Origin of the sequence: Georgenia sp. H159 (genome assembly GCF_035607575.1) — a bacterium.
Classification (GTDB): domain Bacteria; phylum Actinomycetota; class Actinomycetes; order Actinomycetales; family Actinomycetaceae; genus Oceanitalea.
On sequence record NZ_JAYDZY010000012.1, the window covers coordinates 56,717 to 114,387 of the forward strand.

Sequence of the window (57,671 nt, forward strand, 5' to 3'; positions counted from 1 at the left end):
CGAAGGTGAGCGGCTGCGGCTGGTACGCCGGGTCCTGGCAGGCGGACGGGGAGACGAAGGTGGAGACCCCCAGCTCCTCGTACCCGGCACGCTCGCCGGCGCCGTCGTCGGACAGGTTGGACTCCCACCCGGCGTAGACGAGGTCGGGTGCGAGGTCGAGGACCGACTCCCGGGAGGGGTTCTTCTCGGCGAGCACGGGAGGCTCCGCGACGCCGTCGGGAAGCGGCCCGTCGGAGAAGGCGGTGCCGACGATGCGGTCGCCCGCTCCGAGCGCGATGACCATCTCGGTGGCCGAGGACTTGATCGTCACGATCCGCTCGGGCGGCGCCGGGAGCGTCGTCTCCGTGCCACAGCTGGACACCGCGACCGGGAAGCCGCTCCCGTCGGCGGGTGTCGCGACCTCGGGTGTCGCGACCTCGTCGGCGGGCGCGCCGGAGCAGGCGGCGAGGAGAAGGAGGAGGCCGCCGAGGGCGACACTGGGACGGGTGCGGGGCATGAGGACTCCAGGCAGGGTTCGGTGAACTCTGCGCAGTCACAGCGCCGCGCGTGGACCGCGGGCCAAGGTCGAGGCCCACCACCGGGACGTCCCGGGGTCCGCTGCCGACCCTACACCTCCACCCCGGTCCCGCCCAGCCGCCCTCGGGGGCGACCGCACGCGGAGACGGGAGTGCGACTCGTCGGCGTCAGTCCGACGTCCGTGCAGCCTTGCGGCGCCCGCCGGCGTCGTCGGTCATGTCCTCGAGCTCGCGGCCCTTCGTCTCGGGGACCTTCGACAGCACGAAGAGCAGCGAGAGCAGGGCACAGGTCGCGTACACGCCGTAGGCCAGGGTCAGCGAGATGCTCGAGAGCGTCGGGAAGGTCGTGGACACCGCGAAGTTGGCCAGCCAGTTCGCCGCCGAGGCCACCGAGACGGCGGTGGCGCGGATCTTGTTCGGGAACATCTCCCCGAGCATCACCCACATGATCGGGCCCCACGTCGCGCCGAAGGAGACGACGAAGAGGTTGGCCGCGACGAGCGCGATCGTGGCCCACGGCTGTGGGAGCGAGACGTCCTCGCCGGTGCCCTGGGACTGGGAGAAGGCCAGCGCCATCGCCCCGAGCGTGACCGTCATGCCGGCCGAGCCGAAGATGAGCAGCGGTCGGCGGCCCACCTTGTCGACGAGCAGGATCGCCACGACGGTGACGAGGACGTTCGTCACCGAGGTGATGACCGACGTCGTCAGCGCCTGGCTCTCATCGAACCCGACCGAGCGCCACAGCGTCGTGGAGTAGTAGAAGATGACGTTGATCCCGACGAACTGCTGGAAGATCGCCAGCGCGATCCCGACCCACACGATCGGCTTGAGCCCCATCGACGCGCCCTTGAGGTCCGCGAGGCTCTCGCGGGCCTCCCGCTTGAGCGAGGTGCGGATCTCCTTGATCTTGGCGGCGACGTCCCGCACGCCGGTGTACCTCGTGAGGACGTCGGCGGCCTCCTCCTCGCGGTGCTGGTCGACGAGGTAGCGCGGCGACTCCGGGATGGTGAGGGCGAACAGCCCGTAGAGGAGCGCGGGCACGGCCTCGGCGAGGAACATCCACCGCCACGCCTCCTGACCGAGCCACAGCATCTCGGCGGCGCCGCCGGCGGCGTCGGCGAGGAAGGCGTCGCTGAGCAGCGCCGCGAAGATGCCGAGGACGATCGCCAGCTGCTGCAGCGAGCCGAGCCGGCCACGGACGTGCGCCGGGGACACCTCGGCGATGTAGGCCGGCGCGATGACCGAGGCCGCGCCGACACCGAGCCCGCCCAGGGAACGCCAGGCGATGAGGTCCCAGGTGCCGAAGGCGAGGCCGGAGCCGATCGCGGAGATGGTGAAGAGTGCCGAGGCCACGAGCATGACCCGGATGCGGCCCTGCCGGGCGGCCAGCGGTCCCGCGAGCCACGCGCCGAGCACGCAGCCGAGCAGCGCCGAGGACACCGCGAAGCCCTGGAGGAACCCGCTGATGCCGAAGTCGGCGCTCATCGCGTCGATCGCGCCGTTGATGACGGCGGTGTCGAAGCCGAACAGGAAGCCGCCCATGGCGGCTGCCAGGCTGATGCCGAGGATCCTCCCGTTGAGCGGGGTCGGCGCGGTGTCGCTGGTGCTCATCTGCCACTCCTCCTCGTTGCGTGGTCGCACGCTAGCGCCGACGACCGTGAACGGCGCGGGGAGAACGGGGCGCCCGAGCATCCGGTACGCCAAAAGGCCTTGCTCCCGCCGCCGGTGGCGGTAGCGTTCCCTGCACCCCTCGCCGTCGAGGTGGAGCAGTCACGCACAGTCACATCACGGGTACAGGGACTCGTCCCGCACCGGCAGGCTCAGGCGCGGACGGTCCGGTAACCGGTGCGACACCGCCCCGAAACATCGGTCTGGGAGCTTTCCCCGAGCAGCACAGGACACGTGGAGGCAGCAGTGACCATTGTCAGGGCAGCGATCACCCAGACCACCTGGACCGGCGACAAGGAGTCGATGCTCGACAAGCACGAGCAGTTCGCGCGCGACGCCGCCGCCCAGGGCGCGCAGGTGATCTGTTTCCAGGAGCTCTTCTACGGCCCGTACTTCGGGATCACCCAGGACCAGAAGTACTACCGGCTCGCCGAGCCGGCGGACGGTCCGATCGTGCAACGCTTCGCGGCCCTGGCCAAGGAGCTCGGCATGGTCATGGTGCTGCCGATCTACGAGGAGGACCAGCCCGGGATCTACTACAACACCGCCGTCGTCGTCGATGCCGACGGCACCGTCCTGGGCAAGTACCGCAAGAACCACCTGCCCCACCTGGAGAAGTTCTGGGAGAAGTTCTACTTCCGCCCCGGGAACCTGGGCTACCCGGTCTTCGACACCGCCGTCGGGAAGGTCGGCGCCTACATCTGCTACGACCGACACTTCCCCGAGGGCTGGCGCGAGCTCGGGCTGCGCGGCGCGCAGCTGGTGTTCAACCCCAACGCCACCAAGCCGGGCCTGTCGAACCGGCTGTGGGAGGTCGAGGGCCCCGCCGCCGCCGTCGCCAACGGCTACTTCGTGCTCCAGCCCAACCGGGTGGGGCTCGAGGACAACGAGTACGGCGAGGACGCCGTCTTCTTCTACGGCACCAGCCAGGTCATCGACCCCAGGGGCAACCACGTCGGCGAGCTCGGCTCCCCGGAGCAGGAGGAGGTCCTCATCCGGGACCTGGACCTCGACCTCGTGCGCCAGATGCGCGACGACTGGCAGTTCTACCGGGACCGCCGTCCGGACACCTACACCGCGATCCCGCAGCCGTAGGCAGCCAACCAGCGAAAGGAGCTGTGCATGAGCACCACCCTGATCACCGGCGGCACCGTGGTGAGCGCGACCGGCCGTGGCGCTGCCGACGTCCTCGTCGACGGCGAGCGGATCGTCGCGGTCCTCGCCCCCGGCAGCGTCCTGCTCGGCACCGACCTCGCCGCCTCCGTGGACCGGGTCGTCGACGCCTCCGGGAAGTACGTCGTCCCCGGCGGCATCGACGCCCACACCCACATGGAGCTGCCCTTCGGCGGGACGAACGCCTCCGACACCTTCGAGACGGGGACCCGTGCGGCGGCCCACGGCGGCACCACGACGATCATCGACTTCGCCGTCCAGAAGCACGGGGAGCGCGTCCAGGACGGCCTCGCCGCGTGGCACGAGAAGGCGGCCGGGAACTGCGCGATCGACTACGGCTTCCACCAGATCATCGGCGGCGTCGACGACGACGCCCTCGCCGCGATGGACTCCCTCGTCGCCGAGGGGGTGACGAGCTTCAAGCTCTTCATGGCCTACCCCGGGGTGTTCTACGCCGACGACGCGCAGGTGCTGCGGGCGATGCAGAAGTCCCGGGAGCTCGGCCTGCTGACGATGATGCACGCCGAGAACGGCCCGGCGATCGACGTCCTCGCCGCTCAGCTCGTCGCCGAGGGCAAGACCGGGCCGTACTACCACGGCATCGCCCGGGCCTGGCAGCTCGAGGAGGAGGCCACCCACCGCGCGATCATGCTCGCCGACGTCACCGGGGCACCGCTGTACGTCGTGCACGTGAGCGCCAAGCAGGCCGTCGCCCAGCTCGCCGCCGCGCGGGACGCAGGGAAGAACGTGTTCGGGGAGACCTGCCCGCAGTACCTCTACCTGTCCCTGGAGGAGCAGCTCGCCGCGGGTGGGCAGGACGGCTTCGAGGGCGCGAAGTGGGTGTGCTCCACGCCGCTGCGCTCCCGGGAGGAGGGCCACCAGGACGCGATGTGGCAGGCGCTGCGCACCAACGACCTCCAGATGGTCTCCACCGACCACTGCCCCTTCTGCTTCAAGGACCAGAAGGAGCTGGGCCGCGGCGACTTCCGGGCCATCCCCAACGGGATCGGCGGGGTGGAGCACCGGATGGACCTCATGTACCAGGGCGTGGTCACCGGCCGGCTCACCCTCGAGCGCTGGGTCGAGCTCACCTCCACCACCCCCGCGCGGATGTTCGGGCTGTACGGGCGCAAGGGCGTCATCGCGCCGGGCGCCGACGCCGACATCGTCGTCTACGACCCGGAGGGGCACACCTCGATCGGCTACGAGAAGACCCACCACATGAACATGGACCACTCCGCGTGGGAGGGCTTCGAGATCGACGGGCACGTCGACACGGTCCTGTCCCGCGGCAAGGTCGTCGTCGACGACGGCGCCTACCTCGGCCGCAAGGGCGACGGCCGGTACCTCAAGCGCGACCTCACCCAGTACCTCACCTGAGGAGACGGACATGGACTTCGGCGTGGTCCTGCAGACCAACCCGCCCTCCCGGCGGGTCGTGGAGCTCGGTGTGGCGGCGGAGCGGTACGGCTTCAGCCACGTGTGGAGCTTCGACTCCCACGTGCTGTGGCAAGAGCCCTACCTCATCCACTCCCAGATCCTCGACCGCACCACCCACGTGAAGGTCGGGCCGTTCGTCACCAACCCGGCGACCCGGGACTGGACGGTCACCGCCTCGCTGTTCGCGACGCTCAACGAGATGTACGGCAACCGCACCGTGTGCGGGATCGGGCGGGGGGACTCCGCGGTCCGGGCGACCAGCGGCAAACCCACCACCCTGGAGACGCTGCGCGAGGCGATCCACGTCATCCGCGAGCTCGCCAACTCCCGCCCGGTGGAGTACCACGGCACCGAGGTGCGGCTGCCGTGGAGCGTGGGCTCCGAGCTCGAGGTGTGGGTCGCCGCCTACGGCCCGCGCGCCCTGGAGCTCACCGGTCAGGTGGGGGACGGGTTCATCCTCCAGCTCGCCGACCTCGACATCGCCGAGTGGATGATCGCCAAGGTGCGCCACGCCGCCGAGCAGGCGGGCCGCGACCCGGACGCGCTCACCATCTGCGTCGCGGCCCCCATGTACGTCGGCAGCGACTGGGAGCACATGCGCGACCAGTGCCGCTGGTTCGGCGGCATGGTGGGCAACCACGTCGCCGACATCGTCGACCGCTACGGCACCGACGGCGCGGTCCCGCGGGCGCTCACGGACTACATCGCCGGACGCCAGGGCTACGACTACAGCGAGCACGGCCGCGCGGGCAACACGCACACCGAGTTCGTTCCCGACGAGATCGTCGACCGCTTCTGCGTCCTCGGCGAGCCGGCCCAGCACGTCGAGAAGCTGCGCGCGCTGCAGGAGCTCGGGGTCGACCACTTCGCCGGGTACCTCCAGCACGACGACCTCGACGGCACCCTGCGTGCCTACGGCGAGTCGGTCATCCCCGAGCTGCGCAGCACGGTCCCGGCCCACGACTGACCGATGAGCGCCCCACCGGTCCGGCTGCCGAGACGACGGTCGGGCGTGCCCTGGGGCTGGGGGCTGGCCGGGGTGCTCACCGTCGTCGCGCTGTGGGAGGGCTACAAGCTCCTCGGACCGGCCGACGGCGTCGTCGTCGCGGGCGCCCGGGTCCTGCCGCGCACCACCGACCTCGCGATGCCGCACAGCTGGGACATGCTCACCCGGCTCCTCGACCCCGTGACCCGCGCCGCGGAGCAGCCGCTGTGGGCGGCGGTGACCTCGGCCGCGCTCTTCACGCTGGGGATCGCTGCCGCCGGGTGGGCGGTGGGCGTCGTCGTCGGGGTCGGGCTGGCGCTGGTCATGCTGCGCTGGCGGATCGCCGAGTGGGGCCTGCTGCCCTGGATCGTGCTGAGCCAGACCGTCCCGCTCATCGCCTTCGCCCCGGTGGTGCGCAGCTGGGGCGCGAGCTTCCGCATCGGACCGCTCGTGTGGCAGGACTGGATGTCCGTCGCGCTCATCGCCTCCTACCTCGCCTTCTTCCCGATCGCGGTCGGGGCCCTGCGCGGCCTGCAGTCGCCGCAGCGCCTGCACCTCGAGCTCATGCACACCTACGGCGTGGGCTGGTGGACCACGCTGCGGAGGCTGCGGCTGCCGGCGTCCGTCCCCTACCTGCTGGCCGCGCTCCGGCTGGGGGCGGCCAACGCGGTCATCGGGGCCGTCGTCGCCGAGGTGTCCACGGGGCTGCAGGGCGGCATCGGGCGCATCATCATCCAGTACGCCGGGCAGGCCTCCGGTGACCCCGCCAAGGCGTGGGGACCGATCCTGGGCGCCGTCGTCCTGGGACTCGTCGCCGCCGGGTCGGTGGCTCTGCTCGGGCTCGTGCTGCGCGACTACCGACGAGTGGAGGTGGTCGCGTGAGCGTCACCGACCGGAGCACCACTGCCCCCGCGGTGCGGGCGCGGGGGGTGGACAAGACCTTCGCCACGCGCGAGGGCGAGCTCCAGGCCCTCATCGGCATCGACCTCGACGTCGCAGCGGGGGAGTTCGTCTCCCTCATCGGGCCGTCCGGCTGCGGCAAGTCCACGCTCATGCGGCTCGTCGCCGACCTCGACCAGCCCACCGCCGGCACCGTCGAGGTGTTCGGCAAGGACGCGCGGCAGGCACGCCTCGACCAGGACTACGGCATCGCCTTCCAGCAGGCCGGCCTGCTGCCCTGGCGCACCGTGAGGGACAACGTCGCGCTGCCTCTCGTCCTGCACCACGTCGGCCGGACCGAGCGGGAGTCACGGGTCGCCGAGCTGCTCGAGCTGGTCTCGCTCGGCGAGTTCGCCGACCGGTACCCGGACCAGCTCTCCGGGGGGATGCAGCAGCGCGTCGCCATCGCGCGGGCGCTCGCCGAGAAGCCGCGGCTGCTGCTCATGGACGAGCCGTTCGGGGCGCTGGACGAGATGACCCGCGAACGCATGCAGACCGAGCTCGTGCGCATCTGCGCCGAGACGGGCGCCGCCGTCGTCTTCGTCACCCACTCCATCCCCGAGGCCGTCTACCTCTCCGACCGGGTCGTGGTCATGTCCGCCCGACCGGGACGCATCTCCCAGGTCGTCCCCATGCGCCTCGACCCGACGGCGGACCGGACCGCGGAGCTGCGCGAGGAGGACGCGTACTTCGAGATGATCACCGCGGTGCGCGAGGCCCTGCACGGCGGCAGCGCGGTTCCCCGCGGGGCGGAGACCCGCTGATGGCCGCCGCGACCGGGACCCTGGGGCGCCGCGGGCCGGCGGTCGCGCGCGTCGTGGCGCCGGTTGTCGTGGGGCTCGCGGTCCTGGCGGTCTGGCAGTTCCTCGTCAGCGTCGTCGGCGTCAGCGACTACCTGCTGCCGAGCCCGGCCGCGATCGCCGACCAGCTCGTCGCCTTCGCACCCTCGATGGTGTCCGGGTCGCTCGTCACCGCGCGGAACGCGCTCGTCGGTCTCGTCGTCGGCACCGTGCTCGCCGTCCTGCTGGCGGCGCTCGCCGCGGCATCGAGGCGGATCGACGCGATGACCGCACCGGTCATCGCCGCGCTGGCCGTCATCCCGATCGTGGCCACGGCCCCGGTGCTCAACACGATGTTCGGTGCCGACACCCAGTTCTCCCGGCAGGTGATCGCCGGCCTCGCGTCCTTTGTCCCGGTGTTCATCAACACGCTGCGCGGCCTGCGCCAGACGCTGCCGGTGCACCGCGACCTCATGCGGGTCTACGCCGCGACACCCGCGCAGGTGCTGCGGACCGTCACGCTGCCCACCGCGCTGCCCTACACGTTCACCGGCGTGCGGATCGCCTCGTCGCTCGCCGTCATCTCCGCGCTCGTCGCGGAGTACTTCGGTGGGCCCCGCGGCGGCCTGGGGAGCCTGATCTCGACGTCGGCCGCCTCGAGCGCCTACCCCCGGGCCTGGGCGTACGTCGTGGCCTCCATCGTCGTCGGGCTGGCGTTCTTCCTCGTGGCACTGGCACTGGAGCAGGCCGCGGGCCGGCGCGCGGGAGGCGGCTGACGAACGGCGGGCGGAACGATCCGGATCGATGAGAGGAAGCCTCATGAGGAACCGCACCACAGGCACGTTCGGCGTCGCCGTGCTCGCCACCGCCCTGCTGCTCGGAGCGTGCTCGGAGACCACCGAGGACCCGCCGGCCGGCGGCGGGGCCACGGACGGAGCGGGCGAGCAGCTCACCCCCGTCCGGCTGCAGCTGCAGTGGCTGCCGCAGGGCCAGTTCGCCGGCTACTTCGCCGCCCAGGACCAGGGCTACTTCGCCGACGAGGGCCTGGAGGTGGAGATCATCGAGTCCGGCGGCGACATCGTGCCGCAGGACGCCCTGGCCAACGGCGACGCCGACTACGCCATCGCCTGGGTGCCCAAGGTCCTCGGGTCCATCGAGGGCGGGGCGGACCTCACGAACATCGCGCAGATCTTCCAGCGCTCGGGCACGCTGCAGGTCTCCTGGGCGGACTCCGACATCGACTCCGTCGCCGACTTCGAGGGCCGCCGCATCGGCTCGTGGGGATTCGGCAACGAGTGGGAGATCTTCGCCGCGATGGCCGCCGAGGGCCTGGACTCCTCCACGGTGGAGATCATCACCCAGGATTTCAACATGAACGCCTTCCTCCAGGGCGACATCGACGCCGCCCAGGCGATGACCTACAACGAGTACGCCCAGCTGCTCGAGAGCGTGGACCCGGACACCGGGGAGCTCTACACGCCCGAGGACTTCACCGTCATCAGCTACGAGGACACCGTCGGGGCGATGCTCCAGGACGCGATCTGGGCCGACACGCAGCGCCTGGAGTCCGACCCCGAGTACCAGGAGACGACCGTCGCGTTCCTGCGGGCCGTCATCCGCGGCTGGGTCTACGCCGCGGACAACCCGCAGGAGGCCGCGGACATCGTGCTTGCCGCCGGGTCCGGCTGGGGCCCGAGCCACGAGCTGTGGATGGTCAACGAGACCAACAAGCTCATCTGGCCGGCGCCCGAGGGCATCGGTGTCATCGACGAGGAGGCCTGGGACCGCACGGTCGAGGGCGCCCTGTCGGCCGTCAACGAGACCGGCGCGTCCCCGATCACCACCGAGCCACCGGACACCGCCTGGTCCAACGAGTGGATCCAGCAGGCGCTGGACGACCTCTCCGACGAGGACCTCGACCTCACCGGAGAGAGCTTCACCCCGATCGAGGTCACCCTCACCGAGGGTGGCAACTGAGAAGGAGGCAGTGGAATGTCCCAGCACCCCACGACCGAGCAGGAGATCCGCGACCTCGACCGCGCCCACGTGTTCCACTCGTGGTCCGCCCAGGGCGCGCTCGACCCCATGGTCCTGGCCGGTGGCCGCGCGAGCACGGTGTGGGACCACGCCGGCCGCGAGTACCTCGACCTGTCCTCCCAGCTCGTCAACGTCAACATCGGCCACCAGCACCCCGCCGTCGTCGCCGCGATCCGGGAACAGGCCGAGATCCTCACCACCGTGGCCCCGCCGCACGCCAACGCCGCCCGCAGCGAGGCCGCCCGGCTCGTCACCGAGCGCGCGCCCGCGGGGATGGACAAGGTGTTCTTCACCAACGGGGGTGCGGACGCGGTCGAGAACGCGATCCGGATGGCGCGACTGCACACCGGGCGCGACAAGGTGCTGTCCACCTACCGCTCGTACCACGGCAACACCGGTGCGGCGATCGTCGCCACCGGGGACTGGCGGCGGGTGCCCAACGAGTACGCCCGCGGGCACGTCCACTTCTTCGGGCCCTACCTCTACCGCAGCGAGTTCTGGGCGACCACCCCCGAGGAGGAGAGCGAGCGCGCGCTGCACCACCTGGAACGGGTCATCCTCAGCGAGGGACCGCAGTCCGTCGCCGCGGTCCTCCTCGAGACGGTCCCCGGCACCGCCGGGATCCTCGTCCCGCCGCCCGGCTACCTCAGCGGGGTGCGGGAGCTGACCCGGCGGCACGGGATCATGCTCGTCCTGGACGAGGTCATGGCCGGCTTCGGGCGCACCGGCCGGTGGTTCGCGCTCGACGGGTACGACGTCGTCCCCGACCTCATCACCTTCGCCAAGGGGGTCAACTCGGGGTACGTGCCCGCCGGCGGCGTCATCCTCTCCGAGGAGGTCGCCGCCACCTTCGACGAGCGAGTCTTCCCCGGTGGGCTCACCTACTCCGGGCACCCGCTGGCGATGGCGAGCATCGTCGGCTCGATCACCGCGATGGCCGGCGAGGGGATCGTCGAGCACGCCGCCCGGATCGGCGCGGAGGTGCTCGGCCCCGCCCTGGCCGAGCTCGCCGACCGGCACACCGTCGTCGGGGAGGCCCGCGGCGAGGGCGTGTTCTGGGCGCTGGAGCTCGTCGCCGACCCCGCCACCCGGGAGCCGGCGAGCGGTGCGGTGATGGGCCGGGTGAAGTCCGAGCTCCTGGCCCGCGGGGTGCTGCCGATGATCGTCGACAACCGCATCCACGTCGTGCCGCCGTGCGTCATCACCCCCGAGGAGGTGGCCCGTGGCGTGGCCGTCCTCGACGAGGTCCTCGCCCTGGACCTGCTGGCCTGACCGACCGTTCGAAGGAGAGCACCATGACCACGACCACCACCGAGGTCCTCGACCACTGGATCGGGGGCGCCACCCACGCCGGCACCGGGGCCCGGACCGGACCGGTCTACGACCCGGCGAAGGGGGTGGTGACCAAACAGGTCCGCCTCGCCTCCGCGGCCGACGTCGACGCCGCGGTCCGGTCCGCGCAGGAGGGGTTCGCCGCCTGGAGCCAGGTGTCCCTGGCCAAGCGGCAGCAAGTGCTCTTCGCCTTCCGCGAGCTGCTCTCCGCCCGCCGGGAGGAGCTGGCCCGGATCCTCACCTCCGAGCACGGCAAGGTGCTCTCCGACGCCGGCGGGGAGATTGCCCGCGGCCTGGAGGTCGTCGAATTCGCGTGCGGCGCCGCGGCGCACCTCAAGGGGGAGTACTCCGTCAACGTCTCCACGGGCGTGGACGTCTACTCGGTCGTCCAGCCGCTCGGCGTCGTCGGAGTCATCAGCCCGTTCAACTTCCCCGCGATGGTGCCGCTGTGGTTCTTCCCGCTGGCGATCGCCGCCGGCAACGCCGTCGTGCTCAAGCCCTCGGAGAAGGACCCGAGCGCGGCGAACTGGATGGCGGAGCTGCTGCGGGAGGCCGGGCTGCCGGACGGCGTGTTCAACGTCGTCCACGGCGACAAGGAGGCGGTCGACGCCCTCCTCACCCACCCCGACGTCGCCGCCATCTCCTTCGTCGGGTCGACCCCGATCGCCCGGCACGTCTACGAGACGGCCACCTCCCACGGCAAGCGGGTCCAGGCCCTGGGCGGGGCGAAGAACCACATGCTCGTGCTGCCCGACGCCGACCTCGACCTCGTCGCCGACGCCGCCGTCAACGCCGGGTTCGGCTCCGCGGGGGAACGGTGCATGGCGATCTCGGTCGTGCTCGCGGTGGACACCATCGCCGACGAGCTCGTCGCCAAGGTGCGGGAACGGATGTCCGGTCTGCGCACCGGGGACGGGCGCCGCGGCTGCGACATGGGCCCGCTCATCACCGGTGAGCACCGGGACAAGGTGGCCTCCTACCTCGACGTCGCGGTCGGGGACGGCGCCGACCTCGTCGTGGACGGCCGCGGGGTGGAGCCCGACGGCGACCCCGGCGGGTTCTGGCTCGGGCCCACCCTGCTCGACCGCGTCCCGACGTCCTCCAAGGCCTACGCGGACGAGATCTTCGGCCCCGTGCTCTCGGTGGTCCGGGTGTCCGGGTACGAGGAGGGGCTGGGGATCATCAACGCCAGCCCGTACGGGAACGGCACCGCGATCTTCACCAACGACGGCGGAGCGGTCCGGCGCTTCCAGCTGGAGGTGACCGCCGGGATGATCGGGGTCAACGTCCCGATCCCGGTGCCGGTGGCCCACTACTCCTTCGGCGGGTGGAAGGCCTCGCTGTTCGGCGACGCCAAGGCCTACGGGCCGCACGGCTTGGCGTTCTACACCCAGGAGAAGGCCGTGACCAGCCGCTGGCTCGACCCCAGCCACGGGGGGCTCAACCTCGGCTTCCCGGAGCACGACTGACCGGCCGCGCCGCCCGGGGGTGCCCGTGGGCCGCGCGGGTCAGCCGCCCAGCTCCCGGTCGCGGTCGGCGACCGCCTGGACGGCGCGGACGATGGCGGGGGAGAACCCGGACTCCTCCATCGCGACGATCCCGGCGATGGTCGTGCCCCCGGGGGAGCACACCATGTCGACGAGGTCCGCCGGGCTCACGCCGTCGGCGGCGCGCTCGAGGACCATGCGGGCGCTGCCGAGCACGGCCTGGGCCGCGATGCGTGTGGCCAGCGCCTTGGGCAGGCCACCGCGGACGGCGCCGCGGGCCAGCGCGTCGATGAAGGTGAAGACGAACGCGGGGGAGGAGCCGGCGATCGCGGTGTAGGTGGCAAAGTCCTTCTCGGGGAGCTCGACCGCCTCGCCCACGGCCGCGAAGATCTCCACCACGCGGGCGACGTCGTCGGCGCTCGCGGCCTCGTTGCCGCACACCGCGGCCATCCCGGCGCCGATCATCGCGTTGACGTTCGGCATGACGCGGACGACGGGCACCTCGCCGCCGGGGAGCCGCTCCTCGAGGGCCGCCAGCGAGATGCCCGCGGCGATCGACACGAGCACCGGGCGGCGCCGGACGACGGTCGCGGCGAGCCCGCCGAGGACGGCGGGCAGCACCTGCGGCTTGACGGCGAGGACGACGACGTCACTACCCGTGACGACCGCCTCCGCCGACGGCGCCACGGAGGCCCCGACGTCGTCGGCGAGGCGCTGGGCGGCGTCCGCGGCGACGTCGTAGAGGAGGACGTCCCCGCCCGGGACCACGCCCGCCGCGGTCGCGCCGCGCACGATGGCGCCGGCCATGGTGCCTGCCCCGATGAACCCGATGGTCATGCTGCCTCCCGCTGCCGTCTGCGAACCGCCCCAGTATCCACGGCGTCCCGCCCGCGCGGCCAGGCACCATGGGGGCATGGACACCCCGCACCCCACAGCCGCCCGGCGCGCCCTCGTCACCGGTGCCTCGAGCGGGATCGGCGCCGCCACCGTGCGCCGCCTGCGCTCCGACGGGTGGGACGTCGTCGCCACCGCACGCCGGGAGGACCGGCTCGCCGCGCTCGCCGAGGAGACGGGCGCCGTCGGCGTCCCGGCCGACCTCACGAGCGAGGACGACGTCGCCGCCCTCGTCGCGTCCGTCCGCTCCGGTGGCGCGCTCCACGCCCTCGTCAACAACGCGGGCGGGGCGCGGGGAGCGGACCCGGTCGAGACCGGCAGGGTGGCGGACTGGCGGGCGATGTTCGAGGTGAACGTGCTGGCCACGCTGCGGCTCACCCAGCTGCTCCTGCCGGACCTGCGCGACTCCGGTGCCGGTGACGTGCTCGTCGTGTCGTCGACGGCGGCACTCGACACCTACCCCGGCGGTGGCGGCTACGTCGCCGCCAAGCACGCGGAGCGGGCCATCGCCACCACGCTGCGTCTCGAGCTCGTCGGGCAGCCGGTCCGCGTCATCGAGATCGCGCCCGGCATGGTGCGCACCGAGGAGTTCTCACTCAACCGGCTCGGCGACGAGGAGGCGGCGGCCCGGGTCTACGAGGGGGTCGCCGAACCGCTCGTCGCGGAGGACGTCGCCGACGCGATCGCGTGGACGCTCGGGCGCCCCCACCACGTCAACGTCGACCTCATGGTCCTGCGGCCCCGCGCCCAGGCCTCGAACACCGTGGTGGCCCGGGAGTAGCGGTCAGCGCCGGACGGCGGGGTCGGCGACGAGGCCGCGCTGGATCCGGCGCGACCCGCGCCACAGGGCCACGGCGGGGACGGCGCTGACGGCGGCGAGGACGGCGCTCGCCGCCGAGAGGACGACGCCCACGACCACCTCGCCGCCGGTCGCGCCCGCGAGGCGCCAGATGCCGAACCCGACGGCGCACAGGGCCAGGACGGCGAGCAGGCCGGCGAGCGAGCTCAGCAGCACGCGGGGGAGGAGCTCGGGCCGCAGGGTGGACAGCAGGGCGTGCAGCTGCCGCCCGAACGACGCCGGCGCGTCGGGTGTCGCGACCATCCAGCTCTCCGCGGCTCTGGAGAGCCGCGCTCCCGCCCGCAGGAGCTCGGTCCCGCGGCGGGCGGCCCACGTCCCGCCGGCGACGCCGGCGAGGACCGCGATCGCCCCGAGGAGGGCGCTGCCCGCAGGCTCTCCGTCGACGACGGTCGCACCGATTGCCACGACCCCGACGACGGCGGCGGCCACGCCACCGACGACCCCCAGCCAGAGCCCGAGCCCGGTGAGCAGCCGTCGGCCGTCGGTGTAGGCACCGAGCAGCGTGGCGACGGCCCGCCGGCGGGCGGGGCCGCTCGGCTCGTCGGTGCCGGCGAGGTAGGGCTCGGCGGCGGCGGGGACGAACCTCACCGTGCGTCGTCCTCCGCGGGCAGGTCGGTGACCGGCAGCACGGCGCCGGCCCGGGCGACACCCTCGGGTGCGCTCGTCCCGACGTGGACGCCGGCGGCGATGGCGCTGACGACGTGCGCGAGGAGCGGGCGGTGGTCGGGGTCGGGGGAGCTGCCGGTGACGACGACGAGGTCGTGGGGCCGGTCCGGCAGCGCCACGGCGACGACGCAGCTCCCCAGCCGCTCGACCGGCGGCCGGTCCGGACCCGCCGGCTCCTCGGCCGCTGAGGACGTGGCGCCGTGCGCCCGGCCGAGCCGGGTCTGCGGGGTGAGGGTGAGGAAGGCCTGGACGGCCGTCCGGCCGTCGACGAGCGTGATGTCCTCGGTCGCCTCCACGGTCCCGGCGTGACCGAGCGAGCGCTCGACGAGCGCGACCGGGTTGACCTCGCCGCTGGTCACCTGCTCGATCGTCGTCGAGAACGTCCAGACGGCCGGCTCGTCGTCGACCGAGGTGACGACCACCCCGGCGGAGGTGACGCCGGACCCGGCGACGGCCTCGCGGGCGGCGCGCAGACCGGTGAGCAGGGCGTCGGTGCGCTCACCCAGGTGCGCGCGGGCCGGCTCGAGCATCTCGCGCCAGTGGCTCTCGGCGCGGGCGTCGGTGTCGAAGGCGGCGATCTCCACCCAGCCGGGTGGCGTGGGCACCCAGAACTGCTCGCGGGTCGCGGTCGTCGTCACTGGTCCTTCCTCTCGGCGATGTCGCTGCGCTGCTCGTGGGTGACGAAGCCGTGCCCACCGAAGAGGTTGCGGAACCGCTCGGTGGTGCGGCCGACCGGGTCGCCGACGTCGTTGAGGCTCTCGCTCGTGTCCATGACGCTCTTGCTCTCCTCATACGTCCGGCCGGTGACGTAGCCCCACGTCGCGAGCGGGCCGACCGGGTTGAACGACAGTGCCGCCGTCGCCGTCGCCCCGGCTCCACCGGTGCCGCGGGAGATCCCCGCGACCGCCGGGACGAGCCCGGACATGCCACCGGAGCTCACGGCCATCGTGCCCAGGCCCTGGACGATCTTGCCGAGACCGGCGCCGGCGAGCAGGCCGAGGGCGCCGGTGAGCATCTCGGTCGCGTCCTCCCGGCCGCCCGCGAACTGGAGGAAGTCGACCGCGACGGCCGCGCCGCCGAGGATGAGGCCCGCCATGCCGAGCCAGCCCACCGGCCCGGAGAAGATGAGCGCGAGGATCGCCGCGACGGCGACGACGACGGCGAGGATGTCGATGATGTCCTCGAGGACGGGCAGGACGTAGTCCTGGAACCAGTCCTCGACGTCCCCGAGCCAGTCGGTGAAGCCGTCCCACATGCTCGAGTCGGGCGCGTCGTCGGCGGCGCACGAGATGCAGGCCGCGACGTAGTCGGCCTCGCTCGCGTAGGTCTGCGCCAGCGAGTAGGCCTCGGAGCGGACCTGCTCGAGCTCCGCGGTGGCCGCGGACAGCTGGTTGGCGGGCCCGTCGGTGTCGACGTCCGGGTTCTCGCTCTGCTGGGCCGCGGTGAGGTCGTCCGCGGCGTTGGAGACGTTGCTGACCGCGGTGGCGGCCCGGGTCTCGAGCTCCTCGGCCTGCTGCTGGAAGGTGAGCAGCGACGACGCCCAGGTCTCCAGCGCGGCGGCCGCCGTCTCGAAGCTGTCGGCCGCGGTCACGACCTTCGGCGTGAGCTCGGTCGACATCGTCTCGTGGAACGCGGTGGCGGTCTCGCCCTGCCAGTTCTGCTGACCGGTGCCGCCGAGGACGTCGGCCGCCTCACGGATCTGGGCGGCGGTGGTACGTACCTGCTCCGCGACCGACTCGGCGGCGCTCAGCGTGCCGGGTGCCGGGTCGAAGCCGAGGGCGGGGAAGGAGCGGACGCTCACGAGGCCTCACCGTCCGTGCTCTCGAGGGAGGCCTTGAGCGCGGCGTCGAGCTCGGCGAAGCCCTCGGCGATGACCCGCAGCCCCTCCGCCCCGCTGCCGGACACCTCGGCGAGCTCGCCGATGCCGTGGTTCCACTCCTCGCCGAAGCTGCTCAGCCGCTGCCGCAGCTGGTCGTGCCCCGTGACGTCCCCGGGGACCGAGGACATCGCCCCCGCCGCGCCGGACAGCGTCTCGCGGATGTTCTCCAGCGTCGTCCTCGTCGCAGCCAGGGCGTCACCGTCGATGAACAGGTCGACCACGTGTGCCTCTCCTCTCGCCGGACGTGCGCGGTGCACGTCACCCGGGGACCATCATGGCGACAACGGCGCACGGTGGACAGCGACGCGCATAGGGAGAACTCCCCATCCCCGGACCTGCCCGGGAGCGGGCTACACTGGCCCGAGCAAAGGCATCGACCCGGCCATCACCGGTGAGCCGCCGGAAGAACGGAGCGCGAGCTCCCAGTAGAACCGGCCGGCAGCGGACCGTCATCTCCGCACGAGAGTGGCCCCGGGCCGCGGCTCCGGCCGTGGACCCGGCGGCAAGCGAGGTGGTACCGCGGCAGCGGACCCGCCAGGGCGGGTACGTCGTCGTCCTCGCATCGACGCGAACGACGACGAGGAGCACCACCGCCCATGGCCCCCGAGCCCACCCAGCCCACGTCCGCCCAGCGCTACCCGCGGCACGGCGGCGAGGTCCCCACCTCCCCGAGCTTCCCGGCACTCGAGCAGCAGGTGCTCTCCTACTGGCAGGCCGACGGCACCTTCCAGGCGTCGATCGACAACCGGTCGGCGGGGCAGGACGGCAGCAACGAGTTCGTCTTCTACGACGGCCCGCCCTTCGCCAACGGCCTGCCGCACTACGGCCACCTGCTCACCGGGTACGTCAAGGACGTCGTCGGCCGCTTCCAGACCCAGCTGGGCCGCCGGGTGGAGCGCCGTTTCGGCTGGGACACCCACGGCCTGCCGGCCGAGCTCGAGGCGGAGCGCGAGCTGGGCATCACCGACAAGTCCCAGATCGAGGAGATGGGCATCGAGGCCTTCAACAAGGCCTGCCAGGACTCGGTGCTGCGCTACACCGGCGACTGGCGCGAGTACGTCACCCGCCAGGCGCGCTGGGTGGACTTCGACAACGACTACAAGACCCTGGACCCCTCCTACATGGAGTCGGTGATCTGGGCCTTCAAGCAGCTCTACGACAAGGGTCTCGCCTACGAGGGCTACCGGGTGCTGCCGTACTGCTGGAACGACCAGACCCCGCTGTCCAACCACGAGCTGCGGATGGACGACGACGTCTACCAGATGCGGCAGGACCCCTCGGTGACGGTCGGGGTGCGGCTGGAGACCGGCGAGCTCGCCCTCATCTGGACGACGACGCCGTGGACGCTGCCCTCCAACCTGTCGCTCGCCGTCGGCCCGGACGTCGAGTACGTCACCGTCGTGCCCGCCGACGGCGCGCTGGCGGGGGAGAAGGTGCTGCTCGCGGCGGCACGGGTGGCCGCCTACGCCCGCGAGCTGGGGGAGGAGCCGGAGGTCGTCGCCCGCGTCACGGGCGAGGAGCTCGCCGGCCGCCGCTACGCGCCGGTCTTCGACTACTTCGTCGGCCGCGAGGGTCTCGGCGAGCGGGCCTGGACGGTGCTCACCGCCGACTACGTGTCCACCGAGGACGGCACCGGCATCGTCCACCAGGCCCCGGCCTTCGGTGAGGACGACATGGCGGTCTCGGCCGCCGCCGGGATCGGCACGGTCGTCCCCGTCGACGACGGCGGGCGCTTCACCGCGGAGGTCTCCGACTTCGCGGGGAGCCACGTCTTCGAGGCGAACAAGCAGATCATCGCCGACCTCAAGCACGGCACCGGCGCGCTGGCCCGGCGCACGGCGGCCGAGCGGGCCGTGCTCGTGCGGCAGGAGACCTACGACCACTCCTACCCGCACTGCTGGCGCTGCCGCCAGCCCCTCATCTACAAGGCCGTGACGAGCTGGTTCGTGCGCGTCACCGAGTTCCGCGACCGGATGGTCGAGCTCAACCAGCAGATCACCTGGGTGCCCGACCACATCAAGGACGGCCAGTTCGGCAAGTGGCTCGCCGGCGCCCGTGACTGGTCGATCTCCCGCAACCGGTACTGGGGAACCCCCATCCCGGTGTGGGTGAGCGACGACCCCACCTACCCGCGGATCGACGTGTACGGCTCCTTCGCCGAGCTCGAGGCCGACTTCGGGCGGCTGCCGTTGGACCGCGACGGCCGGCCGAACCTGCACCGCCCGTTCGTCGACGAGCTCACCCGGCCGAACCCGGACGACCCGACGGGCCGGTCGACGATGCGCCGCATCCCCGACGTGCTGGACGTGTGGTTCGACTCCGGGTCGATGCCCTACGCCCAGGTCCACTACCCCTTCGAGAACGCCGACTGGTTCGAGCACCACTACCCGGGCGACTTCATCGTCGAGTACATCGGCCAGACCCGCGGCTGGTTCTACACCCTCCACGTTCTCGCCACCGCGCTGTTCGACCGGCCCGCGTTCACCACCTCGGTGTCCCACGGGATCGTGCTGGGCTCCGACGGCCGCAAGATGAGCAAGTCGCTGCGCAACTACCCCGACGTCAACGAGGTCTTCGACCGCGACGGCTCGGACGCGATGCGCTGGTTCCTCATGGCCTCCCCGATCCTGCGCGGGGGCAACCTCGTCGTCACCGAGGAGGGCATCCGGGAGAACGTGCGCCAGGTGCTGCTGCCGGTGTGGAACACGTGGTACTTCCTCTCGCTGTACGCGGGGGCCGCGAACGACGGCGCGGGCACCGTCGGGCGCTCCGTCACCGCCGAGGAGGCCGCCGGGCTCCCGGTCATGGACCGGTACCTGCTGGCCCGCACCCGGACGCTGGCCGCCGAGGTGCGCCGGCTCATGGAGGCCTACGACGTCCCCGGTGCCTGCCAGGCCGTGCGTGAGCACCTCGACGTGCTGACCAACTGGTACGTGCGCACGTCCCGCGACCGCTTCTGGGACGAGGACGCCGCCGCCGTCAACACCCTGCACACCGCGCTCGAGGTGCTCATGCGGGTGATGGCCCCGCTCGCCCCGCTCATCAGCGAGGAGGTGTGGCGCGGCCTCACCGGAGGCCGCAGCGTCCACCTGACCGACTGGCCGGTGCTCGACGACGCCTTCGCGGCCGACGAGCTCGTCGCCACGATGGACCGCGTCCGGGACGTCGTGTCCACCACCCTGGGGCTGCGCAAGGCCGGGGGACTGCGGGTGCGTCAGCCGCTCCACGCGCTGCGTGTCGTCACCGACGACGCCGACGCCTTGAAGCCCTTCGTTGACCTCGTCGCCGACGAGGTCAACGTCAAGCGCGTCGAGCTGCGGTCACTGGCCGACGGCGCCGCCGAGGAGTACGGGGTCTACACCAGGCTCACCGTCAACGCCCGCGCGGCCGGCCCGCGGCTCGGCAAGGACGTCCAGCGGGTCATCAGGGCCGCGCGCTCCGGTGCGTGGGAGCAGACCGACGGCGGCGTCGTCGTCGACGGCATCCCCCTGGAGGAGCAGGAGTACACGCTCACCACCGAGGTCGAGGACCGGCCCGGCGACGAGCGGGCCGCGGGTGTGCTCGACGCCGGCGGGTTCGTCGTCCTGGACACCGCGCTGGACGACGAGCTGCTCGCCGAGGGCTTCGCCCGCGACCTCGTGCGCCGGGTCCAGGACGAGCGCAAGGCCGCCGGCCTGCACGTCACCGACCGCATCACCCTGGCGGTCGACGTCCCCGGGCGGTACGCCCGCTGGATCGAGAACCACGCCGGGCTCGTCACCGACGAGACCCTGGCCGTCTCCCTCACGGTCGACGTCAGCCCGACCGACGAGACCGCCGTCCACCTGGAGGTCGTGCAGCCGTGACCGAGCCCGTAGACCGCGACCACCGGGGCGACGCCCCGGACGACAGCACCGACGACGCGAGGCGGGAGATGCTCTCCCGCCGGACGCACGGGGCCGTCGGCCCCGGCACCGCGGACGCCGGGCGCGCCGAGAGCGCGCAGACCCCCGACAGCGCGGAGCTCGCCGCCCGGGAGGTCCAGGCCGAGCACGACCGTGCCGCCCAGGAGCTCGTCACCTCCGGGCTGTTCAGCGGTCCGGACCCGACCGTCGTCGACGACGTCCTCGCCTCACCGGACGTCACCGTCGCCGTCGACCCGGTCGCACGCGCCCAGGCGGACACCGAGGTGCACCGGATCTACACCGAGATCCTCACCCGTGCCCCCGAGCACGACGTCCAGCCCAGCCTCGACCGGGTCCGCGACGTCCTCGAGCTGCTCGGGGAGCCGCAGCGCGCCTACCCGGTCATCCACATCGCGGGGACCAACGGCAAGACCTCCACCGCGCGGGTCGCCGAGCGCCTGCTGCGCGAGCGCGGGCTGCGTACCGGCAGGTTCACCTCCCCGCACCTGAGCAGTGTGCGCGAGCGGATCGCGATCGACGGCGAGCCGATCGCGCCCGAGGCCTTCGTCGGGGTCTGGCGGGACGTCGCGCCGTACGTCGAGATGGTCGACGAGCGTTCCCGCGCGGTGGGTGGTCCGCGGCTGAGCTTCTTCGAGGTCTTCACGGTCATGGCCTTCGCGGCCTTCGCCGACGCGCCGGTCGACGTCGCCGTCGTCGAGACGGGCATGGGCGGGCGCTGGGACGCGACGAACGTCGCGGACGGGACGGTGGAGGTCCTCACCTCGATCTCCCGCGACCACGAGCGCTGGCTCGGGCACACCCTCACCGAGATCGCCGCGGAGAAGGTCGGCATCATCACGCCCGCGTCGACCGTCGTCAGCGCCGTCCAGGACGACGACGTCGCGGCCCTGGTCCGCGACGCCGCCCACGCGTTGGAGGCCCGGCTCCTCGTCGACGGGCAGGACCTGTCGGTCGTCGACCGCCAGCTGGCGGTCGGCGGGCAGATGCTCGTCCTGCAGACGCCGGCGGCGACCTACACCGACGTCTTCCTGCCGCTCCACGGCGCACACCAGGCGCACAACGCCCTGCTCGCGGTCGTCGCCGTCGAGGCCTTCTTCGGCGGCGGGGCGCTGAGCGGGGAGGTCGTCGAGCACGCGCTCGCGGCCGTCGACTCACCCGGGCGCCTGGAGCTCGTCCGGACCAGCCCGACCGTGCTGGTCGACGCCGCGCACAACCCCGCCGGCGTCGAGGCGCTGCGCGAGGCGCTCGAGGAGTCCTTCGACCTCACGCGCATCGTCGGGGTCGTCGGCGTCATGGGGGACAAGGACGCCGAGGCGATCCTCGCCGGCCTCGAGCCGCTGCTCACCGAGATCGTGCTCACCCGCGCCACGACGAGCCGCGCGCACGACGTCGAGGACCTCGCGGTCATCGCCCGGGACATCTTCGACGAGGACCGGGTGCACGTCACCGAACGAATCGACGACGCAATCGACCTCGCCGCGGCCCGCGCCGAGTACGGTGGGGAACCAGGTGGGGCCGTCCTCGTCACCGGTTCGGTGGTGCTCGTGGGGGAGGCGCGGCTGCTGCTGCGACGCGGCTGAGCCGCGCCGTCCTCACAACGCCAAGGGAGGCTGCAGTGAAGAAGCTCATCAACGACCCCAAGGATGTCGTCACCCAGTCCGTCGCCGGCCTCGTCGCCGCGCACGGTGACATCCTCACCGCCAGCACCGACCCGCTCTTCGTCTCACGTGCGGGCGGAGCCGTCAGCGGGAAGGTCGGGCTCGTCTCGGGCGGTGGCAGCGGCCACGAGCCGCTGCACGCCGGCTTCGTCGGCGTCGGCATGCTCGACGCCGCCGTCCCCGGTGCGGTCTTCACCTCGCCCAGTCCCGAGCCGATCCTCGCCGCCGTCCAGGCCGCCGACGGCGGGGCCGGGGTCATCCAGATCGTCAAGAACTACACCGGGGACGTGCTGAACTTCGAGGTCGCCGCCGAGCTCGCCGAGGCGGAGGGGCTCACCGTCCGCAGCGTCCTCGTCGCCGACGACGTCGCGGTCGAGGACTCCACCTACACGGCGGGTCGACGCGGCGTGGCCGGGACCCTCGTCGTGGAGAAGGTCGCCGGTGCCGCGGCCGAGCGCGGTGACGACCTCGACGCCGTCGTCGCGGTCGCCGAGCGCACCGCCGCGGCTGTGCGGACCATGGGGATCGCGCTCACCGCGCCCACCGTGCCGGCCGCCGGGCGGCCCTCATTCGACCTCGAGGACGACGAGGTCGAGGTCGGGATCGGGATCCACGGCGAGCCGGGACGCCGCCGGGTGACCGCGGTCCCCGCGGACGAGACGGCCGCTCTCCTCCTCGAGCCCGTCCTCGCCGACCTCGGCGACGTCGCGGGCCAGGACGTGCTGCTCTTCGTCAACGGGATGGGGGCGACGCCCTCGCTCGAACTCTACGTGCTCTACGGCGCGGCGCGGCGGCTCCTCGAGGAGCGCGGCGTCACGGTCACCCGCTCCCTCGTCGGAAGCTACGTCACCTCCCTCGACATGGCCGGGGCGAGCATCAGCGTCATGCCGCTGGACGAGGAGCTCACCGCGCTGTGGGACGCCCCGGCACATACGGTGGCACTCCGTCAGGGAATGTGAGGACACATGGACGACACGCTCGACACCACCTGGGTGCTGCGCTGGGCCGAGCTCGCGCAGCGCGTCGTCGCCGAGAACCGCATCGAGCTCATGGAGCTCGACCGGGCCATCGGTGACGGCGACCACGGCGACAACCTCGACCGCGGGTTCACCGCGGTGACGGCCAAGCTCGCCGACGCCGCGCCCGACACCCCGGCCGCGGTGCTCAAGCTCATCGCCACGACGCTCATGTCGACGGTGGGCGGAGCCGCCGGCCCGCTCTACGGCACAGCCTTCCTGCGCGCGGCGACCGCCGCGGGCGAGGGGCCGCTGGACGCGGGCGGGGTGGCGGGCCTGCTCGCTGCGGCCGCCGAGGGGGTCGTCGCGCGCGGCAAGGCCGCCACCGGCGACAAGACCATGGTCGACGCCCTCGCGCCGGCGGCTGCGGCCGCACGACGGGTGGCCGAGGTCGGGGACAGCGCCCGGTCGGCCCTGGAGGCCGCCGCCGACGCCGCCGAGGCGGGAGCGCAGGCCACCGAGCCGATGGTCGCCAAGAAGGGCCGGGCCAGCTACCTCGGGGAGCGGTCCGCCGGGCACGTCGACCCCGGCGCCCGCTCCACCGCACTCATCCTGCGGGCGGCCGCGGACGCCGCCGCGGGGGAGTCGCGGCCGTGACGACGGCGATCGTCGTCGTCTCCCACTCGGACCAGCTCGCGCGGGGCGTCTGCGAGGTCGCCGAGCAGATGGCGCCCGACGTCGCGCTCCGCGCGGCCGGGGGGACCGACGACGGCCGGATCGGCACGAGCTTCGACAAGGTGCTCACCGCGATCGGTGAGCTCACCGCCGAGCCCGGCAGCGGCGTCGTCGTGCTCACCGACCTCGGCTCGGCGACGATGACCGCCGAGTCCGTGCTCGAGATGGTCGACGGCGAGGTGCTGCTGGCCGACGCACCGCTCGTCGAGGGCGCGGTCGCCGCCGCCGTCGCGGCCCAGGGCGGCGCGGACGCCGAGGGGGTGCGCCGGGCCGCGGAGGGGGCGGCCCGCTCCTTCGCCCCCACGCAGCAGGACGCCCCGGCTGGGGCCGCAGGTGGGGAGGTCCTCGAGCGCGAGCTCGAGCTGCGCAACGAGCTGGGGCTCCACGCCCGCCCCGCCGCGATGCTCGCGCGCCTGGTTGCCGGCTTCGACGCCCACGTCGAGGTCAACGGCGTGGACGGGGCCAGCGTGCTCGCCCTCATCGGGCTCGGGCTGCCGGGTGGGGCGCTGATGACCGTGCGTGCCAGCGGTCCCCAGGCCGAGCACGCCCTCGACGCGGTCGCCCAGGTCGTGGACGACCGCTTCGGCGAGGAGTAGCGCTGCCCGGGCGGCCCGCAGCAACCTCTGGTTATGGTGGCGGTGACGCTCGTCCCCGAGCGCGCCGTCGCCGAGAGGGAACATCTCCATGCATGAGGTCAGGGCCGTCGTCGTCCGGGCGAAGGACGCCCCCGCCACCGTCGAGACCATCCTCGTCCCCGACCCCGGACCCGGTGAGGCACTGGTCGACGTCATCACGTGCGGGGTGTGCCAGACGGACCTGCACTACAAGGTCGGCGGGGTCAGCGACGACTTCCCCTTCCTCCTCGGCCACGAGGCCTCCGGCGTCGTGTCCGCCGTCGGCGAGGGGGTCAGCGAGGTCGCCGTCGGTGACCGCGTCATCCTCAACTGGCGCGCGGTGTGCGGGCAGTGCCGCGCCTGCCGCAGGGGCCGACCCTGGTACTGCTTCGCCACCCACAACGCCACGCAGAAGATGACCCTGCAGGACGGCACCGAGCTGTCACCGGCACTGGGCATCGGCGCGTTCGCCGAGAAGACGCTCGTCGCCGCGGGCCAGTGCACGAAGATCGAGGGCGATATCGCCCCCGAGCAGTACGCCGCCCTCGGCCTGCTCGGCTGCGGGGTCATGGCCGGCATCGGGGCCGCCGTCAACACCGGCAAGGTGCAGCGCGGTGAGTCGGTCGCCGTCATCGGCTGCGGCGGGGTCGGCACCGCGGCGGTCGCCGGGGCCGCGCTCGCCGGTGCCACGACGATCGTCGCCGTCGACCTCGACGACGACAAGCTCGCCACCGCCCGGCGCTTCGGCGCCACCCACACGGTCAACTCCCGGGAGCAGGACCCGGTCGCGGCCATCCGCGAGCACACCGGAGGGTTCGGCGCCGACGTCGTCATCGACGCGGTCGGGGTCGCCGCCACCTTCGCCCAGGCGTTCGAGGCCCGCGACCTCGCCGGCCGGCTCGTCCTGGTCGGGGTGCCCGACCCCGGCACCACGTGGGAGATCCCGCTGGACCAGGTGTTCGGCCGCGGCGGCGCGATCACGTCCGCCTGGTACGGCGACACCCTCCCGTCGCGCGACTTCCCGATGCTCGTCGAGCAGTACCGGCTCGGTCGCCTGGACCTCGACGGCTTCGTCACCGAGCGCATCGGCATCGACGACGTCGAGCCCGCCTTCGCCAAGATGACGGCCGGCAGGGTGCTGCGCTCCGTCGTCGAGATCACCGCCCCCGAGCAGACCGGAGCCGCCCGATGACCCGCACCGACAGCAGCGGCCGCGTCCGCGTCGAGCACCTCGTCACCAGCGGGACGTTCTCCCTCGACGGCGGCACCTGGGACGTGGAGAACAACGTGTGGATCGTCGGCGACGACGCCGAGTGCCTCGTCATCGACCCCGCACACGACACGACGGCCGTCGTCGAGGCGGTCGGTGGTCGCCGCGTCGTGGCCGTCCTGCTCACCCACGGGCACGACGACCACATCCGCGCCGTTCGCGACGTCGCGCGCCAGGTGGGCGCCCCGGTCCACCTCAACCCGGCCGACACGATGCTGTGGGAGCAGGTCTACCCCGGCTCGACGGCGGACGCCGAGATCGCCGACGGGCAGCAGTTCACCGTCGCGGGCGTCACGCTCACCGCGGTGCACACGCCCGGCCACTCGCCGGGGTCGACGTGCTTCCACGCGCCCGAGCTGGGCGAGGGCGGGGTGCTGTTCTCCGGGGACACGCTGTTCAACGGGGGCCCCGGTGCCACCGGGCGCTCGTACTCCGACTTCCCGACCATCATCGAGTCCATCCGGGAGCGGGTGCTCAGCCTGCCGGAGTCCACCGAGGTGCTGACCGGGCACGGCGACGCGACGTCCGTCGGCGCCGAGAAGCCGCACCTGGACGAGTGGATCGCCCGCGGGAGCTGACCGGCCAGCACCGGCGCCGACGGCGCACGTCCCCCGGCCTGCCCGGTGCCTCCCGTGACATCGGCCCGCGGGTAGCCGCCGGTGGGTGTGTCGCCCCTTTGGCTCACGCCGGGCTGTTCAAGGGGGCGGTCGACGAACGAAAGGGGCGACCCACGCGTGCGGGTCGCGGAACGCGCCCGCCGGGTGGCCCGGTGCTAGGGCACCATAGGGGCATGAGCGACCCCAAACCCGTCGAGAGCTGGCTCACCGACATGGACGGCGTGCTCGTCCACGAGCAGCAGGCCATCCCCGGTGCCGCCGAGTTCATCGCGGCCCTCATCGACTCCGGCCGGCGCTTCCTCGTCCTGACGAACAACTCGATCTTCACGCCGCGCGACCTGCGCGCACGCCTCCTCGCCGGCGGGATCGACATCCCCGAGGATGCCATCTGGACCTCGGCGATGGCGGCGGCCCAGTTCCTCGACGGGCAGCGTCGCGGCGGCAGCGCGTACGTCGTCGGCGAGGCGGGCCTGACGACGGCACTGCACGACATCGGCTACACGATGACCGACGTCGCCCCGGACTACGTCGTCCTGGGGGAGACGCGCACGTACTCCTTCGAGGCCATCACGCGCGCGATCCGCCTCATCGACCGCGGCGCGCGGTTCATCGCCACCAACCCCGACCCCTCGGGCCCCTCGCACGAGGGCAAGCTGCCCGCCACGGGTGCCGTCGCTGCGCTCATCACCCGGGCCACCGGCGTCGAGCCGTACTTCGTCGGCAAGCCCAACCCGCTGATGATGCGCAGCGCCCTCAACCGGATCGACGCGCACTCCGAGTCCACGGTGATGATCGGGGACCGGATGGACACCGACGTCGTCTCCGGCCTCGAGGCCGGCATGCGCACGATCCTCGTGCTGTCGGGGTCCACGCGCCCCGAGCAGGTGGACCGCTTCCCGTACGTGCCCACCCGCGTGGTCGACTCGATCGCCGACGTCATCCCGCTCGTCACCGAGTACGCCCCGCTCTCGGCCGGGTAGCCGGTGGCCGGCCGAGTAGGATCGACCGCGATGAGCCGTCCCTCCCGCAGTGCCCGCGCGCTGTTCGCCGCCACGCTGCTGTTCAGCGAGGCCCTTCTCGTGCTGTTCGCGGGCCTCGTCGCCTACGGCCTCGAGCTCGTCCCGGTGCCCGCGCTCCTGTGGGGCTGTGCGGCACTCATGCTGTGGGCGGTCGTGGCGGGTGCGCTGGTACGCCGCGGCGCCGTCGGGTACGTGCTCGGCTCGATGCTCCAGCTCGTGCTCGTCGCCACCGGGATCCTCCTGCCGACGATGTTCGGGGTCGGCGGCGTCTTCGCCGTGCTGTGGATCGTGTCCCTGCGCATCGGTGGCCAGATCGACGCGGAGCGGGTCGTGCGGGAGCGCGAGGAGCGGGAGGCCGCCGCCGGGGAGGGCCCCGCGGTTGCCGAGGGCACGTCGCCGGCCCGGTAGGGTCGGCCCCGTGACTTCCACCGAACGCACCCTCGTCCTCATCAAGCCCGACGGCGTCCAGCGCTCCCTCGTCGGGGAGATCCTGCGCCGCATCGAGGCCAAGGGCTACCGCATCGCCGCGCTCGAGATGCGCACCGCCGACGACGACCTGCTCGGCGAGCACTACGCCGAGCACCGCGGCAAGCCCCACTTCGAGCCGCTCGTCGAGTTCATGGGCTCGGGCCCGCTCGTCGCGGCCGTCGTCGAGGGCGTCCGTGTCATCGAGGGCTTCCGCTCGCTCGCCGGCACGACCGAGCCGACGACGGCGGCCCCCGGCACCATCCGCGGGGACCTCGCCCGCGCCTGGGAGACGCAGGTCATCCAGAACCTCGTCCACGGCTCCGACTCCCCGGAATCCGCCGAGCGCGAGATCGGCCTCTGGTTCCCGAACGCCAGCTGACGCGCCCCTCTCCTCGCCGACAGCGGAGTTGTTTCGGCGGTGCCCCGTCACAACTCCGCTCTCGGCGGTGGGGGAGAGGCGGTAGCCCCCCGGCGGGGGTGCCACGTCCCGGTCGCCGGCGCCGTTAGGCTGCCCCCGTGCACCTGAAGACGCTGACGCTGCGAGGGTTCAAGTCCTTCGCCTCGGCGACGACCCTGCACCTCGAGCCGGGCATCACTTGTGTCGTCGGGCCCAACGGGTCGGGCAAGTCCAACGTCGTGGACGCCCTGTCGTGGGTCATGGGGGAGCAGGGCGCGAAGTCGCTGCGCGGCGGGTCGATGTCCGACGTCATCTTCGCCGGCACGTCCTCGCGCGCCCCGCTGGGCCGCGCCGAGGTCTCCCTGACGATCGACAACTCCGACGGGCTGCTGCCCATCGACTACACCGAGGTGACGATCTCCCGGACGCTGTTCCGGGGCGGCGGCTCGGAGTACGCGATCAACGGCGAGTCCTGCCGGCTGCTCGACATCCAGGAGCTGCTGTCCGACACCGGCATGGGCCGCGAGATGCACGTCATCGTCGGGCAGGGACAGCTCGACGCCGTGCTGTCCGCCGGCCCCGAGGAGCGCCGCGGCTTCATCGAGGAGGCCGCCGGCGTCCTCAAGCACCGGCGCCGCAAGGAGAAGGCACTGCGCAAGCTTGAGGCGATGCGCACCAACGTCGACCGCGTCACCGACCTCACCACCGAGATCCGGCGCCAGCTCGGCCCGCTGGCCAGGCAGGCCGACGTCGCCCGCCGCGCCCAGGTCATCCAGGCCGACCTGCGTGACTCCCGCGCCCGGCTGCTCGCCGACGACCTCGTCCAGCTCACCGCGACCCTCCAGCGCGAGGTCGCCGACGAGACGGCACTGCGCGAGCGCCGTGCCGCGGTCGAGGCGGCCGCCGACGCCGCGCGCACCCGCCTGGCCGCACTCGAGGGCGAGGCGGCGGCTGCGGCGCCCCGGCTGCGTGAGGCCACCGACACCTGGCACTCCCTCTCCGGGCTGCGCGAGCGGCTCCGCGGCCTGCACTCCCTGGCCGCGGAGCGCACCCGCCTGCTCGGCACCCCGGCGCAGGAGCACCGCGGCACCGACCCCGAGGAGCTCGCGGCTCGCGCCGCCCGTGCCCGCGAGGAGGAGCAGGCGCTGGCCACCGAGGTCGAGGACGCCCGGGCAGCGCTCGCGGCCGTCGTCGCCGAACGGACCCGGGCCGAGGAGGTGGAGCGGGACGCGGAGCGCGCCCTGGCGACCGTCCACCGGGGTGTCGCCGACCGCCGGGAGGGTCTCGCCCGGCTCACCGGGCAGGTGGCCGCCCGCCGCAGCGCCGCCGAGGCCGCCCAGGCCGAGCTCGGCCGGCTGCGCGCGAACCTCGCCGCGGCGGAGGAGCGGAGCCGCACGGCGCAGGCGGACTTCACCGCGCTGGAGCAGCAGGTCGCCGGCGCCGAGGAGGGCGAGGAGGGCCTGGACGAGGCCCACGAGGAGGCCGTGGAGGAGCTGGACGCCGCGGAGGCCGCCGTCGCCGCGCTCCTCGAGGAGGAGCGAGCCGCCGACGGCGAGCGTCGCACCTGGCAGACCCGGCGCGACACGCTCGAGCTCTCCCTCGCCCGCAAGGACGGCACCGGGGCCCTCCTCGAGGCCGCCGACCGGCTCGCCGGGCTGCGCGGCTCCCTGCCCGACGCGCTGAGCGTCGAGCACGGCTACGAGACCGCCGTCGCGGCCGTGCTCGGAGCCCACACCGACGCCGCCGTCGTCGAGTCCACCGACGTCGCCGTCGACGCGATCCGCCGGGCCCGGGACGAGGACCTCGGGCAGGTCCTCCTCGTCGTCGCCGGGGCAGCTGCAGCGGCCGACGACGACGGCGCCGCCCCCGCGGACGGGCGCTGGCTCCGGGAGGTCGTCACCGTCGGCGAGGAGCTGGGGGGTGTCGTCCGCACCCTGCTGGCCCGCGCCGTCGTCGTCGACGACCTCGCCGCGGCACGCGCCGCGGTCGCCGCCGCCGACGTCCTCGCCGTCACCCGCGACGGCGACGTGCTCTCCCGCGCGAGCGCCAGCGGCGGCAGCAGCGCCGGACCCAGCGTCCTGGAGCTGCACGCCGCCCACGACGAGGCGGTCGCCGAGCTCGCGGCCACGACGGCGCGCGCGGAGCAGGCCCGGTTCGCGCTCGTCGCCGCCCGGGACCGGGTGACCCGCGCGCGGGAGACCGTCGACGCGACCCTCGCCGCCCTCCACGCCTCCGACGCCCGGCTCGCCGGCGTCGCCGAGCAGCTGGGGCACCTCGGGTCCGCCGCCCGCTCCGCCGAGGCCGAGGCCGAGCGGATCCGCCCCGCGATCGCCGACCTCGTCGCCACGGGCGAGGAGCACGAGCGCCAGCTGGCCGACCTGCTCGGTCGGCTCGAGGTCGCCCAGCAGGAGCCCGAGCGCACCGAGGAGGACCTCACCGCCGCCACCGCGGACCGTGACAGCGCGGCGCAGGCGGCGCGGACGGCCCGGTCCCGGGAGACCGAGGCACGGCTCGCCCTGCGGACGGTCGAGGAGCGGGCCGGGGCGCTGTCCGGGCGCGCCGCCTCCCTGGAGCGCGCAGCGGAGGCCGAGCGCGTCGCCCGCCACAAGGCCGCCGAGCGGGAGCGGCGCCGCGCGCGACAGGCCGAGACCGCGGCGCTCGTGCGGGCCGGCGCCGAGCAGGCCCTCGCCGTCGTCGACCGCTCCCTCCAGGCCGCGGCCACCGCCCGCGAGGAGGCGGAGGAGGCGCGGGCCGCACGGGAGACGGAGATCACCGAGGTGCGTGCCGCGCTCGAGGAGGCCACCCAGGAGCTCACCCGGCTCACCGACGCCGTCCACCGCGACGAGGTCGCCCGGGCCGAGCAGCGGCTGCGGATCACCCAGCTCGAGGAGCGGGCCGTCAGCGAGCTGGGCATCGACCCCGAGGTGCTCGTCGAGGAGTACGGGCCCCACGTCCCCGTCCCCGTCGTCGTCCCGGAGGGGGAGGAGCCGCGGGAGCCGGTCCCCTACGTGCGGGAGGAGCAGGAGAAGCGGCGCAGGCGCGCGGAGCGCGACCTCGCCCGGCTGGGCAAGGTCAACCCCCTCGCCCTGGAGGAGCACGCCGCGCTGGCGGAGCGCCACCGCTTCCTCACCGAGCAGCTGGCGGACCTCAAGAAGTCCCGGGCCGACCTCATGGAGATCGTCCGCGAGATCGACGAGCGGGTCGAGCGGGTGTTCACCGAGGCCTACACCGACACCGCCGCCGCCTTCGAGGACGTCTTCTCCCGGCTCTTCCCGGGCGGTGAGGGACGTCTTGTGCTCACCGAGCCCGAGGACATGCTCACCACGGGCATCGAGATCGAGGCGCGCCCCGCCGGCAAGAAGGTCAAGCGGCTGTCCCTGCTCTCCGGCGGCGAGCGCTCCCTGACGGCCGTCGCGCTGCTCGTGGCGATCTTCAAGGCCCGGCCCAGCCCGTTCTACGTCATGGACGAGGTCGAGGCCGCGCTGGACGACACGAACCTGGGCCGGCTGCTCGAGATCTTCACCGAGCTGCGTGAGGACTCCCAGCTCATCGTCATCACCCACCAGAAGCGCACGATGGAGGTCGCCGACGCCCTGTACGGCGTGACCATGCGCGGCGACGGGGTGACGACCGTCATCAGCCAGCGGCTGGCTGAGGAGGAGCGCGCACGCGCCTGAGCCGGACACACCCGCGTGGTGAGATATCGAATAGCACGATTCGGTCGTCCATGGGTGATAATGGCCAGCATGACGGGGGCGATCCTGGTGACCATGCTGGCGGTGCTGTGCGCCGCGGGGACCTTTGCTGCCGTGCTCGTGGCACACCGACCCGACGAGGGTTGGGTGGCGTGGGTGCGGGAGTCGTACCGCGCGTGGCGCAGCGACGAGCTGACCTGGACCGACGCGGTGGACCCGGACGACGCCGGGGGCTTGGGGACCCTCTACCTCATGAGCGAGCCGGGCAACGCCTACACCACCCCGGAGGAGCTCGGGGGGCCGCTGGCCACCCGCCTGCGCGAGCTGCATGCCGGCGCGTCGGAGCTGCGTGACCGTGGCGAGGGACGCCCCTCGGAGGCGCACGCCTGACCCTCCCGTGGGGTGAGTCCCGTCTCCACCCGCCCCGCTGGCCCCGCCACCGCGTTGTGGTCCAGACTGGTGTGTTGTGACCGATCAGCTGCTGGCGATCCTCGCCGTCCTCGTCGTCCTCCTCATCGCCGGGGCCGCGGCCCTCACCTCGGGCCTGCGCCGGCGCCGCCCGCCGGAGCTTCCTCCGGAGGAGCAGGCGCCCACCCTCGCCCCTGACACCACGCAGGGTGCGCCGGCCGCGACCGACACGCTCACCGTCGAGGAGCCGCCGGCCGTCGAGACCGAGCGGCCGGCCCCGGTGGCCGGCCGGATGGTGCGGCTGCGCGACCGGCTCGCCCGGTCCGGCACGATCGGCCGCTCCCTGCTCTCGATCCTCTCCCGCGACACCCTCACGGAGGAGGACTGGGAGGAGATCGAGGAGACCCTCCTGCTCGCCGACGTCGGCATCGGCCCGACGACCGAGCTCATGGACCGCCTCCGCACCCGCGTCCAGGTGCTCGGCACCAAGGACGCAGTCTCCGTGCGCGAGATCCTGCGCACGGAGCTGCTCGAGCTCGTCGACCCCGCGATGGACCGCACGCTGCGGACCGCCAAGGGGGTGGGCGACGACGGACAGCCGCACCCCGCCACGATCCTCGTCGTCGGGGTCAACGGCACGGGTAAGACGACGACGGTCGGGAAGCTCGCCCGGGTGCTCGTCGCGGAGGACCTCGAGGTCGTGCTCGGGGCGGCGGACACGTTCCGCGCCGCCGCCGCCGACCAGCTGCAGACCTGGGGCGAGCGCGTGGGCGTGAGCACCGTGCGCTCCGACCGCGAGGGCGCCGACCCCGCAGCCGTCGCCTTCGACGCCGTCCGGACGGGCCGGGAGACCGGCGCGGACGTCGTGCTCGTGGACACCGCGGGCCGCCTGCAGAACAAGGCCGACCTCATGGGCGAGCTCGGCAAGATCAAGCGTGTCATCTCCCGCGAGGCGCCGGTGAGCGAGGTCCTGCTCGTCCTGGACGCCACGACCGGCCAGAACGGGCTGCGGCAGGCGCAGGTCTTCGCCGACGTCGTCGACGTCACCGGCATCGTCCTCACCAAGCTCGACGGCACCGCCAAGGGCGGGATCGTCGTCGCCGTCCAGCGCGAGCTCGGCGTCCCGGTCAAGCTCGTCGGCCTCGGCGAGGGCGCGGACGACCTCGCCCCGTTCGAGCCCGAGGAGTTCGTCGAGGCGCTGCTCAGCTGAGCTCCTCCGGGTCGCGCACCTCGCGCTGCCCGGGTGCGAAACACTGCCGTCACGTCGCGACCTCAAGCGAAACTTGACCGAAACACTGCGGCGCCGTGACTGAAACGTGGCACGAGCACAGTGGTCCCCAGCCGGCTCAGAGCCGGGAGCGAGAGGACCACCATGGAGCTCGACAGCGGAATCACCGCGTGGATGCTGGTCTCAGCATCCCTGGTGCTGCTCATGACACCGGGCCTGGCGTTGTTCTACGGCGGGATGACCCGGTCGAAGTCCGTGCTGAACATGATGATGATGTCCTTCGGGGCGATGGGCGTCATCGGAGTCGTCTACGTGCTGTGGGGCTGGTCGATGTCCTACGGCAGCGAGAGCATCGGCGGCATCGTCGCCAACCCCCTGGAGTTCTTCGGCCTCCAGGGCGCCATCTACGACGACGCCGGGAACTTCGTCCTCGACGGCGGGCTGCCCGTCGTCGTGGACGTCGGCTTCCAGGTGACGTTCGCGATCATCACCACCGCGCTCATCAGCGGCGCCCTCGCCGAGCGGGTGAAGTTCGGCACCTGGCTGGTCTTCACCGGCCTGTGGGTCACGCTGGCGTACTTCCCGATGGCGCACATGGTCTGGGGAGGCGGGCTGCTCAGCGGCGACGGCCCGTTCGCCTCGATCGCCGCGCCGGTCGACTTCGCGGGCGGCACCGTCGTCCACATCAACGCCGGTGTCGCGGCCCTCGTGCTCGCGCTGCTCATCGGCAAGCGCCGCGGCTTCGGCCGCGAGCCGAGCCGTCCGCACAACCTGCCCTTCGTCATGCTCGGCGCCGCCCTCCTGTGGTTCGGCTGGTTCGGCTTCAACGCCGGCTCCGCGTACGCGGCCGACGGCATGGCGGGCCTCGCCTGGGTCAACACGACGACGTGCGCCGCGGCCGCGATCATCGGCTGGCTCGTCATCGAGAAGCTGCGTGACGGCCACGCCACCTCCCTCGGTGCGGCCTCCGGCATCGTGGCGGGTCTCGTGGCCATCACCCCGGCAGCCGGCTCGCTCAGCCCGGTCGGCTCGATCGTCCTCGGCCTCGTGGCCGGTGGGCTGTGCGCCCTGGCCGTGTCGCTGAAGTACCGCCTCGGCTACGACGACTCCCTCGACGTCGTCGGCGTCCACCTCGTCGGCGGTCTCGTCGGCACGGTGATGATCGGCCTCCTCGCCACCGACGGCGGTCTCGTCTACGGCGGCGGGCTCAACCTGCTCGCGGTCCAGGTCATCATCGCGGTCGTCGCCGTCGTGTTCTCCGCGGTCGTCACGCTCGTCATCGGGCTCGCCCTCAAGGCGACCCTCGGCTGGCGGGTACCGGAGGACGTCGAGGTGAACGGCATCGACTCCACCGTCCACGGCGAGTCCGCGTACGAGGGCCTCGGGGGCGGCCTGGCCGCCACCCTCCCGCGGCGCGAGTCCGCCGCCACCATCGTCAGCACCGAAGAGAAGGTCGGGTCATGAAGCTCATCACCGCAGTCGTCCAGCCGCACCGGCTCGGCGACGTCAAGCAGGCGCTCACCAGCGTCGGGGTCCGGGGGATGACGGTCTCCGAGGCCAGCGGCTACGGCCGCCAGCACGGGCACACCGAGGTCTACCGCGGCGCGGAGTACGCCGTCGACCTCGTGCCCAAGGTCCGCATCGAGATCCTCGTCGAGGACGCCGACGTCGCTTTGGTCACCGGGGCGCTCGTCCAGGCGGCCCAGACGGGCCGGATCGGGGACGGCAAGGTGTGGGTGGTGCCCGTCGAGGAGGTCGTGCGGGTGCGCACCGGCGACCGCGGCGCCGTCGCCCTCTGAGATGGGACCGGGCCCGGTGCACGTCGCCCAGGTCGGCGACCTGCGCCGGGCCCGGCTCGCTCTGCCGCTGCCCCCCGGGCCGGGGGTCGGCGGGGCGTCGGGCGGCAGGCCGGAGGGCTCCGCCTACCGTGCCGGCCTGTCCGGGCTCGTCGACGCGGCCCTCGCCGACCTGTGGCGGGCCGCCGTCCCGGGCGCCGACGACGGGATCGCGCTCGCCGTCGTCGGCTCCCAGGGCCGCCGCGACGCCGGGCCGACGAGCGACCTCGACGTCGTGCTCCTCTACGACGGCCGCCGCCACGACGCCGGCGCGGTGGCGCCCCTGGCCCAGACCCTCTGGTACCCCCTGTGGGACGCCGGGCTCGACGTCGACCACTCGGTCCGCAGCCTCGCGGGGTGCCGCCAGATCGCCTCGGCGGACCTCGTCTCGGCCGTCGGGCTGCTCGACGTCCGCCACGTCGCGGGGGACGCGGGCGTCGTCGCCCGGGCCCGCAGCGCGCTCCTCGCCGACTGGCGCGGTGCCGCGCGCCGCCGGCTGCCGGAGCTGCTCACCTCGGTGCGGGAGCGGGGCGAGCGGCACGGCGAGCTGGCCTACCTCATCGAGCCCGACCTCAAGGAGGCCCGCGGCGGGCTCCGTGACGTCGTCGTGGTCCGGGCGCTCGCGGCGACGTGGCTCACCGACCGCCCGCACGGCGAGCTCGACGACGCCGCCCGGTTCCTCCTCGACGCGCGCGACGCCGTCGCCGTCGTCTCCGGACGCCGCACCAACCGGCTGCTGCGCGCCGACGCCGCCGACGTCGCCGACCGCCTCGCGCTGCCCGACGCCGACGCGCTGCTCGCCGAGCTCGCCCAGGCCGCCCGCGTGGTCAGCGCTGCGCTGGACGTCACGGTCCGCGGGGCGCGGCAGGCGCTGCGCCGCGCGGCACCCCCGTGGCGGGGGCCGTCGGTCGTGCGGGGCCGCCGGGTCGCGCCACGCCTGCGCCCCGTCGCGCCCGGACTGGTGGAGCACGACGGCGAGCTCGTCCTGGCGGGGGACGCCGACCCGGAGCACGACGCGGGTCTCACCCTCCGTGCTGCCGCCGGCTCGGCCCGCACCGGCCTGCCGCTGTCCCCGGTCACCCTGCTCAGCCTGCGGCGGGCGCCGGTGCCGCCGGTCCCGTGGCCGCGGGAGGCACGGGCCGACCTGCTCGAGCTGCTGGGCGCCGGGCAGGCGCAGGTCCCGGTCTGGGAGGCGCTCGACCTCGCCGGCGTCGTCACGCGGTGGGTCCCCGAGTGGGCGGAGGTCCGCAACCGGCCGCAGCGGTCCCCGGTCCACCGGCACACCGTGGACCGGCACCTCGTCCAGGCGGCCGCCAACGCGGCCGACCTCCTCAGGGCACGCCCCGGGGCCGGTGCCCGGGCGCGCGAGACCGTGCTCCTCGCGGCGCTCCTGCACGACATCGGCAAGGTCGACGGCGCGCGGGACCACTCGCGCGAGGGCGCACGGAGGGCCCCGGGCGTGCTGGCGCGGCTCGGCGTGCCCGCGGACACGGCGGCCGCGGTCACCCTGCTCGTGCGCGAGCACCTCACCCTCGCGTCGCTCGCGACGACGCGCGACCCCGCGGACCCGACGGTCGTCGAGGAGCTGCTGGGCGCCGTCGGGCACGACGCCCGGACGCTGGAGCTGCTCGCCCTGCTCACCGCCGCGGACGCGAGCGCGGCGGGCCCGACGGCCTGGACGCCCTGGCGCGCACGGCTGGTCGAGGAGCTCGTCACCCGGGCGCAGGACCGGCTCGGGCACGACCGGGCGGCCTCGCCGGATACCCTGGGAGCCTGACCGGACCCATCAAGCATGAGGAACGTCCTTGTTCTCCAGCCTCTCCGACCGCCTGACAGCCACCTTCCGCAACCTCCGCGGCAAGGGACGGCTGTCGGAGCAGGACATCACCACCACCGTCTCCGAGATCCGGCGCGCCCTCCTCGAGGCCGACGTCGCGCTCCCGGTGGTCCGCGAGTTCACCGCCGCGGTCCGCGAGCGGGCCCTGGGGGCCGAGGTCTCGGCGGCGCTCAACCCGGGCCAGCAGATCGTCAAGATCGTCAACGCCGAGCTCGTCGAGATCCTCGGCGGCAGGGCGCGGGACCTCCACTTCGCCAAGCGCCCCCCGACGGTCATCATGCTGGCCGGGCTCCAGGGCGCCGGTAAGACGACGCTCGCCGGGAAGCTCGCGAGGTGGCTCAAGGACCAGGGCCAGACCCCGTTGCTCGTCGCCTCCGACCTCCAGCGCCCCAACGCCGTCACCCAGCTGCAGGTCGTCGGGGAGCGCGCCGGGGTGCCGGTGTGGGCGCCCGAGCCGGGCAACGGCGTGGGGGACCCCATCGAGGTGGCGCGCTCGGGCCTGGCCCACGCGCACGACAAGCTCTACTCCGTCGTCATCGTCGACACCGCCGGGCGACTGGGCGTGGACGCCGAGCTCATGGCCCAGGCGGCCGACATCAAGGCGGCCGTCCAGCCGGACGAGACGCTCTTCGTCCTCGACGCGATGATCGGGCAGGACGCCGTCGCGACGGCCCAGGCGTTCCTCGAGGGTGTCGACTTCACCGGTGTCGTCCTCACCAAGCTCGACGGCGACGCCCGCGGTGGTGCCGCGCTGTCGGTCGCCAAGGTGACCGGTCGCCCCGTGCTGTTCGCCTCCACCGGTGAGAAGCTCACCGACTTCGAGCGCTTCCACGCCGACCGGATGGCCTCGCGCATCCTCGACATGGGCGACATCCTCACGCTCATCGAGCAGGCCGAGCGCACGTTCGACCAGGACGAGGCCGAGCGCATGGCCGCCAAGGTGGCCGGCGGCGAGGACTTCACGCTGCAGGACTTCCTGGACCAGATGCAGCAGCTGAAGAAGATGGGCTCGATGAAGAAGATGCTCGGGATGCTCCCGGGCGCGGGCCAGATGCGCGAGGCGCTGGAGAACTTCGACGAGCGGGAGGTCGACCGCATCGAGGCGATGGTGCGCTCGATGACCCCGGAGGAGCGCACCAACCCGAAGATCATCAACGGCTCACGCCGCTCCCGCATCGCGCGCGGCTCGGGCACCACGGTGACCGAGATCAACCAGCTCATGCAGCGCTTCGACCAGGCGCGCACGATGATGCGCCAGATGGCGCGGTCCGGTGGCAAGCTGCCCCCCGGCGGCCTCGGGCCCGGTGGGCTGCCCGGCGGTGGGAAGAAGTCCAAGGGCCGGATGGCACCGCCGCCGAAGAAGGGCAAGAAGGCCAAGTCCGGGAACCCTGCCAAGCGGGCCAGGGAGGAGGCCGAGGCCGCGCGCCGGGCGGCCGAGGCCCCCGCCGCGCCGAGCGGCTCAGCCTTCGGCCTCGGCGGCCAGTCGGAGCCCGCTCAGCCGGACGCCGTGCCGGACCTCGAGGACCTGCAGAAGTACCTTCGCTGACGGGAGTGGGATGGGCCAGCCGCTGCACCTGACCGGGACGATCGTCGTCGGCGACGGCGCCGAGCTCGACGAGTGCTGGGTGGTCGAGGGCCGCCTCACGCTCGACCCGCCTCCCGGGGAGGCCCGGGAGGTCCAGGGCTGGGTGCTGCCCGGGCTGGTCGACGTGCACTGCCACGTCGGCCTGGGGGCCGAGGGCGCGGTGAGTGTCGAGGAGGCCGAGGTCCAGGCCAAGGCGGACCGGGACACCGGCGTGCTGCTCATCCGCGACGCCGGCTCCCCTCAGGACAACCGGTGGGTCCAGCAGCGGTCCGACCTGCCCCGGCTCATCCGTGCCGGGCACCACCTCGCGCGGCCCAAGCGCTACCTGCGCTACTACGGGCGCGAGCTCGACGACGTCGCCGAGCTGCCGCAGGCCATGGCCGAGGAGGCCGCCTACGGCGACGGGTGGGTCAAGATCGTCGCCGACTGGATCGACCGCTCGGAGGGCGCCGACTCCGACCTGCGCCCGCTGTGGCCGGCCGACGTGCTCGCCGAGGGCGTCGCGGCGGCCCACGAGGCGGGCGCCCGGGTGACCGCACACGCGTTCTCCCGGGAGGTGGTCGACGACCTCCTCGACGCCGGGATCGACGGCATCGAGCACGGCACCGGGATGACGGCCGACCACATCGCCGAGGCGGCCCGCCGCCGCGTCCCGGTGACGCCCACGCTGCTGCAGGTCGGGTTCTTCGCCGATTTCGCCGAGCAGGCCGGCGCCAAGTACCCCCGCTACGCCGAGCGGATGCGCGCCATGCACGCGCGTCGCCACGAGCAGGTGCGGGCGTTCCACGAGGCCGGCGTGCCGCTGCTCATGGGCTCCGACGCCGGGGGCACGATCTCCCACGGCTCGCTGCCCGCCGAGCTCGCCGAGGTGGCGCGCGCGGGCGTCCCGGCCGCGGACGTCGTCGCGGCCGCGAGCTGGCGCGCCCGCGAGATCCTCGGGGTCCGGGGCGTCGGGGAGGGCGCGCCCGCCGACGTCGTCGTCTACGCCGAGGACCCCCGCGAGGACGTCGCCGTCCTCGCCCGGCCGCGCGCCGTCGTCCTGCGCGGCGAGCTGTACTAGGCCGGACGTCCGCCGGGGCGACGCGGTGGCGCGCCCGGCCGGTGGACGCGACCTCGTCGCGGTCCGGGTGGCTCCGCTCGGACCCGGGCCCACGGACCGCACCCGATGTGGTCGACGGGGGTTGACGGCCGCCCGCCTCTATGGTTCATTAGTTGAGTAATGAACCAGTGAGCCGAGGAGGTGGGAGATGTTCGACGGTCCGGAGCCGATCTACCTCCAGATCGCCGAGCACCTGCGCGGTCAGGTCCTCACCGGCGCGCTCACCGAGGGCGACCAGGTCATGAGCACGACCCAGTTCGCCACCACGTACCGCATCAACCCCGCCACCGCGGCCAAGGCGTTCGCGCTGCTCGTCGACGAGGGCGTCATCTACAAGCAACGAGGAGTGGGCATGTTCGTCGCCGACGGCGCCCGGGACCGGCTGCGGGAGCGGCGCCGGGGCACGTTCTTCACCGACCACGTCGACGCGGTGCTCGACGAGGCCCGCAGGCTCGGCGTCAGCCCGTCGGAGCTCATCCGCTACATCGAGCAGAGGGGGGCCGGGGCATGAGCGGACTCGACATCGAGCTGCGCGACCTCAGCGTGCACTTCGGCGACACCAGGGCGCTCGACGGTGCCACGGTGCGCTTCGCGGCCAACACCATCACCGGGCTGCTCGGTCGCAACGGCTCGGGCAAGACGACGATGCTCTCGGCCATCGCCTCGCTACGTCGGCCCACCAGCGGTCGGGTGCTCGTCGACGGCCGGGACCCCTACGAGGACGAGCAGCTCATGGAGCAGGTCTGCCTCATCCGGGAGAGCGGGGACGTCTTCGCCGAGGAGAAGGTCAGGACCTCGCTCGCATTCGTCGCGACCGCCCGGCCGGCCTGGGACCAGGACTACGCCGAGGAGCTCCTCGACCTCTTCGGTATCGACCCGCGCAAGAAGGCCGGGAAGATGTCCCGCGGTCAGCGTTCCGCCCTGGGTGCCGTCATCGGGCTGGCCTCGCGCGCGCCGGTGACCATGTTCGACGAGGTCTACCTCGGCATGGACGCGCCCTCGCGGCGCCGCTTCTACGACCTGCTCATCGCCGACTACGTCGAGCACCCGCGCACGATCATCCTGTCCAGCCACCTCATCAGCGAGGTCGAGCAGCTCTTCGAGGGCGTCGTCGTCCTCGACGACGGCCGCGTCGTGCTGGACGAGGACGCCGAGACGGTGCGAGGGCACGGCGCCACCATCACCGGGCCGGCCGACCGCGTCGACGCCGCGACGGCGGGGCTGCACGTCCTCGGGCAGCAGTCGCTCGGCCCGACCAAGCAGGTGACCGTGCTCGGCGAGCTCGACGCGGACACCCACCGCCGTATCCGGCAGGCCGGCCTCGAGGTCGGGGCCGTGCCCATCCAGGAGCTGTTCATCGCCCTCACCGAGAAGGAGTCCACGGCATGAGCCCCACGGCCACCCCTCGCCTGCGCGGAGCGATCGGCTCCGCCCGCCCGCAGTGGGTGCGCGCGGCCGCCACCCACCTCCAGGTCTACCTCTTCCTGTGGGTCTGTGCGTGGGTGGTCGTCGTCGTCGGGATCGCGCTCGCGCTCGTGATCGTCGACCGCGTGGGCGCCGTCACCGTCTCCGTCGCGCAGTTCGTCCGCGACGGGCCGCTCGTGTGGTTCCTCTTCGCGATCGGCGTCGTGGTCGTCAGCGCCTACCTGACCCCGCACGTCGCCAACGGGATGACCCGTCGGTCCTTCGGCAGGGGCGCCCTGCTGGCCGGAACCGTCAACGGGGTCCTCAACGGGGTGACGGCGGCGGCCGTCGTCCTGCTCGAGGGAGTGCTCTACGACCGGATGGGCTGGACGCACGGCACGCCGGGCGACTCCTCGGAGCCGGGCATCTGGGAGCAGGGTGCGGGCGTGGTGGTGCTCGACCACACGCTCACGGCGCTGGCAGGGAGCGTCTCCGGACTGCTCGTGGCCGTCACCTACTACCGGCTCGGCGGGTGGTGGGGCACGCTCGCGCTGCCGCTGACCGTCCTGCCGGTCCTCTTCCTCATGTTCACCACCGCCTGGCGCGAGGCCCCGTTCATGCCGTGGAACATCGCCGGCTCGGCGGCCTACGCGGTCAGTGCCCTCATCACGCTCACCGCGGCGGCAGCGTTCGTCCTGCTCGTCCGCCGCGTCCCCATCGCCCGAACGGAGTCCTGACGTGGAACCCATCATCGAGGTCCGCAACCTCCGCAAGACCTACGGCACGACCGTCGCCGTCGACGACGTCTCCTTCGTCGTCCACCCCGGCGAGATCGTCGCCGTCCTCGGCCGCAACGGTGCCGGGAAGACGACGACGGTGGAGGCGCTGGCCGGCCTGCGCACCGTCGACGGCGGAACGGTCCGCGTGCTGGGGGAGGACCCCCAGCGCCACCCCGAACGCATCCGCGAGCACGTGGGCATCCAGCTCCAGCAGGCCAAGCTGCCGCCGAAGATCACCGTGGCCGAGGCCATCGACCTGTACGCCGCGTTCTACCCCGACCCGGCGGACGGCGAGGAGCTGCTCGCCATGCTCGGCCTCACGGAGCACCGCGGCAAGCGCTTCGAGAAGCTCTCCGGCGGACTGCAGCAGCGGCTGTCGATCGCCCTGGCGCTCGTCGGCAAGCCCCGCATCGCGATCCTCGACGAGCTCACCACCGGGCTCGACCCGCAGGCGCGGCGAGAGACGTGGGCGCTCATCGAGGAGGTGCGGCGGCGCGGCGTCACCATCCTGCTCGTCACCCACTTCATGGACGAGGCCGAGCACCTCAGCGACCGGGTCGTCGTCATCGACGGCGGCCGGGTCGTGGCCGAGGGCTCGCCCGCGGAGCTCGCGCAGACGGGGGCGGACCGGCGCAGCTTCCGGATGACCACGCCGCAGCCGGTCGACCTCGGTCTGCTGCGCGCACTGCCCGAGGTGGTCGACGTCGTCCAGCGCGACCGCGAGGTCGAGGTGGTGGGCACCCGCACCGTGCTGCCCGCCGTCGTCCTCGAGCTCGCCCGCCACGACGTCGTCCCCGACGACATCACCACCAACCGCCGCAGCCTCGAGGACGCCTTCCTCGAGCTCACCGGAGCGACGAGCACGCAAGGAGTCCCAGCATGAGCACCACGACGACGACGCGCGCACCCTCGGGGCGGCGGGGCCTCGGCACGCTGATGAGGACCGAGGCCCGCCTGTTCCTCCGCGACCCCGGTGGGGTGTTCTTCGCGCTGGCCTTCCCGACGGTCCTGCTCCTCGGCATGGGGCACCTCATCCCGGGGATGCGGGAACCGGTCACCGGCGTGCCGGAGCTGGCGGGCCTGGCGCTCATCCACCTGTGGGGGCCGGTCATCGTCGCCACCGCGATCGCGACCGTCTCGCTGACGACACTGCCCGCGTACGTGTCGAGCTACCGGGAGAACGGGGTCTTCCGCCGGCTGTCCACGACGCCCATGCGACCCAGGGGCGTGCTCGCGGCTCACGTCGCCGTGAGCGGGGGCGCGCTGGCGCTGGCCGTCGCGCTCGCCGTCGCCGGTGGGGTCCTCACGCTGAACCTGCCCCTGCCCGAGAGCCCGCTGGTGGTCCTCGGCGCCCTCGTGCTCGCCACCCTGGCCCTGTTCGCGGTCGGGCTCGTCATCGGCGGGGTCGCCCCGAAGGCGTCCACCGCGTCCGGGATCGGGATGCTCCTCTACTTCCCGATGCTGTTCTTCGCGGGCCTGTGGCTGCCGATCTCGCAGATGCCCGACACGCTGGCCACCATCGCCTCCTTCACGCCGCTCGGCGCCGCCAGCGAGGCGATGACCTCCGGCTGGTTCGGCGGGGACGTGCCGTGGCGTGAGCTGGCGGTGCTCGCCGGCTGGACCGTCGTGGGCTACCCGGTGGCCGCCAAGGTCTTCCGCTGGTCGTGACGCGCCACGCGAGGCGTCAGGGATCGTCCTTCCGTGGAGGGCGGAGGGGCGGTCCCTGGCGTCTCGCGGGCACGTGCCGGCGTCGGTGACCAACGCCCCAGGCCGCGATCGACGGCGCTACTTGGGTGCGGGCCCCTCGGTCTGGCAGAATGACCCGCTGTACTCGGACCGCCGGGCCCCTCTCACCCGCCGGAACCGTGTCCAGGCCCAACCTCGTGCCCGAATCCCACCGGGACCGAGCGCGGACCACCCCACATGAACCAGGAGCGACCACCACAGTGGCAGTGAAGATCCGTCTCAAGCGCATGGGCAAGATGCGCGCACCGTTCTACCGCGTCGTCGTCATGGACGGCCGCAAGAAGCGCGACGGCCGCGCGATCGAGGAGATCGGCAAGTACCACCCGACCGAGGAGCCCTCGCTCATCGACATCGACTCCGAGCGGGCGCAGTACTGGCTCTCGGTGGGCGCCCAGCCCACCGAGCAGGTCACCGCGCTCCTCAAGGTCACCGGCGACTGGCAGAAGTTCAAGGGCCTGCCGGGTGCCGAGGGCACGCTGCGCTCTAAGGACGGCTCCGCCGAGGCCGCCGCCGAAGCCAGGGCCGCCGCGATCAAGGCCGCCGAGGAGGACGCCGAGAAGCGCAAGGCCAAGGCCAGCGAGGCCGCCGCCGCCGCGCCCGCCGAGGAGACCGCCTCGGAGGACGCTCCGGCCGAGGAGAGCACCGACGAGACCAATGCTGGCTGACGCTCTCGAGCACCTGGTGCGCGGCGTCGTCGACAACCCCGACGACGTCACCGTCACCTCCCGCTCGCTGCGCCGCGGCGAGCTGCTCGAGGTCCGCGTCAACCCCGAGGACCTCGGCCGGGTCATCGGGCGCCAGGGCCGCACGGCCCGGGCGCTGCGCACGGTCATCTCCGCGCTGTCCACGCGCGGCCCGGTCCGCGTCGACGTCGTCGACACCGACCAGCGCTGACCACGAGCACGAGCCCTGGTTCACCACCGGTGAGCCAGGGCTCGTTCTCGTTCCGACCCAAGGAGACGTGACATGGAGCTGGTGGTCGCCCGCATCGGGGCCCCGCACGGGCTGCACGGCATGGTGCGGCTCGAGGTCCGCACCGACGACCCCGCCGGACGGTTCGCGCCCGGCCGGGTCCTGACGACGGAGCCGGCGGACCGCGGCCCGCTCACCGTGGAGAGCAGCACCCAGCGGCAGGGGTCGTGGTACGTCCGGTTCACCCAGACGCCGGACCGCACCGCCGCCGAGGCACTGAGGGGCACCGTCCTGCTCGTCACCGTCGACGACGACGACGAGGAGGACGCCTGGTACCCGCACCAGCTCGTCGGTCTGGTCGTCGAGGACCCGACCGGCCGCCGCGTGGGCACCGTGGCCGGGATCGAGCACCTGCCGGCGCAGGACGTCCTGGTGGTCACGGAGGACGCCGGGCAGCGGACCCTCGTGCCGTTCGTCGAGGAGCTCGTCCCGGTCGTCGACGTTCCCGGAGGGCGCGTCGTCATCGACCCGCCCCGGGGGCTGCTCGCCTCGGACCCCGACGAGGAGTGACATGCGCATCGACGTCCTGACGATCTTCCCGGACTACCTCGCCCCGCTGGAGCTCTCGCTCGTCGGCAAGGCCCGGCGCGCCGGTCTCCTCGACCTCACCGTCCACGACCTGCGCGACTGGACCACCGACCGGCACCGGACCGTGGACGACACGCCCTTCGGCGGCGGTGCCGGCATGGTCATGCGGCCCGACGTGTGGGGCACGGCGCTGGACGCCGTCCTCGCCGGGGGGAGTGCCGGCGACGGCGCCGCCCCCGCGGACGTGGTCGACGACGGCGCCGGCACGGTGCTCATCGTGCCCAGCCCGGCGGGGGAGGTGCTCACCCAGCGCACCGCCGAGGAGCTGGCCCGCGCCGACCGGCTCGTCGTCGCCTGCGGCCGCTACGAGGGCATCGACGCGCGGGTCGCCGAGCACTACGCCGAGCGGCCCGCCACGACCGTGCGGGAGATCTCCATCGGCGACTACGTGCTCAACGGCGGGGAGGTCGCCGCGCTCGTCCTCATCGAGGCCGTGGCCCGGCTGCTGCCGGGCGTCGTGGGGAACCCCGAGTCGCTCGTCGAGGAGTCGCACGGCGCCGCGGGCCTGCTGGAGTACCCGGTCTACACCAAGCCCCCGACGTGGCGTGGCCTGGAGGTGCCGGACGTCCTGACCTCCGGTCACCACGCGAAGGTCACCCGCTGGCGCCGGGACCGGGCCCTCGAGCGGACCGCGACGCGCCGCCCGGACCTCCTCGCCCGGCTCGCGCCGGACGCCCTTGACCGTGACGACCGCCGCGCCCTCGCGCGGCTCGGCTGGTACGTCGGGCCGACGGGCCCCCGGCGGGCAGAGGTGCGGCCGGCCCGCGCGGACGACGCCGCGGCGCTCGCCGCGCTCGCCGCCGCGACCTTCCCGCTCGCCTGCCCCCCGACCCTCGCCGCCGAGTCCGTCGCGGAGTTCGTCGCGACGCAGCTCGACGAGGCGAGCTTCGCCCGCTACCTCACCGAGCCGCGGCGCCTCCTCCACGTCGCCGTGGACGAGCAGGACGGCGCGCTGCTCGGCTACACGATGGTCGTCCTGGGCTCCGCGGTGCCGGGCAGCGAGGAGGTGGACGGTGTCGCCGAGCTGAGCAAGTGCTACGTCCGCGCCGACGTCCACGGTGGCGGCCTCGCCGGGCGGCTCGTCGCCGCGGCCACGAGCGCGGCGGCGGCGCGTGGGACGAGCACCATGTGGCTGGGCACGAACGTCGGCAACCGCCGGGCCCGGCGCTTCTACGAGCGGTGCGGGTTCGTCGTCGTCGGGAGACGGACGTTCGTCGTCGGGGGAGACCCCCAGGACGACGTGGTGCTGAGCACACCGGTCACCGCACCCTGACGCCGTGTGGCAAGATGGTCCGGTCATGCGTCCATGGCGCGCGGTCTGCCACGGGGGATCGCCGCAGCGAGGACGCGGGACCACCATCCGACAACGTCGGCAGCGACTGCTGCCACGAGCAGCGCCGGTGACCTGTGGCACCAGCGGGAAGGCACCAACATGCAGACCCTCGACTTCGTCGACGCAGCCTCGCTGCGCGACGACATCCCCGACTTCCGGGCGGGCGACACCCTCAAGGTCCACGTCAAGGTCGTCGAGGGCAGCCGTACCCGTATCCAGGTCTTCCAGGGGTACGTCATGGCCCGGTCCGGTGCCGGTGTGCGGGAGACCTTCATCGTCCGCAAGGTGAGCTTCGGCGTCGGCGTCGAGCGCACCTTCCCGGTCCACTCCCCGTCGATCGAGAAGATCGAGCTCGTCTCGCGCGGTGCCGTGCGTCGCGCCAAGCTGTACTACATGCGCGGGCTGCAGGGGAAGAAGGCCAAGATCCGCGAGAAGCGCTGATCGCGCCACCGAACCACGTACCATCGCTTCTGCCCGGCTCGGTCGAGCCGGGCAGACGCTTTTCCGACAGGAGCGCAGTCCGTGACGACCGACGACGATGCCGCGCGGGCCGGCGCCACCCCGGACGACGCGGACCGCAGCCGGCTGCGGTCGGACGCTGCTCCCGACGACGCCACCAGCAGGCCGGCCCGCCGCAGGGGCGGGTGGTTGCGGGAGACGGCGATCGTCGTCGTCAGCGCGCTCGTGCTGTCGGTCATCATCAAGACCTTCCTCGTCCAGGCGTTCTTCATCCCGTCCGGCTCGATGGAGGACACCCTCGCCGTCGGGGACCGGGTGCTCGTGAGCAAGCTGGCCCCGGGCCCGCTGGACGTGAGCCGCGGGGACATCGTCGTCTTCGTCGACCCGGGGGGCTGGCTGGACCCGGCACCGGACACGCGCAACGCGCTGCAGCGGGGCTTCGAGGAGGTGCTCACGTTCGTCGGGCTGCTTCCGCAGGACGCCGGGGAGCACCTCATCAAGAGGGTCGTCGGCCTCGGCGGGGACACCGTCGAGTGCTGCGACGCCGACGGCCGGATCACGGTCAACGGCGTCGGCATCGACGAGCCCTACCTCAAGCCGGGCGTCGACCCGAGCGAGAGCGAGTTCTCCGTGACCGTCCCGGAGGACCACCTGTGGCTGCTCGGGGACAACCGCTCCAACTCCCAGGACTCGCGCGCCCACCAGGGTGACCCGGGCGGCGGCGCGGTACCGATGCGCAACGTCGTCGGGACCGCCATGCTCATCCTGTGGCCGATGGACAGCTGGACGGTGCTGCGCAACCCCGGCGACACCTTCGCCGAGGTCCCCGAGCCCTGACCGCGGAGGCCGACCGATGACACCGCACGCCGACCTCGCCCAGCGTGTCCGCGACCTGCTCGCCGACGAGCCCTCGACCCGTGAGGTGTCGATGTTCGGGGGCCGGGCGTTCATGGTCGACGACCGGATCGTGGTCAGCGCCCAGCGGAGCGGGGAGCTCCTCGTCCGGGTCCCGGCGGACCGGCACCACGAGCTGACGGCCCGCCCGGGGGCGAGGCAGGCCGTCATGGGCACCGACCGGGACATGGGGCCCGGCTGGGTCACCGTGGACGCCGCCTCGCTCGGCGGCGAGGACCTGTCCTGGTGGCTCGGGATCGCCCTGGAGCACAACCGGGCGGCGACGACGCCGCGCCCGGAGGCCGCGGACGGCTGAGCCCGGCCCGGTCCGTGCCTACGATGGCTGCGTGCCACCCGCCAGCCGTGCCCCCACCCGCCAGCTCGAACGTGAGCTGCTCGCCTCCCACCGGCTCGTCGCCGGGATGGACGAGGTCGGCCGGGGCGCGCTCGCCGGGCCGGTGAGCGTGGGCGTGTGCGTCGTCGACGAGACGACGGGTCGGCTGCCGCGCGGGCTGCGGGACTCCAAGCTGCTCGCGCCGGCCACCCGCGAGGCCCTGTGCGAGCCGGTGCGTCGCTGGTCCGTGGGCAGCGCCGTCGGGCACGCCTCCCCGGAGGAGATCGACACCGTCGGCATCATCGCCGCCCTGCGCCTCGCGGGGAACCGCGCGCTGGCCACCCTGGCCGGGGCCGGGGTCGTGCCGGACGTCGTCATCCTCGACGGGATCCACGACTGGCTCACCCCGCCCGACGACCTCTTCGCCGACCTCGGCGGCTTCGCCGTCCCGCCGCCCGTGCGCACGCAGGTCAAGGGCGACCTCCGCTGCGCCGTCGTCGCGGGCGCCAGCGTGCTGGCCAAGTGCGAGCGCGACGCCCTGATGGTCGGTCTCTCGGCCCGGCACCCGGAGTACGGGTGGGAGGCGAACAAGGGCTACTCGGCGCCCGGCCACCTGGCGGCGCTGCGGGAGCTCGGACCGAGCGAGCTGCACCGGCGCTCGTGGCGGCTGCCCACGGTCGAGGACCTGGAGGACGCCGCCCTGGAGCAGCCCGTCGGGGTGGGTGTGGTGCAGACCATCCCCGTCCCCGCACCGGCTGGTGCGGCGGTGCCGGTCGGACCCGGGGCATGATGGACCAGTGAGTGCTGAGGATCTGGAGAACTACGAGGCCGACCTCGAGCTCGGCCTGTACCGCGAGTACCGGGACGTCGTGGGGCTCTTCTCCTACGTCGTGGAGACCGAGCGGCGCTTCTACCTGGCCAACGAGGTGGACCTGCAGGTGCGCTCCGCCGGCGGTGAGGTCTTCTTCGAGCTCACGCTCGGCGACGCGTGGGTGTGGGACGTCTACCGCTCGGCCCGGTTCGTCCGCTCGGTGCGGGTCGTGACGTTCAAGGACGTCAACGTCGAGGAGCTGCCCAAGGCGGAGCTCAACCTGCCGTCCTAGGGCGGGGTGGCGCGGCCGTGCCGCACAGCACCGCCCGGAGGTGGCGTCGTCCCCAGCCGGTGCCCCGCGGACGCCGGGTCTTCGGGCCCGTCCGTGACGCTGGTCGCGGAGGTGGTGGCCCGTGGCCGCGAAGGACGAGCTCGGTGCCGTCGGTGAGCAGATCGCCGTGTCGATGCTCCGGGCGGACGGCTACCAGATCCTCGGGCGCAACTGGCGGTGCCGCGACGGCGAGATCGACATCGTCGCCCGCGACCCGGGGGCCGACGCGATCGCGTTCGTCGAGGTCAAGACGCGCAGCGGCACCGGGTTCGGGCACCCCGCCGAGGCAGTGGGGCCGGTCAAGCTCCGGCGGCTGCGTCACCTGGCCGCGCGCTGGTTGAGCGAGCACGACGTCAGTGCCGCCGAGGTCCGGATCGACGTCGTCGCCGTCCTGCGGAGGCGCGGCGCGTCCGCGCTCGTCGAGCACCTGCGGGCGGTGGGCTGAGTGGGCCTGGCGCGCACGTGGTCGGTGGCGCTCGTCGGCGTCGAGGGCCACCTCGTGCAGGTCGAGGCGCACGCGGCCAGCGGTCTGCCGGCGTTCATCCTCGTCGGCCTGCCGGACACCTCGCTGTCCGAGGCCAGGGAGCGGGTCCGCGCGGCCGTCACGTCCAGTGCGGTGCCGTGGAACGCTCGCCGCCGCACCGTCAACCTGTCCCCGGCGTCCCTGCCCAAGGCCGGCTCGGCCTTCGACCTGGCGATCGCGGTCGCCTGCATGGGCGCGGACGGCCTGCCCGCCGCCGAGCACGCCGGCCGGGTGGTCCACCTGGGGGAGCTCGGGCTCGACGGGCGGGTGCACCCGGTCCGCGGGGTGCTGCCGGCCGTCGCCGCCGCGGTCGCCGCGGGCAGGCCCGACGTCGTCGTGCCCGCCGCCAACCTCGCCGAGGCACGGCTCGTCCCGGGTGCGCGCGTCCGCGCGGTGCACCACCTCGCCGAGCTGGCGCGTGACTACGGTGCCGACGTCACCCCGCCGGTCGCCGTGGCCGGTGTGCCGCGCGGTGTCCAGGCGCGTCCCGCCCCGCCCGACCTCGCCGACGTCATCGGGCAGGGTGACGCCCGGTTCGCGCTCGAGGTGGCTGCGGCGGGTGGCCACCACCTCCTCATGGTCGGCCCGCCGGGAGCGGGCAAGTCGATGCTCGCCGCCCGCCTGCCCGGGGTGCTGCCGGACCTCGACGACGCCGACGCGCTGGAGGTCACCGCCATCCACTCCGTGGCGGGCACCTTCGACCCCGGCGGCGGTCTGCTGCGTCGGCCGCCCTTCGAGGACCCCCACCACACCGCCACGGCGCAGGCCATCGTCGGCGGCGGGTCGGGTGTCCCGCGGCCCGGGGCCGCGTCACGGGCCCACCGCGGGGTGCTCCTGCTCGACGAGGCCCCGGAGTTCGCCCGCCGGGTGCTCGACTCCCTGCGCCAGCCGCTCGAGCACGGCGAGATCGTCGTCCACCGCGCCCGCGGCGCCGCGCGCTACCCGGCACGCTTCCAGCTCGTGCTCGCCGCCAACCCGTGCCCGTGCGGCAAGGCGTCGGGCAAGGGCCTGGACTGCACGTGCACGCCGCTCGAGCGGCGCCGGTACCTGGCCCGGCTCTCCGGCCCGCTGCTCGACCGTGTCGACCTCCAGATCGACGTCCCCGCCGTCACGCGCGCCTCGGCGGCGCTCGGCTCGCTGGGAGAGGGCAGTGAGGCGGTCGCGGCGCGGGTCGCCGCGGCTCGCGCGGCGCAGCGGGAACGGCTGGCCGGAACCCCGTGGCGGACGAACGCCGAGGTGCCCGGATCGTGGCTGCGCTCCTCGGAGCACGGCCCCGGGCCCGCGCCGCGCGCCGTGCTGGAACGCGCCCTGGACTCCGGGACGCTGAGCCTGCGCGGCATGGACCGGGTGCTCAAGATCGGCTGGACGATCGCGGACCTCACCGGCAGGGAGCGGCCCGACCTCGACGAGATCGGTGCCGCGATGAGCCTGCGGATCCGGGGCGGGACCCATGCCTGAACCCGGGTTCGACATCACCGACCCGCGGCTCGCTGCGGCCGCCTGGACCCGCATCGCCGAGCCGGGGGACGCCGCGGCCGGGATCCTGCGGGCCCACCTCGGGCCCGACGGCGCCCTCGAGTGGCTCGTCCACCTCTCCCGCCGAGGGTGGTCGGGCAGGCTCGTCCCCCCGGGTGGCGGCACGGGGGCCACCGCCGTCCCGGCGTGGGAGGAGTGCGCCGACCGGTGGCTGCCACGGCTGGAGAACCTCGACATCCGGCGTGAGCTGTCAGTCCTCCACGCCCTCCGGGGACGGCTGGTGGTCCCCGGCGACGACGAGTGGCCGGCCGCCCTGGACGACCTCGCCGAGCGGGCGCCGGCCGCGCTGTGGGTGCGGGGCGCGGGGCGGCTCGACGCGGGCCGGCCGACCGTCGCCGTGGTCGGTGTGCGCGCGAGCACGGGGTACGGGGAGCACGTGGCGGCACAGCTGGCGATCGACCTCGCCGAGCGGGGCGTCGTCGTCGTCTCCGGTGGCGCCTACGGGATCGACGCGGCCGCCCACCGCGGCACGCTCAGCGTCGGGGGCACCACCTGGGCCGTGCTCGCCGGGGGAGTGGACCGCCTGTACCCGGCCGGCAACGCGACGTTGTTCGAGGCCGTCCTCACCGACGGGGTGGTGGTCGCCGAGGCCGCGCCCGGCTCGGTGCCGCGCCGTCACCGCTTCCTCGAGCGCAACCGCCTCATCGCGGCGCTCGGGCAGGTCTGCGTCGTCGTCGAGGCCGCGTGGCGCTCCGGCGCGCTGAGCACCGCCCGCCACGCCGCGGCCCTGCTGCGTCCCGTCGCCGCCGTGCCCGGGCCGGTGACGTCGATGACGTCGGCCGGGTGCCACCGCCTGCTGCGGGAGACCGACGCGGTGTGCGTGACCGACGCGGCCGACGTCCTCGAGCTGCTCGCGCCCAGCGGGCAGGACCTCGCTGCCGACCGACCCGTCCAGCCCGGCCTCCTCGACGGGCTCGACCCGCTCGGTGCCCGGGTGCTCGACGCCCTCCCGCTGAAGGCCGCCGCGAACCTCCCGAGCCTGGCCCGGGCCGCCGGGCTGAGCGATCGGGAGGTGCGGGCCGGGGTCGGGCGCCTGGAGCTCAGTGGGCACGTCGAGCGCACCGGCGCCGGATGGCGCCGCTCCCATCACCCCGGCAGGGGCCTTCCGTGATCTGCGTCACACAGGTAGCGTGCTGAGGACAACGACGTTCAGGTGCCGGCAGCTCGCACGACGACGGACGCCTGCGCGCCGGCCGAGCCAATGGAGGCACGAACATGGCAGGGAACAAGGCAGTCGCCTACAAGGAAGCCGGGAAGGTCGAGGTCATCGACATCGACTACCCCACCTTCGAGCTCAAGGACGGGCCGGGCGTCAACCCGGCCAACGTCGGACGCCAGGTGCACCACGGCGTCATCCTCAAGACCGTCGCCACCAACATCTGCGGCTCGGACCAGCACATGGTCCGCGGACGCACGACGGCCCCACCCGACCTCGTGCTCGGCCACGAGATCACCGGTGAGGTCGTCGAGGTCGGGCGGGACGTGGAGTTCGTCAAGAAGGGCGACCTCGTCTCGGTGCCCTTCAACATCTCCTGCGGCCGCTGCGTCAACTGCAAGAAGCGGCGCACCGAGATCTGTCTCAACGTCAACCCCGACCGCCCGGGCAGCGCCTACGGCTACGTCGACATGGGTGGCTGGGTCGGTGGCCAGGCCGAGTACGTCCTCGTGCCGTACGCGGACTGGAACCCCCTCGTCTTCCCCGACAAGGACCAGGCGATGGAGAAGATCCTGGACCTGGCGATGCTGTCGGACATCCTGCCCACCGGCTACCACGGCGCGGTGAGCGCGAAGGTGGGGACCGGGTCGACGGTCTACGTGGCCGGCGCCGGGCCGGTCGGCCTCGCCGCGGCCGCCTCCGCCCAGCTGCTCGGTGCCGCCGTCGTCGTCGTCGGTGACTTCAACACCGAGCGGCTGGCCCAGGCGCGCAGCTTCGGCTGCGAGACGATCGACCTCAACAAGGGGGAGCCGCAGGAGCAGATCGAGGACCTGCTCAAGGTCCCGGAGGTCGACGCCGCCATCGACGCCGTCGGTTTCGAGGCCATGGGTCACGGCGGCAAGGAGGCGCCGGCGACCGTGCTCAACAGCGTCATGGGCATCGTCTCCGCCGGCGCGTCGGTCGGCATCCCGGGCCTGTACGTCACGGGCGACCCGGGCGGCATCGACGAGGCCGCCCAGCGTGGTGCGCTGTCCATGGACTTCGGCACCGGGTGGGCGAAGGCGCTGACCTTCGTCACCGGCCAGTGCCCCGTGATGAAGTACCACCGCGGCCTCATGCAGGCGATCCTCAACGACCGGATCCACATCGCCAAGGCCGTCAACGCCGAGGTCATCGGCCTGGAGGACGCGCCGCGCGGTTACGCGGAGTTCGACAAGGGCGCGGCCAAGAAGTACGTCATCGACGCCCACGGCTCGGTCCGCTGAGCGCGACGCGCCCGGCGGTGAGGGTTGCCCTCACCGCCGGGACGCGTCACGGTGAGCGCGTGCACGACATCGACGAGCTCCTCGACGCCTTCGGGCGCCACCTCGACCTGCAGCGGGGACTCTCGGAGCACACCGTGCGTGCCTACCGCTCCGACGTGCGGTCGCTGCTCGCGACCCTCGCTCCCGACGACGGCGAGGAGTCCGACGTCGTCGACCTCACCGGCCTCGACCTCACCGCCCTGCGCGCCTGGCTGGCCCGGCAGGCCCGTGGCGGGCGCTCGCGCGCGACGGTCGCGCGACATGCGGCGGCCGCCCGGACGTTCTGCGCGTGGGCGCACCGTCAGGGACACCTCGCCACGGACGTCGGGCTGCGCCTGCAGAGCCCCCGCGCCGACAAGCGCGTGCCGCAGGTCCTCGCCGTCGACGAGGCCGCCCGGCTCCTCGACCTCACCGCCGAGCTCGCCCGCGACGGCGACCCCGTCCACCTGCGCGACTGGGCCACCCTCGAGCTGCTCTACGCCACGGGGGTGCGTGTCGCCGAGCTCGTCGGGATCGACGTCGGCGCCGTCGACCGCCGCGAGCGGACGGTGCGGGTGCTCGGCAAGGGTGGCGCCGAGCGGGTGGTCCCCTTCGGCACCCCCGCCGACCGCGCCCTCGGGGCGTGGCTCGACCGGGGCCGCCCCGAGCTCGCCACCGACACCTCCCCGCCGGCGCTCTTCCTCGGTGCCCGGGGCGGTCGTCTCGGGGTCCGGTCGGTGAGGGGACGCGTGCACCACCTCACGGCGCTCGCCGGCGTCCGGGACCTCGCACCCCACGGCCTGCGGCACAGTGCCGCGACGCACCTGCTCGCCGGGGGGTCGGACCTGCGCACCGTCCAGGAGGTCCTCGGGCACGCCTCGCTCGCCACCACGCAGCGCTACACCCACGTGACCCCCGAGCGGCTGCGCGCCGCCTACACCCAGGCCCACCCGCGCGCCTGACACCCGGCCCCCGTCCCTGTCGGGACCGGGGGCCGGGCCGGCCGTGGAGGCCGGTCCCGGCCCGGTGCGGCGAGCCCTACGCCGGGTGCACCTCGTCGCGGTAGACGAAGTGCGGCGTCGTCCCGGGGTCGGTGTGCGCGTTGAGCAGGTGCAGCAGGTCGAGGTTCCAGTCCTGGACCGTCACGGTGACCAGGTCGCTCTCGGGCATCGTCGAGTGGACCCAGAAGTGGAAGTGGTCGTGGTCGTCGTCCACGACGTCGACCCAGTCGCCGTCGAACATGTGGGCGGGCACCTTGTCGAGCACCGCCGACCCGTAGGAGGACTGGCCGTTCGTCCAGCCGTGCCGGCCGACCCGGGTGCCGTTCCGCCCGGTCAGCACCACGGTGAGGTCCCGGACGTCGAGCGGCCCGTTGTTGTGCACCCGCACCTTGAACGATGCGGAGTCGCCGGGGTTGAGCACCCCGCCGTCGGGGTTCACGGCGTACATCTCGACGACGAGGTAGCGGTCCGCGTAGGTCTCGGCCGCCTCCCGGAGGTCGGCCAGCACCGTGTTGGGGGTGCCGGGGGCGGCGATGCCGGGCGCGTTCGCGCCGAGCTCCTGCCCGGACGGCCGTGACGTGGTGGCAGTCATGGTGGTGGTTCCTGTCCTGTGAGTGGCCCGGTCCTGGTGACCGGACACCGACGACGCTAGGAGCGCGGGACCGGCCGGGCCGAGGGGGAAAGCCCTCGTCCCACCCCCACATCTGCGCCCCGATAACCCCTGGGACACCTGTCGTCGGCGCACTAGCCTGGACCCGTGGAGCACTCCACGGGCAGCCCCGGCGCCCGGGTGGTGGGCCGGGCCGCGGAACGGGGGCGGGTCGAGGAGTTCGTCACCCGTCTCCCGGTCGAGCCACGGTCGCTGGTGGTCGTGGGGGACGCGGGGATCGGCAAGACGACGCTGTGGTCCTACGGCGCCGACCTGGCGCGTGCGGCGGGCCACCAGGTGCTCACGGCCCGTCCGGCCGAGGACGACTGGCCGACGCCCGGCCTGGGGCTCGGTGACCTGGTGGGCGCCACGATCTCGACCGTGCCGTGGGACGGGCTGCCGCCCGAGCAGCCCGCCGATGCCGCGCGGCTGTTCCTCGAGCACGTGCGGACGCTGTCGGCCGTCCGGCCGGTGGTGCTGGCCGTGGACGACATCCAGTGGCTGGACGACCTCACCCTGCGGCTGGTCCGGCACGTGCTGCGCCGTCTCGGTGGGCACCCGGTCGCGCTGCTCGCCACGGCGCGGACGTGGGGCCAGGCCGGTGCCCAGCTGCCGCCCCGGCACGCGCTGACCGACGCCGAGGTGCTGCAGCTCGGCCCCCTCACCGTCCCCGAGCTGCGCGACGTGCTCCATGCCGACGGCGCCCGGCTCACCCGGCCCGACGTGTGCCGGATCCACGAGGTCGCCGGGGGCAACCCGATGTTCGCGATCGAGCTCGGCCGGTACTGGCAGCACGGCGAGCAGCAGGCCGTGCGCCGCACCCCACTGGCCCTGCTCACCGAGCAGGTGGAGTCGCTGCCCGCGGCGGGGCGCGCCGTGGTGGAGACCGTCGCGCTGGCCGGGCCGTCGCCGCTCTCCCTGGTCAGCGCCGTGCTGGGAGTGGACGACCTGCTGGACCACCTCACCGGACCGGTCGCCGCGCTGGTCGAGGTCAGCGACAGCTATGTGCTGAGGTGTGCCCACCCGCTCGTCGCCAGCGCCACCCGCGCCGCCATCGCGCCCGCGACCCGCCGCCTGCTCCACGCCCGTCTCGCCGACCTCGTCGAGGACCCGGTCGAGCGCGCACGGCACCTGGCGCGCGGCCTCACCCGGACCTCGGAGGAGGCCGCTGCGACGCTCGAGGTCGCCGCCCGGCTCGCCGCCCGGCGGGGCTCGGCCGCCACCGCCGCCGAGCTCGCCGCCCACAGCATCCGGCTGACCCCCTCGCGGGCGCACCACCGGGCCGTGCCGCGCCGGCTGGCCGAGGTGACGTTCCGGGCCGCCGCGGGACAGATGGCGCTCGCGGTCGCGCTCGCCGACGACCTGCTCGCCGACCTGCCACCAGGGCCGGAGCACGCCCGGGTGCTCGCCCAGCGCGTGCTGCTCGACTTCGGGGGTGCCGAGGACTACCTGCGTCGAGCGCTGGCCGACGTCGGGGACGACGACGGGCTCCGAGGAGTACTGCTGGACCTCCTCGGTTGGCAGCTCGGGCTGTTCAAGGGGCGGGTCCACCCCGCCATCACGCACTGCGAGGAGGCACTGGCGATCGCCCGGGCCCGTCGGGACGACGAGGCGGTAGCGCGCGCCGCGGCCACCCTGTCCACCGTCTCCCTGCTGGCCGGCGTGCCGCGGCGGGAGCTGATGGCGGAGGCCGAGCTGCTCTCGCGGAGCGGGTCCAGCCAGCCGCTGGGAACCCTGCTGCGGGTGTGGCCGGGTGTCTTCCGGGCACGCCAGGCGCTGTGGGACGGCGACCTGCCCGTGGCGCGCGCCGGCCTCGAGCACGCGAGCCAGGTGGCGCAGACCCTCGGCAGCGAGTTCCAGCGGCCCTACCGGTTGCGGGACCTCGCCATGCTC

General features: G+C 73.5%; 56 protein-coding genes and 1 pseudogene (2 of these 57 running past the window's edge). 49 read left to right on the top strand and 8 right to left on the bottom strand.

The annotated features are described in order from the left end of the window. Both VR894_RS15460 and VR894_RS15465 read right to left on the bottom strand, forming a co-directional pair. Positions 1–496: the 5' portion of a putative F420-0 ABC transporter substrate-binding protein gene (locus VR894_RS15460; protein ID WP_324652952.1), read on the bottom strand. Its footprint begins 494 nt before the window's first position; 496 of the gene's 990 nt are visible here — the first part of the coding sequence; it begins with the start codon at positions 494–496; its stop codon lies off the left edge, out of view. A 187-nt stretch (positions 497–683) separates the two neighbouring features. After that, positions 684–2,126, bottom strand: a complete 1,443-nt coding sequence (locus VR894_RS15465) for a sugar porter family MFS transporter (protein WP_324652954.1) — start codon at positions 2,124–2,126, stop codon at positions 684–686. Between the two features lie 303 nt (positions 2,127–2,429). Between VR894_RS15465 and VR894_RS15470 the strand changes: the two genes are divergently transcribed. Genes VR894_RS15470 through VR894_RS15510 form a run of 9 tightly spaced genes read left to right on the top strand, consistent with a single transcriptional unit; the run spans position 2,430 to position 12,337 of the window. Then, a complete protein-coding gene (locus VR894_RS15470) occupies positions 2,430–3,278 on the top strand; it encodes a nitrilase-related carbon-nitrogen hydrolase (RefSeq protein WP_324652956.1) in 849 nt (282 codons plus the stop codon). A gap of 27 nt (positions 3,279–3,305) precedes the next feature. Continuing rightward, positions 3,306–4,736 (top strand): dihydropyrimidinase, encoded by a 1,431-nt coding sequence (hydA, locus tag VR894_RS15475; protein ID WP_324652958.1) that lies wholly within the window; start codon positions 3,306–3,308, stop codon positions 4,734–4,736. A gap of 10 nt (positions 4,737–4,746) precedes the next feature. Next, positions 4,747–5,763: a TIGR03842 family LLM class F420-dependent oxidoreductase gene (locus VR894_RS15480; RefSeq protein WP_324652960.1), complete on the top strand. Its 1,017-nt coding sequence runs from the start codon at positions 4,747–4,749 to the stop codon at positions 5,761–5,763. Positions 5,764–5,766: 3 nt separating this feature from the next. Then, complete coding sequence (locus VR894_RS15485; RefSeq protein WP_324652962.1) at positions 5,767–6,663, top strand: ABC transporter permease; 897 nt, start codon at positions 5,767–5,769, stop codon at positions 6,661–6,663. Next, positions 6,660–7,484 (top strand): ABC transporter ATP-binding protein, encoded by an 825-nt coding sequence (locus VR894_RS15490; RefSeq protein ID WP_324652963.1) that lies wholly within the window; start codon positions 6,660–6,662, stop codon positions 7,482–7,484. Before VR894_RS15485 ends, VR894_RS15490 begins: the two co-directional genes overlap by 4 nt. Then, entirely contained in the window at positions 7,484–8,275 is a 792-nt protein-coding gene (locus tag VR894_RS15495) for an ABC transporter permease (protein WP_324652965.1), read from the top strand. Before VR894_RS15490 ends, VR894_RS15495 begins: the two co-directional genes overlap by 1 nt. 43 nt (positions 8,276–8,318) lie before the next feature. Beyond that, positions 8,319–9,476 (top strand): ABC transporter substrate-binding protein, encoded by a 1,158-nt coding sequence (locus VR894_RS15500; protein ID WP_324652966.1) that lies wholly within the window; start codon positions 8,319–8,321, stop codon positions 9,474–9,476. A 15-nt stretch (positions 9,477–9,491) separates the two neighbouring features. After that, entirely contained in the window at positions 9,492–10,808 is a 1,317-nt protein-coding gene (locus VR894_RS15505; RefSeq protein ID WP_324652967.1) for an aspartate aminotransferase family protein, read from the top strand. A 23-nt stretch (positions 10,809–10,831) separates the two neighbouring features. Then, positions 10,832–12,337 (top strand): CoA-acylating methylmalonate-semialdehyde dehydrogenase, encoded by a 1,506-nt coding sequence (locus tag VR894_RS15510; protein WP_324652969.1) that lies wholly within the window; start codon positions 10,832–10,834, stop codon positions 12,335–12,337. A 39-nt stretch (positions 12,338–12,376) separates the two neighbouring features. On the opposite strand, the gene proC is transcribed toward VR894_RS15510, so the two are convergent. Continuing rightward, a complete protein-coding gene (gene proC / locus VR894_RS15515; RefSeq protein WP_324652971.1) occupies positions 12,377–13,192 on the bottom strand; it encodes a pyrroline-5-carboxylate reductase in 816 nt (271 codons plus the stop codon). Between the two features lie 76 nt (positions 13,193–13,268). Here proC and VR894_RS15520 point away from each other — a divergent pair, with 76 nt between their 5' ends. After that, the gene (locus VR894_RS15520; RefSeq protein ID WP_324652972.1) at positions 13,269–14,030 is read left to right on the top strand and encodes an SDR family oxidoreductase; all 762 of its coding nucleotides are present in this window, start codon (positions 13,269–13,271) and stop codon (positions 14,028–14,030) included. A gap of 3 nt (positions 14,031–14,033) precedes the next feature. On the opposite strand, the gene VR894_RS15525 is transcribed toward VR894_RS15520, so the two are convergent. From VR894_RS15525 to VR894_RS15540, 4 genes are read right to left on the bottom strand one after another with little or no spacing between them, the layout of a single operon-like run. Next, positions 14,034–14,696 carry a hypothetical protein gene (locus VR894_RS15525; protein ID WP_324652974.1) on the bottom strand — a complete coding sequence of 221 codons (663 nt, stop codon included), beginning with the start codon at positions 14,694–14,696 and terminating at the stop codon, positions 14,034–14,036. After that, the gene (locus VR894_RS15530) at positions 14,693–15,412 is read right to left on the bottom strand and encodes a hypothetical protein (RefSeq protein WP_324652976.1); all 720 of its coding nucleotides are present in this window, start codon (positions 15,410–15,412) and stop codon (positions 14,693–14,695) included. The genes VR894_RS15525 and VR894_RS15530 overlap by 4 nt, the downstream gene beginning before the upstream one ends. Further along, on the bottom strand, positions 15,409–16,575 hold the full coding sequence (locus VR894_RS15535) for a putative T7SS-secreted protein (RefSeq protein ID WP_324652978.1): 1,167 nt from the start codon (positions 16,573–16,575) through the stop codon (positions 15,409–15,411). The genes VR894_RS15530 and VR894_RS15535 overlap by 4 nt, the downstream gene beginning before the upstream one ends. Then, positions 16,572–16,874, bottom strand: a complete 303-nt coding sequence (locus VR894_RS15540; RefSeq protein ID WP_324652979.1) for a hypothetical protein — start codon at positions 16,872–16,874, stop codon at positions 16,572–16,574. Before VR894_RS15540 ends, VR894_RS15535 begins: the two co-directional genes overlap by 4 nt. 375 nt (positions 16,875–17,249) lie before the next feature. Here VR894_RS15540 and ileS point away from each other — a divergent pair, with 375 nt between their 5' ends. The 38 genes and pseudogenes from ileS (at position 17,250) to VR894_RS15730 (ending at position 55,090) form a co-directional block, all read left to right on the top strand. Continuing rightward, on the top strand, positions 17,250–20,498 hold the full coding sequence (gene ileS / locus VR894_RS15545) for an isoleucine--tRNA ligase (protein ID WP_324652982.1): 3,249 nt from the start codon (positions 17,250–17,252) through the stop codon (positions 20,496–20,498). Continuing rightward, positions 20,495–22,138, top strand: a complete 1,644-nt coding sequence (locus VR894_RS15550) for a folylpolyglutamate synthase/dihydrofolate synthase family protein (RefSeq protein WP_324652984.1) — start codon at positions 20,495–20,497, stop codon at positions 22,136–22,138. Before ileS ends, VR894_RS15550 begins: the two co-directional genes overlap by 4 nt. A 35-nt stretch (positions 22,139–22,173) precedes the next feature. Beyond that, a complete protein-coding gene (gene dhaK / locus VR894_RS15555; protein ID WP_324652985.1) occupies positions 22,174–23,175 on the top strand; it encodes a dihydroxyacetone kinase subunit DhaK in 1,002 nt (333 codons plus the stop codon). Between the two features lie 6 nt (positions 23,176–23,181). After that, positions 23,182–23,829, top strand: a complete 648-nt coding sequence (gene dhaL, locus VR894_RS15560; RefSeq protein WP_324652986.1) for a dihydroxyacetone kinase subunit DhaL — start codon at positions 23,182–23,184, stop codon at positions 23,827–23,829. After that, a complete protein-coding gene (gene dhaM, locus VR894_RS15565; RefSeq protein ID WP_324652988.1) occupies positions 23,826–24,503 on the top strand; it encodes a dihydroxyacetone kinase phosphoryl donor subunit DhaM in 678 nt (225 codons plus the stop codon). Before dhaL ends, dhaM begins: the two co-directional genes overlap by 4 nt. A gap of 88 nt (positions 24,504–24,591) precedes the next feature. Beyond that, the gene (locus VR894_RS15570; protein WP_324652990.1) at positions 24,592–25,713 is read left to right on the top strand and encodes an S-(hydroxymethyl)mycothiol dehydrogenase; all 1,122 of its coding nucleotides are present in this window, start codon (positions 24,592–24,594) and stop codon (positions 25,711–25,713) included. Continuing rightward, a complete protein-coding gene (locus VR894_RS15575) occupies positions 25,710–26,369 on the top strand; it encodes an MBL fold metallo-hydrolase (RefSeq protein WP_324652991.1) in 660 nt (219 codons plus the stop codon). The genes VR894_RS15570 and VR894_RS15575 overlap by 4 nt, the downstream gene beginning before the upstream one ends. Before the next feature lie 212 nt (positions 26,370–26,581). Next, entirely contained in the window at positions 26,582–27,388 is an 807-nt protein-coding gene (locus tag VR894_RS15580) for an HAD-IIA family hydrolase (protein ID WP_324652992.1), read from the top strand. A 30-nt stretch (positions 27,389–27,418) separates the two neighbouring features. Then, complete coding sequence (locus VR894_RS15585; RefSeq protein ID WP_324652994.1) at positions 27,419–27,835, top strand: DUF4233 domain-containing protein; 417 nt, start codon at positions 27,419–27,421, stop codon at positions 27,833–27,835. Positions 27,836–27,845: 10 nt separating this feature from the next. After that, positions 27,846–28,274, top strand: a complete 429-nt coding sequence (gene ndk, locus VR894_RS15590; RefSeq protein WP_324652996.1) for a nucleoside-diphosphate kinase — start codon at positions 27,846–27,848, stop codon at positions 28,272–28,274. A gap of 137 nt (positions 28,275–28,411) precedes the next feature. Further along, positions 28,412–31,969 carry a chromosome segregation protein SMC gene (gene smc, locus VR894_RS15595; RefSeq protein ID WP_324652998.1) on the top strand — a complete coding sequence of 1,186 codons (3,558 nt, stop codon included), beginning with the start codon at positions 28,412–28,414 and terminating at the stop codon, positions 31,967–31,969. 69 nt (positions 31,970–32,038) lie between these two features. Further along, positions 32,039–32,377 (top strand): hypothetical protein, encoded by a 339-nt coding sequence (locus tag VR894_RS15600; protein ID WP_324653000.1) that lies wholly within the window; start codon positions 32,039–32,041, stop codon positions 32,375–32,377. Positions 32,378–32,453: 76 nt separating this feature from the next. Next, positions 32,454–33,605 (top strand): signal recognition particle-docking protein FtsY, encoded by a 1,152-nt coding sequence (ftsY, locus tag VR894_RS15605; RefSeq protein WP_324653002.1) that lies wholly within the window; start codon positions 32,454–32,456, stop codon positions 33,603–33,605. A 162-nt stretch (positions 33,606–33,767) separates the two neighbouring features. Then, positions 33,768–35,087: an ammonium transporter gene (locus VR894_RS15610; RefSeq protein ID WP_324653004.1), complete on the top strand. Its 1,320-nt coding sequence runs from the start codon at positions 33,768–33,770 to the stop codon at positions 35,085–35,087. After that, a complete protein-coding gene (locus VR894_RS15615; RefSeq protein WP_324653006.1) occupies positions 35,084–35,422 on the top strand; it encodes a P-II family nitrogen regulator in 339 nt (112 codons plus the stop codon). The genes VR894_RS15610 and VR894_RS15615 overlap by 4 nt, the downstream gene beginning before the upstream one ends. Before the next feature lie 16 nt (positions 35,423–35,438). Then, positions 35,439–37,235 carry an HD domain-containing protein gene (locus tag VR894_RS15620; RefSeq protein WP_324653008.1) on the top strand — a complete coding sequence of 599 codons (1,797 nt, stop codon included), beginning with the start codon at positions 35,439–35,441 and terminating at the stop codon, positions 37,233–37,235. A 28-nt stretch (positions 37,236–37,263) separates the two neighbouring features. Further along, complete coding sequence (gene ffh, locus VR894_RS15625; protein ID WP_324653009.1) at positions 37,264–38,841, top strand: signal recognition particle protein; 1,578 nt, start codon at positions 37,264–37,266, stop codon at positions 38,839–38,841. Between the two features lie 10 nt (positions 38,842–38,851). Further along, the gene (locus VR894_RS15630; RefSeq protein WP_324653010.1) at positions 38,852–39,940 is read left to right on the top strand and encodes an amidohydrolase family protein; all 1,089 of its coding nucleotides are present in this window, start codon (positions 38,852–38,854) and stop codon (positions 39,938–39,940) included. A 187-nt stretch (positions 39,941–40,127) separates the two neighbouring features. After that, complete coding sequence (locus VR894_RS15635; protein ID WP_324653012.1) at positions 40,128–40,490, top strand: GntR family transcriptional regulator; 363 nt, start codon at positions 40,128–40,130, stop codon at positions 40,488–40,490. Next, complete coding sequence (locus VR894_RS15640) at positions 40,487–41,368, top strand: ABC transporter ATP-binding protein (protein ID WP_324653013.1); 882 nt, start codon at positions 40,487–40,489, stop codon at positions 41,366–41,368. Before VR894_RS15635 ends, VR894_RS15640 begins: the two co-directional genes overlap by 4 nt. Then, on the top strand, positions 41,365–42,120 hold the full coding sequence (locus VR894_RS15645; RefSeq protein WP_324653014.1) for a hypothetical protein: 756 nt from the start codon (positions 41,365–41,367) through the stop codon (positions 42,118–42,120). Before VR894_RS15640 ends, VR894_RS15645 begins: the two co-directional genes overlap by 4 nt. Position 42,121: 1 nt before the next feature. Next, complete coding sequence (locus VR894_RS15650; protein WP_324653015.1) at positions 42,122–43,045, top strand: ABC transporter ATP-binding protein; 924 nt, start codon at positions 42,122–42,124, stop codon at positions 43,043–43,045. After that, complete coding sequence (locus tag VR894_RS15655) at positions 43,042–43,830, top strand: ABC transporter permease (protein ID WP_324653016.1); 789 nt, start codon at positions 43,042–43,044, stop codon at positions 43,828–43,830. Before VR894_RS15650 ends, VR894_RS15655 begins: the two co-directional genes overlap by 4 nt. A gap of 278 nt (positions 43,831–44,108) precedes the next feature. Continuing rightward, entirely contained in the window at positions 44,109–44,573 is a 465-nt protein-coding gene (gene rpsP / locus VR894_RS15660) for a 30S ribosomal protein S16 (RefSeq protein ID WP_324653018.1), read from the top strand. Then, positions 44,563–44,802, top strand: a complete 240-nt coding sequence (locus VR894_RS15665; RefSeq protein ID WP_324653020.1) for an RNA-binding protein — start codon at positions 44,563–44,565, stop codon at positions 44,800–44,802. Before rpsP ends, VR894_RS15665 begins: the two co-directional genes overlap by 11 nt. Positions 44,803–44,874: 72 nt before the next feature. After that, on the top strand, positions 44,875–45,390 hold the full coding sequence (rimM, locus tag VR894_RS15670) for a ribosome maturation factor RimM (protein WP_324653022.1): 516 nt from the start codon (positions 44,875–44,877) through the stop codon (positions 45,388–45,390). 1 nt (position 45,391) lies between these two features. After that, positions 45,392–46,213, top strand: a pseudogene (trmD, locus tag VR894_RS15675) (tRNA (guanosine(37)-N1)-methyltransferase TrmD); the annotation flags it as partial. 6 nt (positions 46,214–46,219) lie between these two features. Next, positions 46,220–46,741, top strand: coding sequence for a GNAT family N-acetyltransferase (locus VR894_RS15680; protein WP_324653074.1), 522 nt, complete (start codon positions 46,220–46,222; stop codon positions 46,739–46,741). A gap of 159 nt (positions 46,742–46,900) precedes the next feature. Next, positions 46,901–47,242 (top strand): 50S ribosomal protein L19, encoded by a 342-nt coding sequence (gene rplS / locus VR894_RS15685; RefSeq protein WP_324653023.1) that lies wholly within the window; start codon positions 46,901–46,903, stop codon positions 47,240–47,242. Between the two features lie 81 nt (positions 47,243–47,323). Continuing rightward, positions 47,324–48,097 (top strand): signal peptidase I, encoded by a 774-nt coding sequence (gene lepB, locus VR894_RS15690; RefSeq protein ID WP_324653024.1) that lies wholly within the window; start codon positions 47,324–47,326, stop codon positions 48,095–48,097. A 16-nt stretch (positions 48,098–48,113) separates the two neighbouring features. Beyond that, positions 48,114–48,470 (top strand): TfoX/Sxy family protein, encoded by a 357-nt coding sequence (locus VR894_RS15695; protein WP_324653026.1) that lies wholly within the window; start codon positions 48,114–48,116, stop codon positions 48,468–48,470. A gap of 31 nt (positions 48,471–48,501) precedes the next feature. Further along, positions 48,502–49,278 (top strand): ribonuclease HII, encoded by a 777-nt coding sequence (locus VR894_RS15700; RefSeq protein WP_324653028.1) that lies wholly within the window; start codon positions 48,502–48,504, stop codon positions 49,276–49,278. Positions 49,279–49,285: 7 nt separating this feature from the next. Continuing rightward, positions 49,286–49,591 carry a DUF2469 domain-containing protein gene (locus tag VR894_RS15705; RefSeq protein WP_324653030.1) on the top strand — a complete coding sequence of 102 codons (306 nt, stop codon included), beginning with the start codon at positions 49,286–49,288 and terminating at the stop codon, positions 49,589–49,591. 121 nt (positions 49,592–49,712) lie between these two features. Beyond that, positions 49,713–50,075 carry a YraN family protein gene (locus tag VR894_RS15710; RefSeq protein ID WP_324653032.1) on the top strand — a complete coding sequence of 121 codons (363 nt, stop codon included), beginning with the start codon at positions 49,713–49,715 and terminating at the stop codon, positions 50,073–50,075. After that, complete coding sequence (locus tag VR894_RS15715) at positions 50,076–51,611, top strand: YifB family Mg chelatase-like AAA ATPase (protein ID WP_324653033.1); 1,536 nt, start codon at positions 50,076–50,078, stop codon at positions 51,609–51,611. It begins immediately after the preceding gene. Further along, positions 51,604–52,800, top strand: coding sequence for a DNA-processing protein DprA (gene dprA / locus VR894_RS15720; RefSeq protein ID WP_324653034.1), 1,197 nt, complete (start codon positions 51,604–51,606; stop codon positions 52,798–52,800). The genes VR894_RS15715 and dprA overlap by 8 nt, the downstream gene beginning before the upstream one ends. Before the next feature lie 104 nt (positions 52,801–52,904). Beyond that, positions 52,905–54,110: a formaldehyde dehydrogenase, glutathione-independent gene (gene fdhA / locus VR894_RS15725; protein ID WP_324653035.1), complete on the top strand. Its 1,206-nt coding sequence runs from the start codon at positions 52,905–52,907 to the stop codon at positions 54,108–54,110. A 59-nt stretch (positions 54,111–54,169) separates the two neighbouring features. Then, positions 54,170–55,090: a tyrosine recombinase XerC gene (locus VR894_RS15730; protein ID WP_324653037.1), complete on the top strand. Its 921-nt coding sequence runs from the start codon at positions 54,170–54,172 to the stop codon at positions 55,088–55,090. 76 nt (positions 55,091–55,166) lie between these two features. Here VR894_RS15730 and VR894_RS15735 read toward each other — a convergent pair whose 3' ends face one another. Continuing rightward, on the bottom strand, positions 55,167–55,721 hold the full coding sequence (locus tag VR894_RS15735) for a hypothetical protein (protein ID WP_324653039.1): 555 nt from the start codon (positions 55,719–55,721) through the stop codon (positions 55,167–55,169). 165 nt (positions 55,722–55,886) lie between these two features. On the opposite strand from VR894_RS15735, the gene VR894_RS15740 reads away from it, so the two are divergent. Then, positions 55,887–57,671, top strand: partial view of a helix-turn-helix transcriptional regulator gene (locus VR894_RS15740; protein WP_324653040.1) — the 5' portion only. It continues 936 nt past the right edge of the window; the window shows 1,785 of its 2,721 coding nt (coding positions 1–1,785); its start codon is at positions 55,887–55,889; its stop codon lies beyond the right edge, outside the window.

Coding starts and splice junctions, on each gene's coding strand:
- VR894_RS15465 (WP_324652954.1), bottom strand. CDS start 2,126: ATGAGCACCAGCGACACCGCGCCGACCCCGCTCAACGGGAGGATCCTC.
- hydA (WP_324652958.1), top strand. CDS start 3,306: ATGAGCACCACCCTGATCACCGGCGGCACCGTGGTGAGCGCGACCGGC.
- VR894_RS15480 (WP_324652960.1), top strand. CDS start 4,747: ATGGACTTCGGCGTGGTCCTGCAGACCAACCCGCCCTCCCGGCGGGTC.
- VR894_RS15485 (WP_324652962.1), top strand. CDS start 5,767: ATGAGCGCCCCACCGGTCCGGCTGCCGAGACGACGGTCGGGCGTGCCC.
- VR894_RS15495 (WP_324652965.1), top strand. CDS start 7,484: ATGGCCGCCGCGACCGGGACCCTGGGGCGCCGCGGGCCGGCGGTCGCG.
- VR894_RS15500 (WP_324652966.1), top strand. CDS start 8,319: ATGAGGAACCGCACCACAGGCACGTTCGGCGTCGCCGTGCTCGCCACC.
- VR894_RS15505 (WP_324652967.1), top strand. CDS start 9,492: ATGTCCCAGCACCCCACGACCGAGCAGGAGATCCGCGACCTCGACCGC.
- VR894_RS15510 (WP_324652969.1), top strand. CDS start 10,832: ATGACCACGACCACCACCGAGGTCCTCGACCACTGGATCGGGGGCGCC.
- proC (WP_324652971.1), bottom strand. CDS start 13,192: ATGACCATCGGGTTCATCGGGGCAGGCACCATGGCCGGCGCCATCGTG.
- VR894_RS15520 (WP_324652972.1), top strand. CDS start 13,269: ATGGACACCCCGCACCCCACAGCCGCCCGGCGCGCCCTCGTCACCGGT.
- ileS (WP_324652982.1), top strand. CDS start 17,250: ATGGCCCCCGAGCCCACCCAGCCCACGTCCGCCCAGCGCTACCCGCGG.
- dhaL (WP_324652986.1), top strand. CDS start 23,182: ATGGACGACACGCTCGACACCACCTGGGTGCTGCGCTGGGCCGAGCTC.
- VR894_RS15570 (WP_324652990.1), top strand. CDS start 24,592: ATGCATGAGGTCAGGGCCGTCGTCGTCCGGGCGAAGGACGCCCCCGCC.
- VR894_RS15575 (WP_324652991.1), top strand. CDS start 25,710: ATGACCCGCACCGACAGCAGCGGCCGCGTCCGCGTCGAGCACCTCGTC.
- VR894_RS15580 (WP_324652992.1), top strand. CDS start 26,582: ATGAGCGACCCCAAACCCGTCGAGAGCTGGCTCACCGACATGGACGGC.
- VR894_RS15585 (WP_324652994.1), top strand. CDS start 27,419: ATGAGCCGTCCCTCCCGCAGTGCCCGCGCGCTGTTCGCCGCCACGCTG.
- VR894_RS15600 (WP_324653000.1), top strand. CDS start 32,039: ATGACGGGGGCGATCCTGGTGACCATGCTGGCGGTGCTGTGCGCCGCG.
- VR894_RS15610 (WP_324653004.1), top strand. CDS start 33,768: ATGGAGCTCGACAGCGGAATCACCGCGTGGATGCTGGTCTCAGCATCC.
- VR894_RS15615 (WP_324653006.1), top strand. CDS start 35,084: ATGAAGCTCATCACCGCAGTCGTCCAGCCGCACCGGCTCGGCGACGTC.
- VR894_RS15630 (WP_324653010.1), top strand. CDS start 38,852: ATGGGCCAGCCGCTGCACCTGACCGGGACGATCGTCGTCGGCGACGGC.
- VR894_RS15635 (WP_324653012.1), top strand. CDS start 40,128: ATGTTCGACGGTCCGGAGCCGATCTACCTCCAGATCGCCGAGCACCTG.
- VR894_RS15640 (WP_324653013.1), top strand. CDS start 40,487: ATGAGCGGACTCGACATCGAGCTGCGCGACCTCAGCGTGCACTTCGGC.
- VR894_RS15645 (WP_324653014.1), top strand. CDS start 41,365: ATGAGCCCCACGGCCACCCCTCGCCTGCGCGGAGCGATCGGCTCCGCC.
- VR894_RS15655 (WP_324653016.1), top strand. CDS start 43,042: ATGAGCACCACGACGACGACGCGCGCACCCTCGGGGCGGCGGGGCCTC.
- VR894_RS15665 (WP_324653020.1), top strand. CDS start 44,563: ATGCTGGCTGACGCTCTCGAGCACCTGGTGCGCGGCGTCGTCGACAAC.
- rimM (WP_324653022.1), top strand. CDS start 44,875: ATGGAGCTGGTGGTCGCCCGCATCGGGGCCCCGCACGGGCTGCACGGC.
- rplS (WP_324653023.1), top strand. CDS start 46,901: ATGCAGACCCTCGACTTCGTCGACGCAGCCTCGCTGCGCGACGACATC.
- VR894_RS15695 (WP_324653026.1), top strand. CDS start 48,114: ATGACACCGCACGCCGACCTCGCCCAGCGTGTCCGCGACCTGCTCGCC.
- dprA (WP_324653034.1), top strand. CDS start 51,604: ATGCCTGAACCCGGGTTCGACATCACCGACCCGCGGCTCGCTGCGGCC.
- fdhA (WP_324653035.1), top strand. CDS start 52,905: ATGGCAGGGAACAAGGCAGTCGCCTACAAGGAAGCCGGGAAGGTCGAG.
- VR894_RS15735 (WP_324653039.1), bottom strand. CDS start 55,721: ATGACTGCCACCACGTCACGGCCGTCCGGGCAGGAGCTCGGCGCGAAC.